The organism is Halomonas ramblicola (genome assembly GCF_030409215.1).
In the GTDB taxonomy this organism is placed as follows: Bacteria; Pseudomonadota; Gammaproteobacteria; order Pseudomonadales; family Halomonadaceae; genus Halomonas; species Halomonas ramblicola.
The window spans coordinates 114,901-170,469 of record NZ_JAUFPL010000028.1 but is presented as its reverse complement, the minus strand read 5'-3'; the positions used below and the strand labels follow the sequence as shown (position 1 = coordinate 170,469).

The window sequence follows — 55,569 nt, the reverse complement described above, 5'->3', positions numbered from 1 at the left end:
GTGCCGAGTCGAACCCGATGTTCATGGCCCCCGGTCAGCGCCAATCGCTGATGGCCGACGAGGAACAGGCCCGCCTGCTGCAGTCCTACCTCGACCGTCACGCCGAGGGAGCCGCCTACCGCAGCGGTGACGCCTGGATGCCCCTGCTGCGCGCCACCGGCGCCGACAGCCTCGGTCAACGCTGAGCCGGGGGGTGTCGATGCCCGCGTCTCGCCAGCGTGTCGCCGGTGTCCTCTTTCTCGCCCTGGGGCTGGTTTCGGTCGCTACCGTTGCCCAGGCCCAGTCGCTCGACGAGGCGGTCGTCGACGGCCGCTTCGACTGTCGTGCCCTCGAGGATCTTCCCGCTCCCGATACCCCGCTCGCCTGGTTCGAGCGCAGTCTCTGGGCGGGCCACTGCTATCGGTATGATGCCCATGCGGTGCGCATCGGCTACGACGGCGTACGCACCCTGGTGCTGAGCCACGATGTGCACGACGGCGTCGAGCGGGGCCTGGCGCGCTTCCTGGACGGGCCGCCCATCTCCTTCGAGCGGCGCGGGCGGATCGGGCGCCTGGGCTGGTCGGACGGCGGCGAGGCGCCATTGTCGCCGGCCGGCATCGCGGCCCACGTCGGTGACCACTACCGCCTGCGCCTCGGCGACGAGGAGCGCATCGCCAATCGCCGGGTGCGCCGCCTGGACATCGCCCCCCTCGACAACCTGCGCTTCGGCCATCGCCTGTGGCTGGATGTGGCCACCGGCCTGACCCTCAAGCAGACGCTCCTCGACGAGACGGGCCGGGCCCTGGAAACCTTCCAGCTCACCGCCCTGGATCGCCCGCGGCTCCACCCGGGGGAGGTGATCATCGACGAGGCTCGCGAGGCGCCCCGGGAGCCCTGGCAGCTGGGCTGGCTGCCCGGGGGCTTCATCGCCCAGCCCGTGGACACCCAGAGCGCTCGGCATGGCGACGCCGTGGCCCATCGCCTCTACAGCGACGGCCTCTCCACGCTCAGCCTGTTCGTCGCCCCGATCGAGGCGGCCGACCTGTTGGCTCCCGGCCTGCACCGGCTGGGGGTGTCCAATGCCGCCGTGCGGCATCGCGACCTGGGCGGCGAGCCGCGCCAGGTGGTGGTGATGGGGGAGCTGCCGCCGCGCGTCCTGCTTCGCGTCGCCGATAACCTCCGCTGGCGGGGCGATCAGGCCGATGAGTGACTTGTCTCCATCCCGTGGCGACACCATGTGATCGCCTGTCGTACACCGCTTTGACTGGATCCATCGCAGGAGTCTCCCATGAAGCGAATGCTACGTCCCTTCTCCCTATGGATGCTGCTGGCCGCCGCCCTGCTGGCCTGGCAGACGGCCGCGGCCCGCGAATTGCCCGACTTCACCGAACTGGTGGAGGAGGCCGCTCCCGGAGTGGTCAACATCTCCACCAGCCGGGTGGTGGAGAGCCGCGGCAACCCCTTCCAGGGCTTCAGCGAAGAGGATATCCCCGAGATCTTCCGCCACTTCTTCGGCGATCGTTTCCCCATGCCGCCTGGCCGGTCCCCGTCGCCGGGCGGTTCCCAGGAGCGCCAGTCGCTGGGCTCCGGCTTCATCATCAGCGATGACGGCTACATCATGACCAACGCCCACGTGGTGGACGGCGCCGACGAGATCCTGGTGCGACTCAACGACCGCCGCGAGCTCGAGGCCGAGCTGGTGGGCAGCGACCAGCGCACCGACGTGGCGGTGCTCAAGGTCGAGGCGAGCGACCTGCCGACCCTGCGCCTCGGCGACTCCGATCGCCTCCAGGTGGGCGAGTGGGTAGCCGCCATCGGTTCGCCGTTCGGCTTCGACCACTCGGTCACCGCCGGCATCGTCAGCGCCATCGACCGCACCCTGCCGCGCGATGCCTACGTGCCCTTCATCCAGACCGACGTGGCCATCAACCCCGGCAACTCCGGCGGGCCACTGTTCAACCTGGACGGCGAGGTGGTCGGCATCAACTCCCAGATCTTCACCCGCAGCGGCGGCTTCATGGGGCTGTCCTTCGCCATTCCCATCAACGTCGCCATGGACGTGGCCGACCAGCTCCGCGAGGATGGCCAGGTGCACCGTGGCTGGCTGGGGGTGATGATCCAGCCGGTGTCCCGCGACCTGGCGGAGTCCTTCGGCATGGACGAGCCCCGTGGCGCCCTGATCGCCGACCTCGACCCGGAGGGGCCGGCCGCCGAGGGTGGCCTGCAGGCCGGTGACGTCATCCTCGAGGTGGACGGTTCCCGGGTCCACGACTCCAGCACCCTGCCGCGGCTGATCGGGCGCACCGCCCCGGGCACCGAGGTGGAACTCGAGCTGATGCGCGACGGCGAGCGCCGCCAGCTGGCGGTGACCCTGGGCGACTGGCCCGACGCCGAGAACGGTGGTCCGACCGGCCGCCAGCAGGATGACGGCCAGCAGGCGCGCCTGGGTCTCGCCGTGAGCGAGCTCGAACCCGCCGAGCGCGAGCGGCTCGGCATCGACGGCGGCGTGCGGGTCCGCGAGGTCGCCCCCGGCGGCGCCGCCGCGGCCGCCGGCATCCGCCCCGGCGACGTGCTGGTCAGCATCGATCACCAGGAGGTGTCCAGCCCCTCCCAACTGATGTCGCTGGCCGGCGACCTGCCCACCGACCGCGCCGTGCCGGTGCGCCTCTACCGCGACGGGCGCTCGCTGTTCGTGGCCATGCGCCTGGCCAGCGACTGAGCCTTCCCCAGGCCCCGCGACCACGACCCGACGGCCCCCGGTCGTCGGGTCGCTGTATCTGGGTCGCGCATCCCGGTACAATGGCGCCCAATCCCGGCCTCTCCGTCACAGGCGTCCCGCCCTCGGGCCCGGCCAGAACCCACCAGGCAGAAGTCACTCGATGTCCCAAGACACCACCCCTGACAAGCTCAAGCACATCCGCAACTTCTCGATCATCGCGCACATCGACCACGGCAAGTCGACCCTGGCCGACCGACTGATCCAGACCTGCGGGGGCCTGACCGAGCGCGAGCTCAAGGAGCAGGTGCTCGACTCCATGGACCTGGAGCGCGAGCGGGGCATCACCATCAAGGCCCAGTCGGTGACCCTGGATTACCATGCCCAGGACGGCAACACCTACCAGCTCAACTTCATCGACACCCCGGGGCACGTGGACTTCTCCTACGAGGTGTCGCGTTCGCTCTACGCTTGCGAGGGGGCGCTGCTGGTGGTGGACGCCGCCCAGGGCGTCGAGGCCCAATCGGTGGCCAACTGCTACACCGCCATCGAGCAGGGCCTCGAGGTGCTGCCGGTGCTCAACAAGATCGACCTGCCCCAGGCGGACTGCGACAAGGTGGCCCACGAGATCGAGGAGATCATCGGCCTCGACGCCACCGATGCCTGCCAGGTTTCCGCCAAGAACGGCATCGGCATCGAGGCGTTGCTCGAGCGCCTGGTGCGTGACATCCCGTCGCCCAAGGGTGACCCGGCGGGGCAGTTGCAGGCGCTGATCATCGACTCCTGGTTCGACAACTACCTGGGCGTGGTCTCCCTGGTGCGCATCTTCGACGGTACCCTGAAGAAGGGCGACAAGATCCGCATCAAGTCCACCGGGCGCGACTGGCAGGCCAGCGAGGTGGGCATCTTCACGCCGCAGCGCCGCGAGACCGGCGTGCTGCGCGCCGGCGAGGTGGGCTTCATCGTCGCCGGCATCAAGGACATCCAAGGCGCCCCGGTGGGCGATACCATCACCCACGCCAAGACGCCCGATGTCGCACGCCTGCCCGGCTTCCAGAAGGTCAAGCCCCAGGTCTATGCTGGCATGTTCCCGGTCAGCGCCGATGACTACGAGGACTTCCGCGACGCCCTGGAGAAGCTGGCGCTCAACGACGCCTCGCTGGACTATGAGCCGGAGAACTCCGATGCCCTGGGCTTCGGCTTCCGCGTGGGCTTCCTGGGCACCCTGCACATGGAGATCGTCCAGGAGCGCCTCGAGCGCGAGTACGACCTGGACCTGCTGACCACCGCGCCCACCGTGGTCTACGAGCTGCTGATGAAGGACGAGGAGGTCCGCTACGTCTCCAACCCCTCCAAGCTGCCCGACATGGCGGACGTGGAGGAGATGCGCGAGCCCATCGTGCGGGCCAGCATCCTGGTGCCCCAGGAGTTCGTGGGCAACGTCATCACCGAGTGCGAGCAGCGCCGCGGCACCCAGCTCGACATGCTGTTCCTGGGCAGCCAGATCCAGCTCACCTACGAGTTGCCGATGTCCGAGGTGGTGATGGACTTCTTCGACCGCCTGAAGTCCATCTCCAAGGGCTACGCCTCGCTGGAGTACAACTTCGAGCGCTTCGAGGCCGCCAAGCTGGTGCGCCTGGACGTGCTGATCAACGGCGACCGGGTGGATGCCCTGGCCGTGATCATTCACCGCGACCATGCCCACGCCCGCGGTCGCGCGCTGGTCGACAAGATGAAGGAGCTGATCCCTCGCCAGATGTTCGACGTGGCCATCCAGGCGGCCATCGGCGGCCAGGTGGTGGCGCGCTCCACCGTCAAGGCGCTGCGCAAGAACGTCACCGCCAAGTGCTACGGCGGCGACGTGACCCGCAAGAAGAAGCTGCTCGAGAAGCAGAAGGCGGGCAAGAAACGCATGAAGCAGGTCGGCCGGGTGGAGATTCCCCAGGACGCCTTCCTCGCCGTGCTCAAGGTGAATGACTAGGAACGGAACCCCCCATGGACTTCTCTCTGTTGCTGGTGGTGGCGGTCGCCGTCACCGGCGTGATCACCCTGCTGAACCTCGTCTGGCTGCGCCCGGCGCGCCGGCGCGCCCTGCAGGCCGCCGAGGCCGGCACCACCGAGGGGCTCGGCAAGGAGGCCCGGGAAAAGGCGCTCCTCAAGGAGCCCTGGCCGGTGGACTATGCGCGCTCCTTCTTCCCGGTGCTGCTGGTGGTGCTGGTGCTGCGCAGCTTCGTGGTGGAGCCCTTCCAGATTCCCTCCGGCTCGATGCGCCCGACCCTGGAGATCGGCGACTTCATCCTGGTCAACAAGTTTGCCTACGGCCTGCGCCTGCCGGTGATCCATACCGAGATCGTCGACCTGGGCGAGCCCGAGCGCGGCGACGTCATGGTCTTCCGCTTCCCCGACGAGCCCTCCGTCAACTTCATCAAGCGCGTGGTGGGCCTGCCCGGCGATCGCATCCGCTACGCAGGCAAGCAGCTCTACGTCAACGGCGAGCCGGTGCCCAAGGCGCTGATGGAGGAGAGCCCCGCCGGGGCGCCCGGCGAGCTGCTGCTGGCCGAGCAGCTGGGCGAGGTGGAGCACCGCATCTACAATAACCCCCGAGACCCCGGGCCCCAGATGCGCGAGCTGGTGGTGCCGGACGGCCACTACTTCACCATGGGTGACAACCGCGACCACTCCAACGACAGTCGCTACTGGGGCTTCGTGCCGGAGGAGAATGTCGTGGGGCGCGCCTTCGCCGTGTGGATGCACTGGGACGGCGGCCTGCCGAGCTTCACCAGCATTCGCCGCATCCACTGAGCCCGCTTCGCCCCGACACCGGACAACAGGATATTCGTGAGCAATTCCCTCAACGCCTTCAGTCGACGACTCGGTCACGACTTCGGCGACCCCGCCCTGCTCGAGCTGGCCATGACCCATCGCAGCTACGGCGGCCAGAACAACGAGCGCCTGGAGTTCCTCGGCGACTCCATCGTCAACTTCGTCATCGCCGAGGCCCTGTTCCGCCGCTTTCCCGAGGCCCGCGAGGGGCAGCTGTCGCGGCTGCGGGCGCGCCTGGTCAAGGGCCAGACCCTGGCCGAGCTGGCCCGCGAGATGGGCTTCGGTGAACACCTGCGGCTGGGCTCCGGCGAGATGAAGAGCGGCGGCCACCGCCGCGACTCCATCCTCGCCGACGCCGTGGAGGCGGTGATCGGCGCCATCTACCTGGACGCCGGCATGGAGAGCGTGCGCGTGCGGGTGCTCTCCTGGTTCGCCGGCCGCCTGGAGGGCATCAGCCTGCAGGATACCCAGAAGGATCCCAAGACCCGACTGCAGGAGTTCCTGCAGTCGCGCCAGGCGCCACTGCCGCGCTACGAGGTGGTCAGCGTGGAGGGCGAGGCCCATGCCCAGACCTTCACCGTGGAATGCCACGTGGAGATGCTCGAGGCTCACACCACCGGGGTCGGCTCCAGCCGTCGCCATGCCGAGCAGCAGGCCGCCGAGATGGCCCTCATGCACCTCGAACCCACCAAGGGAGCGCGGTCATGACCCAGACCTGCGGCTTCGTGGCCATCGTCGGCCGCCCCAACGTCGGCAAGTCCACGCTGATGAACCGCATCCTCGGCCAGAAGGTCTCGATCACCTCGCGGCGTCCCCAGACCACCCGCCATCAGGTGATGGGCATCAAGACCGAGGGCGACGCCCAGGCCATCTACGTGGATACGCCCGGGATCCATATCCTGGCCAAGGATCGCAACAAGGCGATCAACCGCTTCATGAACCAGGCCGCCGTCCAGGCCCTGCGCGACGTGGACTGCGTGGTGTTCATCATCGATCGCACCCGCTGGAGCGACGAGGACCAGGTCGTCCTGCAGCGCCTCGAGCATGTCGAGGCGCCGGTGATCCTGGCGGTCAACAAGGTCGACCGCCTGCAGGACAAGGTGACGCTGCTGCCCTGGCTGGAGTCGGTCGGGGCACGCCGCGAGTTCGCCGCCATCGTGCCGATCTCCGCCAAGCACGGCACCAACGTGCCGGAGCTGGAGGCCGAGGTGGCCAAGCACCTGCCCGAGAGCGTGCACTACTTCCCCGAGGATCAGGTCACCGACAGGAGTCAGCGCTTCCTGGCCGCCGAGCTGGTCCGCGAGAAGGTGATGCGCCAGCTCGGCGACGAGCTGCCCTACCAGATGACCGTGGAGATCGAGGAGTTCCGCGACGAGGGCCGGGTGGTGCACATCAGCGCCCGGATCCTGGTGGAGCGCCAGGGGCAGAAGAAGATCCTCATCGGCGAGAACGGCGAGCGCATCAAGAGCATCGGCCGCGAGGCGCGCCTCGACATGGAGCGCGCCCTGGACGCCAAGGTGATGCTCAACCTCTGGGTCAAGGTCAAGCGCGGCTGGTCCGACGACGAACGCGCGCTCAAGAGCCTGGGTTACGACCTGGATTGATGACACCCGAACCCGCCTTCCTGCTGCACAAGCGCCCCTATCGCGAGACCAGCGCCCTGGTGGAGCTGCTCACGCTCCAGTACGGGCGGGTACGCGCCGTGGCCCAGGGCGTGCAGCGGCCCGGCTCGCGCTCCCGGGGTCGGCTGCAGCCCTTTGCGCCGCTGCACCTGACCTGGACGGGGGGAGGCGAGCTCAAGCGCCTGCGGTTGATGGAGAGCCGGGGCGCTGCGGCGCTGTTGGCCGGCGAGGGGCTGCTCTGCGGGCTCTACGCCAACGAGCTGCTGACCCGCACCCTGCCGGTGGAGCTGCCGGTGGCGGAGGTCTTCGCCTTCTATACGGCGCTGCTCGAGGCCTTGCCCCGCCCCGAAGACCGGGCGGCGTCCCTGCGCCGGCTGGAGTTCGCCCTGCTCGAGGCGCTGGACGCCATGCCGCGCTTCGTCGAGGCCGAGGGCGGCGAACTGGATCCCCAGGCGCGCTACGTCTTCGACCCCGTGTCGCGGGCCTTCCGCCACGGCGAGCCGGGGCTCGACGGTCGTACCCTGCGGCTGCTGGCCGCCGGCGACTGGGATGCCCCCGGCCTGGCCGGTCCCGCCAAGGCGATCGCGCGCGCCGCCCTGGCGCCGCTGCTGGGCAGCCGCCCGCTGCGCTCGCGGCAGCTGATGCGCGAGCTGGCCGAGCGGCGCCGGACCCGCTCGGACGCCGTCCGGGAGCTGTAACCCGTGAGCCGTAAGCCGTAAGATGCCACCTTATCTTACGGCTTACAGCTTATAGCTTACGGCTTACGGCTTACCCAAGGAGAGCCCCATGCATCCCCCGCGTATCCTGCTCGGCGTCAACATCGACCATATCGCCACCCTGCGCCAGGCCCGTGGCACCCGCTATCCGGATCCGGTCCAGGCCGCCCTGCTGGCCGAGGAGGCCGGGGCCGACGGCATCACCGTGCACCTGCGCGAGGATCGTCGGCATATCCAGGAGCGCGACGTGCGCCTGCTGGCCGAGGTGCTCAACACCCGCATGAACCTGGAGATGGCGGTCACCGAGGCGATGATCCGCCTGGCCGAGGAGCTCCGCCCGGCCCACGTCTGCCTGGTACCCGAGAAGCGCGAGGAGCTGACCACCGAGGGGGGGCTGGACGTAGTGGGCGGCTTCGACGCCGTGGCCGAGGCCTGTACCCGGCTGGCCGCCGCCGGCTGCGAGGTGTCGCTGTTCATCGACCCCGACCCCGAGCAGGTCCAGGCCGCCCACCAGGCCGGGGCGCCGGTGATCGAGCTGCATACCGGCGCCTATGCGGAGGCCTCGGGCGAGGCGGCGACCCGCGAGCATGCCAGGCTCTCCGCCGCCGCCGAGATGGCCCTGGAGCTCGGCCTGACGGTCAACGCCGGTCATGGACTGCACTATCATAACGTCGAGGCCATCGCCGCCATCCCCGGGATCCAGGAGCTCAACATCGGCCATGCGATCATCGCCCGGGCGCTGTTCGTGGGACTCAAGGAGGCCGTGGCCGAGATGAAGCGGCTGGCCATCGCCGGTCAGGAGGCCGGTTTCGTGGCGGCCCTGGAGGAGCACGATCACGACCATGAGCATTGATTCATGATCCTGGGCATCGGCACCGACATCGCCCGGGTGGCACGCTTCGAGCTCGCCCTGGCACGCCACGGCGAGCGGTTTCCCCGGCGCCTGCTGGGCGAGACCGAGCGGGAGGGGTTCCCCGCACGGGTGGCGCCGGCGGCCTACCTGGCCAGGCGCTTCGCCGCCAAGGAGGCCTTCGTCAAGGCGTTGGGCACCGGCCTGCGTCACGGCATGCGCTGGACCGAGATCCAGGTGGCCAATGATGCCCTGGGGCGCCCCTCACTGGTGCTGGGCGGCCAGGCCCATGAGCTGGCCATGGCCGCCGGGGTCAGGGCGACTCACCTGTCGATTTCCGACGAGGCCGAGTTCGCGATCGCCTTCGTGGTCCTCGAGGGCTGAGCGCCGGCCCAGCGGCGCAGATCGGCCATGGCGGCGTAGAGCTCGTCGAGCAGCGGCGTCACCGCCTCGCGTCCCCGCGAGCGCAGCCGGGTCTCCAGGGTCTCGGCGACCAGCCCCAGGCGTGGGGCGCCGCAGTAGCGGCAGGCGCCGTTGAGGGCGTGAATGGCGTCCAGCAACGCCTCGTCGTCCCGCGTCTCGTAGCCCTGCCGGATCGCCGCCTCGCTGTCCGGCAGCGAGGCGGCCAGCCGTTCCAGCAGTTCCCGGGCCATGGCCTCGTGCCCCCCCGCCAGCCGGGTGCCCAGCGCCAGGTCAACGCTAGGCAGCTCGCCTTCCTCCTCGAAGGCGGCGTCCCAACGGGCTCCGGGCGCCGGCAGCCCGGGCGTTTCCGTGAGGTGGGCCGGGGCCATGCCGAGATGACGGCCGAGGACCTCGGCGAGAGCGCGTGGCTCCACCGGCTTGGCCAGGACGTCGTCGAGTCCGTTGGCCAGCAGCCGCCGCCGCTCCTCCTCCAGCGCATGGGCGGTTACCGCCACCACCGGGGTGGCGGGCCAGGTCCCCCCCAGGTGGCGCAGCGCCCGCGTGGTCTCGATGCCGTCCATGCCGGGCATGCGGATGTCCATCAGCACCAGGTCGAAGCGGCGCTCCCGGGCCAGGGCCAGGGCGGCTTCGCCGCTCGCCGCCAGGCTCACCTCGAGGCCGCCGTCCGCGGCCAGCTCGCCCAGCAGGCGCCGATTGGACTCGTTGTCGTCCACCACCAGCAGGCACGCCGAGTCAGCGGGGGGCGACGGGGCTGCCGGCGGTGCATGAGGGGCCTGCAGCCGCCGCCCCACGGCCTCGGCCAGGCTGGCGCGGGCCAGCGGCTTGGCGAGGATCTCGCCCCCATGGGGCAGGGGCAGCGACGGCAGCTCCAGCGGGCTGGCGTTGACCAGCAGCAGGACCGGGCAGGCCAGGCGCTCCAGGCGGCGTTGCCAGGCCGCCGTCTCGTCGCTCGAGAGGTCGGGCGGCGGGCTGGCCACCCACAGGGTGGGGGCGTCGCCGGCGGGCAGGGCGTCGCCATCCTCGATCGGGCGGGCGCCCCAGCGCGAGAAGAGGTGGCGAAGGGCGCGGCGCGTCGCCGGGTGAGGCTCCTCGATGAGCACCGTCTCACCGGCGAGGTGCAATTCCGGCGGGCGCTCCTGATGGGCATCGCCCTCCAGCGGCAGGGTGAAGGAGAAGGTGGTACCCTGGCCGGGCTCGCTGTCGACGTCGATCTCGCCGCCCATCTGCTCCACCAGCCGACGGGAGATCGAGAGTCCCAGGCCGGTGCCGCCGAACTCGCGGGAGTGGCTGGCGGCGCCCTGCTGGAAGGCCTGGAAGAGGCGCCGACGGTGCTCCGCCGAGAGACCGATGCCGGTATCCGTCACCCCGATGCGCAGGGTGATCCGGCCGGGAGCGGAGTCCTCCACCATCACCCGCACCACCACCTCGCCCCGGTCGGTGAACTTCACCGCGTTGTTGACCAGATTGGTCAGCACCTGGCGGATGCGCAGCGGGTCTCCGGTCAGCGCGGACGGCACGTCGTCGTACACCAGTCCCAGCAGCTCCAGCCCCTTGGGGTGGGCCAGCGGGGCCTGCAGGGCCAGCACCTCGTCCACCAGGGCGACCATGTCCACCGGCAGCCGCTCCAGCTCCAGCTGGCCGGCCTCCAGCTTGGAGAAGTCCAGCACGTCGTTGACCAGCATCAGCAGGTTGTTGCAGGCCCGGTTGACGTGGTCGAGCCACTCCCGCTGGCGGGGTTCCAGCGGCGAGCGGCCCAGCAGGCGGCAGAAGCCGATGATGCCGTTGAGCGGCGTGCGGATCTCGTGGCTCATGTTGGCCAGGAACTCGGACTTCACCCGGTTGGCCTCCACCGCCCGGCGGTGGGCGATGTCCAGCTTCATGTTCTGGATCTCGATGGTCTCCATGGACTCCTGCAGCTCGGCGGTGGCCTGTTCCACCTGCTGCTGCATCTCGACCCGGGCCTCGGCGAGGCGCGCGGCGAGGGCGTTGACCCGCTCGCCGAGCCCGGCGAGCTCGGGCGGGGAGGGCGGCAGCGGGTCCGGCACCTCGTCGTGCACCAGTCGGCCGAGAGCCGCGTCGGCCGCCTCGAGGGGCTGCTGCAGGCGGCGATGGGTAGCGCCGGCCACCAGCGCCAGGATCACCCCCGCGATCACCATCAGCAGGCCGGCGGCGCCGAGTTGCCGATAGTGGTCGAGGAGCAGGCCGCTGGCGTCCACGTCCAGCACCAGCCGGTCGGAAGCGGCGCCGTCCAGGGGCAGCTGCATCAGCCAGTACTCGCCGTGGCGTTGCACGAGGGGCGCGGCATCGTCCGCGGAGGGTGGCGCCCCGCGCAGCCGGCCCAGCTCCAGGCGTCGTTCGCCCTCCGGGGTCACCAGTGCCAGGGCGCGCACCTCCTCGATGTCGAGGAGTCGCGCGGCCAGCGCCTCCAGTCGGGCCTCGTCGCCCGCCGCGGCAGCCGCCTCCAGGCTCGGGGCCAACAGGCCGAGGGCCTCGTCGAGGCGCTCCTGCAGCAGGGCTTCATGGTGTGACTGGTGCAGCGGCAGGCTGGTGGCGGCCATGGCGCCCAGCAGCAGCATGGGCAGCCCCAGGATGGTGAGCAGCAGGCGTAGCTTGAGGGTCATCGGCGGGCTCGTGCGGCGTATCTGGCCCCAGTATGACACAGCCATCGGGGATGCCTGTCCACCCTGCGGTGGCATGGATATAATGGCGAAAACACCTTGGCACTAGGATGCTTGCATGCATTTTCCCACCATCGAGGAGGTGGTCGGCCACACGCCGCTGGTCCGCCTCAAACGCGTCACCGCCGGCCGCAACAACGTCCTGCTGGCCAAGCTGGAGGGCAACAATCCGGCTGGCTCGGTGAAGGATCGCCCGGCGCTCTCCATGCTCGAGCAGGCCGAGGCGCGCGGCGATCTCGTGCCCGGCGACACCCTGGTGGAGGCCACCTCGGGCAACACCGGCATCGCGCTGGCCATGGCCGCCGCCATCAAGGGCTATCGCATGGTACTGATCATGCCGGAGAGCGCCTCGGAGGAGCGCAAGCAGGCCATGGCCGCCTACGGCGCCCGGCTGGTCACGGTCAGCAAGGCGGGCGGCATGGAAGAGGCCCGTGACGTCGCCGAGACGATGATCGCCCGCGGCGAGGGCAAGCGGCTCGACCAGTTCGCCAACCCCGACAACCCCTTGTCCCACTATCGCGGCACGGGCCCGGAGCTCTGGGAGCAGACCGGCGGTACCATCACCCACTTCGTCAGCTCCATGGGCACCACCGGCACCATCATGGGGGTGTCCCGCGCGCTCAAGGAGCGCAATCCCGAGGTGCAGATCGTCGGCCTGCAGCCCGAGGACGGGGCGAGCATCGCCGGCATCCGCCGCTGGCCGCGGGAATACCTGCCGCGCATCTACGATGCCTCGCGGGTCGATCGCGTGCTGGACATCGGCCAGCACGAGGCCGAGGAGCACATGCGCCGCCTGGCGCGGGAGGAGGGCATCCTGGCCGGGGTCAGTTCCGGCGGGGCCCTGGCCGGCGCCCTGCGCGTCGCCGCGGAGGTCGAGAACGCGGTGATCGTGTTCATCGTCTGCGATCGCGGCGACCGCTACCTCTCCACCGGCCTGTTCGACGGGGAGGCCTGAGGTGGCGATGCTCGGCAAGCGCCGCCCGCGCCGCGAGCGGTCGGGCGTCTCCGGCCTGCAGGGTCGCCAGTCGCCACAGGGCGGCGCCCCCCGTCCGCGGCCCCACGAGGAGGAGGGGCCGGTGGTCATCGAGCGCCTGGCCCACGACGGCCGCGGCCTGGTCCGGGAGGCGACCGGCAAGACGCTGTTCGTCGAGGGGGCGCTGCCCGGCGAGCGCGTCGCGGTGGCGGTGCATCGCACCCGCCAGCGCTTCGACGAGGGGCATGTGCGCGAGCTCCTCGCACCGGTCGCCGAACGCGTCGAGCCACCCTGTCCCCACTTCGCGCGTTGCGGCGGCTGTGACCTCCAGCACCTGGCCGTGCCCGCCCAGCGGCGCCACAAGCAGACGGTGCTCCTCGAGCTGCTGGCCCGCCAGGGGCTCGAGGTCCCGGGGGAGCCGGAGCTGCTGGCCGGGGCCGCGGAGGGCTACCGGCGCCGCGCCCGGCTGGGCGTCAAGGTGGACGCCGAGGGCGCCCTCCATCTCGGTTTCCGAGCCCGCCACAGCCACCGCTTGGTGGATCTCGACCGCTGCCCCATCCTGGTGCCGGCCCTGGAGGCGCTGCTGGCGCCGCTGCGCCGTCACCTGGCTTGCCTGGAGGCGCCACGCCATGTCGGTCACCTGGAACTGCTCGACAGCGACCAGGGGGTGGTACTGGTGGTGCGCCAGCTGCGCGAACACGCCGGCGATGCCCAACGCTGGTGCGACTTCGCCGCCGAGCAGGGCCTGTACCTGGCATGCCTCGCCGGGCGCGAGTCGCCGAACCTCGAGTGGCTCACCGAGGCGCCGACGCTGAGCTGTCGCGTGCCGGGGGCCGCCGGCGATATCGCCCTGGGCTTCGTCCCCGGCGACTTCCTGCAGGCCAACGGCGAGGTCAACCGGCGCATGGTGGCCACCGCCCTGGCCTGGCTCGAGGGCCTCGCCGGCGAACGGGTGCTGGATCTCTTCGCCGGAATCGGCAACTTCAGCCTGCCGTTGGCGTCTACCACTGCGCGGGTCGTGGCGGTGGAGGGCAGCCCGGCCATGGTCGAGCGGCTCGCCGACAATGCCCGGCGCAATGGCCTCGCGGTGGCGGCCCGCCAGGCCGACCTGGGGCAGGCGGCAGCGGTGGCCGAGTTGCTCGCCGAGCAGCGGCCCGACACCCTGCTGCTGGACCCGCCCCGCGACGGCGCCGAGGCGGCGGTCCAGGCCCTGGTCGAAGCGCCGGTGCCGAGGGTGCTCTACGTCTCCTGCGATCCGGCCACCCTGGCCCGGGATGCGGCACGCCTCGTGCATGGCGGCTACCGCCTGGCGCGCTGCGCCATGGCCGACATGTTCGTGCATACCTCTCACCTGGAATCGATGCTGCTGTTCGAACATCCGCGGACGCGACGGCAGCGGCAAGGAGCATCATCCGATGGTTAAGGTCCGTGAAGAGCAGCCCCTCACCGAGACGGGGCGCGTCGATATCGACCTGTGGCTCTCCCGGCTGCAGGAGGACGTCAAGCTGCGCGATGCGGACGAGCTGCGCGAGGCCTGCCGGCTCGCCGAAGGGCTCGAACGGGAATCCGGACGCCCCCATCGTCGCTGGCTCGAGAACGGCTCGAGCTTCCGCATGGGGCTGGAGATGGCCGACATCCTCGGCGAGCTCAAGCTCGACCAGGCGGCGCTGGAGGCCGCCGTCCTCTACCGCGCCGTCCGCGAGGGGCTCATCGGCCTCGAGGCGATCGCCAAGCAGTTCGGCGACGAGGTCGCCCGGCTGATCGACGGCGTGCTGCAGATGGCGGCGATCAGCGCCACCCAACTGCCCAGCCATGACATGGGCCAGCACGACCAGCAGGACAACCTGCGCAAGATGCTGGTCAACATGATCGACGACGTGCGCGTCGCCCTGATCAAGATCAGTGAGCGCACCTGCGCTCTGCGCCAGGTCAAGGACGTGCCGCGCGAGAAGCAGATGCGGGTGGCCCGCGAGGTGTTCGACATCTATGCGCCCCTGGCCCATCGGCTGGGCATCGGCCACCTCAAGTGGGAGCTCGAGGATCTCTCCTTCCGCTACCTCCACGAGGACGACTACAAGGCCATCGCCCGCCAACTGGCCGAGAAGCGCGTCGACCGCGACCGCTACATCACCGACGTGGTCACCACCCTCGAGGGGCTGCTCGAGGCCCAGGGCATCACCCGCTACGAGGTGGACGGCCGGGCCAAGCACATCTACTCGATCTGGCGGAAGATGAAGCGCAAGCGCATCGACTTCTCACAGGTCCACGACATCCGCGCGGTGCGCATCCTGGTGCCCGAGGTGGCCGACTGCTACACCGTGCTGGGGCTGGTCCACTCGCGCTGGCATCACGTGCCCCACGAGTTCGACGACTACATCGCCAATCCCAAGAAGAACGGCTACCAGTCGCTGCACACCGCGGTGATCGGCCCCGAGAACAAGGTGTTGGAGATCCAGATCCGCACCTTCGCCATGCACGAGGAGGCCGAGCTCGGGGTCTGCGCCCACTGGCGCTACAAGGGCCACGACACCAAGGCCAAGAGCACCAGCTACGAGGAGAAGATCGCCTGGCTGCGCCAGGTGCTCGAGTGGCAGGAGGAGGTCGGCGACTTCGGCGACCTGCGCGAGGGCCTGTCCAGCGACGTGGCGCCGGACCGCATCTACGTCTTCACGCCCGACGGGCACGTCATCGACCTGCCGCGGGTGGCCACGCCCATCGACTTCGCCTACCGGGTGCACACCGAGGTGGGCCACCGCTGCCGCGGCGCCAAGGTCAACGGGCGCATCGTGCCGCTTACCTACAAGCTCCGGACCGGCCAGCAGGTGGAGATCCTCACCGCCAGCAAGGGCGGTCCCAGCCGCGACTGGCTCAACCCCAGCCTGGGCTATGTGCGCACCTCCCGGGCCCGCTCCAAGATCCAGGCGTGGTTCAAGCACCAGGCCCGCGACCAGAATCTCGAGGAGGGCCGTGCGCTCTTCGAGCGCGAGATGCGGCGCCTCGATCTCGAGGATATGGACCTCGAGACCCTGGCGCACAAGGTCAACTACGTCACGCCCGACGACATGTACGCGGCGCTCGGCGCCGGCGACCTGCGCATCGGCCAGGTGCTACACCAGGCCCAGCAGCTGTTCGGCGAGTCCGACGACCAGGAGCAGCTCGACCGCCTGCTGGCCAAGCCGCGCAAGGGCCCCGGCAAGGCCGGCCAGAGCGACATCACCGTGCTCGGCGTGGGCAACCTCAAGACCAGCATGGCCAACTGCTGCCACCCGGTGCCCGGCGAGCCCATCGTCGGCTTCATCACCCAGGGGCGCGGCGTCACCGTGCACCGCCAGGACTGCCCCAACATCCTCCAGCTACGCCTGGAGGAGCCCCAGCGCATCATCGAGGTGGAGTGGGGCGAGCGCGCCCGCACCCAGTACCCGGTGGACATCGAGATCCAGGCCTGGGACCGCTCCGGCCTGCTGCGCGACGTCACCGGGGTGCTGGGCAACGAGAAGGTCAACGTCCTGGCGGTCAACACCCACACCGACAGCGACGACGGCATCGCGCGCCTGACCATCACCCTGGAGGTGGACGGCCTGGAGACCCTGGGCCGGCTGTTCTCGCGGATCCAGCAGCTGCCCAACGTCATCGAGGTGCACCGCCTGCGCAGCGGAGGCAAGCCCGGCAAGCGCAAGGGGAGGCCCGCATGAGCGAACGCCACGATCTCGACGACCTGCTGACCCTGATGGCGGTGCTGCGCGATCCCGACCAGGGCTGTCCCTGGGACCTCGAGCAGGACTGGGACTCCATCGTGCCCCATACCCTGGAGGAGGCCTACGAGGTGGCCGATGCCATCGAGCGGCGTGACTTCGACGAGCTGCCCGGCGAGCTCGGCGACCTGCTGTTCCAGGTGGTCTACTACGGCCAGTTCGCCGCCGAGGAGGGGCGCTTCGACTTCCACGACGTGGTCCACACCCTGACCGCCAAGATGCTGCGCCGCCATCCCCACGTCTTCCCCGACGGTACCCTGGCCTCGCGGCGGCCGGCCGGGGTCAGCGCCGAGGAGGTCGAGGCGCGCCTGGTCAACTCCCGCTGGGAGGCGATCAAGGCCGAGGAGCGCGAGGCGCGGGCCGGGGAGGGCGAGGCGGCCTCGGTGCTCGACGTCGCCGCGGCGTCGGTTCTGGATGATGTGCCGCGCACCCTGCCGGCGCTGTCGAGGGCGGCCAAGCTCTCCAAGCGCGCCGCCCGGGTCGGCTTCGACTGGCCCGACTCGCGCGGCGTGATCGCCAAGATCCGCGAGGAGCTCGACGAGGTGGAGGACGCCCTGGCGGGCGGTGATCGCGACCACGCCGCCAGCGAGGTCGGCGACCTGCTGTTCGCGGTGAGCAACCTGGCGCGGACCCTCAAGGCCGACCCCGAACAGTGCCTGCGTGCCACCAACGCCAAGTTCGAGCGACGTTTCCGCCACGTGGAGGCGGCCCTGGCCGACGAGGGCGTGGCGCCCGCCGAGGCCGGCCTCGACGCCATGGAACGCCACTGGCAGGCCGCCAAGCGCCACGAGACGACCGACTGTCCCACCACATCCGGAGAGACGCGGCCATGAGCCACGACCTGCACGAGTCCCTGCGTGACAACGTCCGCATCCTGGGCGACAGCCTGGGGCGCACCATCGCCGACGACCTGGGGGTTGGCTTCGTCGACAAGATCGAGGCCATCCGCGGCTTCGCCAAGCGCGGCCGCCAGGGCGACGACCAGGGGCAGCGCGAGCTGATCGACTACCTGCGCCGCCTGCCCGACCGCGACCTGCTGCCGGTGACCCGCGCCTTCAACCAGTTCCTCAACCTGGCCAACATCGCCGAGCAGCACTACCGGGCGCGCTTCCGCCGGGTGGAGGACTACCGGCCGGGTAGCCAGCCGGTGCTCGCCGAGCTGCTGGAGCGGGCCCGCCGGGCCGGCAACAGCCCGCGCAAGCTGGTGGAGACGCTCGACGCCATGCGCGTCGAACTGGTGCTCACCGCCCACCCCACCGAGGTCATCCGCCGCACCCTGATCCAGAAGTACGACGGCATCGACGACTGCCTCACCGCCATCGAGTCCTCCGCCGACTATCCGGAGCGCGGCGCCCGCGCCCAGGGGCGCCTGGAGGAGTTGATCAGCCAGGCCTGGCACACCGACGAGATCCGCCACGAGCGGCCCACCCCGGTGGACGAGGCCAAGTGGGGCTTCGCGGTGATCGAGAACTCCCTGTGGCAGGCGGTGCCGGACTTCCATCGCGACCTGGACAACCTGCTGCTGGAGACCGCCGGCGAGCGGCTGCCGCTGGATGCCGCCCCGATTCGTTACGCCTCCTGGATGGGCGGCGATCGCGACGGCAATCCCAATGTCACCGCCAAGGTGACCCGCGAGGTGCTGCTGCTGGGTCGTTGGATGGCCGCCGACCTCTACCTGCGTGACCTCGAGCAGCTCAAGGCCGAGCTCTCGATGTGGAAGGCCAACAGCGCGCTCAAGGCCGAGGTGGGCGACGTGGCCGAACCCTACCGGGAGCTGCTCAAGCGGCTGGTGGCGCGGGTCGAGGCGACCCGCGACTGGGCCAAGGCGTGCCTGGACGGCAAGCCCTTCGACGCCGGCCCGATCATCGAGAGCCGCGAGCAGCTCTATGCGCCGCTGCTGACCTGCTACCGCTCGTTGTGTGACGTGGGGCTCGACACCATCGCCAACGGCGCGCTGCTCGACACCCTGCGCCGGGTGGCGGTGTTCGGCGTGACCCTGACCAAGCTCGATATCCGCCAGGAAGCGGGCCGTCACGCCCAGGTGATGGAGGAGCTCACCGACGGCCTGGGACTCGGTCACTACCGCGACTGGAGCGAGGAGCAGCGCCAGGCCTTCCTGCTCGAGGAGTTGGCCTCACGACGCCCGCTGATCCCGCGGCGCTGGGAGTGCTCGCCGGAAACCCGGGAGGTGATCGACACCTTCCGGGTGATCGCCAGCGACGAGGCCGAGGCGCTGGGGACCTACATCATCTCCATGGCCGGCCAGCCCTCCGACGTGCTCAGCGTGGCGCTGTTGATGAAGGAGGTGGGCGGCGAGGTGACCCTGCCCATCGCACCGTTGTTCGAGACCCTGGACGACCTCAACCACGCCGGCGAGGTGATCGACCGCCTGCTGGCGCTGCCCGGCTACCGGGCCCTGGTCGGCGATCGCCAGGAAGTGATGATCGGCTACTCCGACTCGGCCAAGGACGCCGGCCAGCTGGCCGCCGCCTGGGCCCAGTACCGGGCCCAGGAGACCCTGGTCGAGGTGTGCGAGCGCCACGGCGTCGACCTGACCCTCTTCCACGGCCGCGGCGGCACCGTGGGGCGTGGCGGCGGTCCGGCCCATGCGGCCATCCTCTCCCAGCCGCCGGGTTCGGTGAACGGCAGCCTGCGGGTGACCGAGCAGGGCGAGATGATCCGCTTCAAGTTCGGCCAGCCGGAGATCGCCCTGCGCTCCATGGAGATCTATGCCTGTGCGGTGCTGGAGGCGACCCTGCTGCCGCCACCGTCGCCCGAGCCCCACTGGCGCGAGGAGATGGATCGCCTGGCCGAAGTGGCGCATCGCGCCTACGTGGGGGTGGTGCGCGAGGATCCCGACTTCGTGCCCTACTTCCGCTCGGTGACCCCGGAAGGCTCGCTGGGCCGGCTGCCGCTGGGCTCGCGGCCCACCAAGCGTCGCCAGGACGGCGGCGTCGAGACCCTGCGCGCCATTCCCTGGATCTTCGCCTGGACCCAGATCCGCCTGATGCTGCCGGCCTGGCTGGGCAGCGGCGAGGCCTTCGCCCGGCGCCTGGAGGAGCCGGGCGGCCTCGAGCTGCTGCAGGAGATGCGCGACCGCTGGCCCTTCTTCGGCACCTACCTGGACATGCTGGAGATGCTGCTGGCCAAGGCCGACGTGGGCATCGCCGCCTACTACGAGCATCGCCTGGTGGACGAGCCGGCGCTCAAGGCGCTGGGCCATCGCCTGCGCGAGCGTTTCGGGCGCCTGAACCAGGTGCTGCTGCAGATCCTCCAGCAGGAGGAGCTGCTGGAGAAGACCCCGTTGATCTACCAGGCCATCGCGGTGCGCAACCCCTACATCGATCCGCTGCACGGCCTGCAGGCCGAGCTGCTGCAGCGTAACCGCGACGCCGACGGGGCGATCAGCGCCGACCTGTCGCGGGCGCTGATGGTGACCATGGCGGGCATCGCCGCGGGGCTGCGCAACACCGGCTGAGCAAAGAGGGAGGATTATCGTAGGAGGGCAACTATGTTGCGCGACTGGCGCCGTCAGGCGCCCGGCGGTGTCACGGGGCGTCGATTAACACCGCCGGGAGGCCTGCGCCTCCATCGCCCAATAAATTGGCCTCCTGCAATCTGCTTGCAGCGTCCAGCTAGAAGGGAATATGCACCGAGGCGGTGATCAGGTTGAGGTGCGCCATGTCGGGGGCGTCGTACTCCTCGAACACCAGGCGGCTGACGAAATGGTTGAACTGGAGTCGGGCGCCCAGGCCCTGGACCCGGGTGGTACCCGCCGAATCGAGGGCGTCGCGGGGAATCACCGCGTCGCCTTCCCAGCCCACCAGGCCGGACTTGGCGTAGAGCCCCAGCCGACCGAGGCGGACGCCGGCCACCAGGCTGCCGCCCAGGCTCACGGTATCGAGCAGCAGGCTCTGCTCGCCGAGATGGGTCGGTACCTCGTCGCTCTCGCGGTAGCTGAACTCGGCGCCCAGGTCGAGCCTCGGCAGCCGTACCGGCGTGAAGCCGGCGATGAGGCGGAAGCCGGAGGTGTAGCCGTCCGGCGTCTCGATATCGCGTCCTTCGATCACCACGCCATTGTCGAGGTGCATGAGGTCGGCCCGCTGGCCGGCGAAGGACGGCGTCGCGTCCTCGGCCGACGCCAGGGGGCAGGCGGCGATGGCCAGACAGACCGCCAGGGTGGCGGTGGCGGAACCCCTCGGCATGATGATCCCTGTCCTTGCGCTGCGGCCAGGGGGAAAGCCGGTGGGGAGGGGCCGCAGGGCGAGTCGTTATGGATCTATACAAGTTAGCAAGGCGCAGCGTGATCCGCCAGCCAGGCGTGCAGTTCGGCAAGTCGCGGTGCCGCCAGGCCATGGCGGTTCGCCGCCGCCAGCAGCGGGCCGAGGATCGCCGCGTGTTCGGTGGGTCGGCCGGCCAGCACGTCCTGGAGCATGGAGGCGCGGTTGCCGGCGGTAGCCTCCACCACGCGCCATACCAGGGCCCGCCAGCCGTCGAGGCCTTCGCCTGTGGGGGGCGCGATGCCCTCGGCGGCGAGGATCGTCGCCAGCTCCGCGATGATCGCCTCCACCGCGGGGTGGAAGGCGTCGTCGCGGAGCTCGCCGTTGCGGATGCGGTGGCGCGCCACCAGCGGGTTGATGGCGGCGTTGACGGCGAGCTTGTGCCACAGCCGGGTGCGGATATCGTCCACCGCCCGGCATGGCAGGCCGCTGCGCCTCAGTACCCCGGCCAGTGTCCGGGCCAGCGCGGCGTGGCCGCCGTCCAGGGCGCCCACCAGGGTCTCGCCGTGGCCGGCATGGACGACCCGGTCGTCGCCCTCCACGTAGGCGCCCTCGGTGGTGGTGGCGCACAGCACCGGCCCGGGGTGGCGCTCGGTGAGCCGCGGCTGGACGTCGAAGCCGTTCTGCCACAGCATCAGCGGCGTGTTCGGGGGCAGGGCGGTGGATACGGCGTCATAAGCCGCCTCGGCGGCATAGGCCTTGGTGGTCAGGTGCACGATATCCGGCGCGAAGGGCGGTGGTGTGTCGAGGGTGGTACAGGCCACCGTCCGCTGGAGCGGTGCGCCCTCCGGGGGAAACAGCCACTGTTGTGCGGGCAGTGTGCGGCGACCGACCAGCGCTACCCGGTTTCCGCCACCAGCCAGGCGCAGGGCGATGAGCCGGCCGATGGCGCCGGGGCCGACGACCCAGTGCGTCTCGATGGCGGTCATGGGCTCTCCTTGCCACGGCGAGGCGAGCGGCGCACGCTGCCCTTGCCACTGCGGTGCGATGCCGCGCCGCGCCGACGCCGGGGTGACTCGGCCGCCCTGGGAGCGGCCTCCTCGCCCTGGGCGCTGGCGAGCGCCTGGCGCAGCCGGCCGGCGTCGGCGGCCCCGAGCAGGCCGCGCAGGTCCTCCACCAGGGCGGCGAGGAAGGGCGCGGGGTCGGCCTCCCGCTCGGCGATGGCCGAGAGACGCTGCTCCCAGAGGGCGGTGCGCTCGGGGCGGCTCGCCGCCTCGGGCAGCGAGGCGATCAGCGCGTTGCCCAGGCGGGTGGCGCGCAGGGCCTTCTGGCGGCGCACCAGGTAGCCGCGCTCCACCAGGGTCTCGAGGATGCCGGCACGGGTCGCCTCGGTGCCCAGGCCGTCGTGCTCGCGCAGGGTGCGCTTCACCGCGGCGTCGTCGACGTAGCGGGCGATGTTCATCATCGCCTTGATCAGGCTGGCGTCGGTGAAGGGTTCCGGCGGGCGAGTCTCGCGGTCCTCCACGCCGGCTTCCCTGACCCGGCACGCCTCGCCCTCGCTGAGCGGCGGCAGTGGCGGGGCCTCGTCGCGGGTGGTGAACAGCGGCTTCCAGCCGGGGTCGAGGATCTCCTGGCCGCGGGCACGGAAGATCTCTTCCAGGATGACGAACTCCGCCTTCACCTCGCGGGTGGCAAGCGCGGGATAGAACTGCGCCAGGACGTTGCGGGCGATCAACCGGAAGACCTTGGCCTCGGTAGCCGAGAGCCGGGCGGTGTCCGCCGGTCGGCCGGTGGGAGCCAGCGCATGGTGGGCGCCCACCCGCTTGTCGTTCCAGGCCTTGGAGCGGCGCGAGAAGTCGGCGCCGGCGAGCCACTCGCGCAGGGTGGCGTCGTCCCGGCAGGCGCCCTCCAGGGTACCGCGCGCGCCGGCGAAGTGCTCCTCGGGCAGGTAGCGGCAGTCCGAGCGCGGGTAGGTGATCAGCCGATGGCGCTCGTAGAGGGCCTGGCAGGTGTCCAGCACCGCCTTGGCGGAGAGCCCGTAACGGCGCGCGGCATCCACCTGCAGCGCCGACAGCGAGTAGGGCAGGGGAGCGGCCTGGCGCTTGTCCTGGCGGGTCAGCCTCGTCAGCCGTCCCTCGGCACCGGGCAGCCGCTCGGCCAGTTCGGCGGCGGGCTCCCGGGCCAGCAGCCGGCCCTGGTCGTCCAGCGGCCGGCCCTCGCCCGGCACCCACCAGGCGCGCAGCTCGCCGCGGGTCACCGCCAGGTCGACCCACAGCACGTAGAAGGGCTTGGGCACGAAGTCGCGGATCTCGGCGTCACGGCGCACCACCAGGCCCAGCACCGGGGTCTGCACCCGGCCCACCGAGAGCACCCCGTCGTGGCCGGCCTGGCGGCCGGTGAGGGTCCAGGCGCGGGACAGGTTGATGCCGTAGAGCCAGTCGGCGCGGGCCCGCGACTCGGCGGCGCGATACAGTGGCTGGTAGCGGGCGTTGTCCTCCAGGCGGCCCAGGGCGCGCTGCACCGCCGGGCGGTTGAGGTCGCTGACCAGCAGCCTGGACACCGGCCCCTTCCAGCCCAGGTAGTCGATCACCTCCTGCACCAGCAGCTGGCCCTCGCGGTCCGGGTCGCCGGCGTGCACCACCTCCCGGGCTCCCTTGAGCAGGCGGCGGATCACCGCCAACTGGCCGCGGGCCTTGGGGCGCGGCGTGAGCCGCCAGCGGTCGGGGAGGATGGGTAGGGTATCCAGGCGCCACTGCTTGAGGGCCGGGTCGTAGGCGTCGGGGGGCGCCTGCTCGAGCAGGTGGCCCAGGCACCAGGTGACGGTGGTATCGCCCGCCGCCAGCGCGCCGTCCTCGCGGCGGGGCGAGCCGGGCAGGGCATCGGCGATGGCGCGGGCCAGGCTGGGTTTCTCGGCGATGATCAGGCGCATGGCGGTCTCGTTCCTGAAGACATGGACATTCTTCCAGTATCCAGGCGTCCTGGCCAGGGGGCACTGGCGTCGGATGATGTACAATCCTTGTATCACTTGACCTCGAGCGGGGGAGCGAGCCGATGCGCGAGCGAGGCAGGACGCGGCGGCTGTTGGGCCTCGGGGCGCGGACCGGTGGCGCCGTGATCCGCACTCGGCTGGGCGGCCAGGCCGACTGGCGGGCGCTCGGCGAGGCGCTGTTCGAGGGGCTCGCCGAGCTCAAGGGGCCGGCCATGAAGCTGGCGCAGATCATGGCCCAGTGGGACGACCTGCTGCCGCCGGACCTGGCCGACGAGCTCTCGCGCCTGCAGCGCCAGGCCGAGCCCATGCCCTGGGCAGCGATCCGCAACACCCTGGAGGCCCAGTACGGCGACCTGGCCCGCCACTTCCGCGAGGTGGAGGAGCGTCCCTTCGCCAGCGCCTCCATGGGCCAGGTGCATCGCGCCCTGACCCGTGACGGCGAGAGCCTGGTGCTCAAGGTGCAGTATCCGGGGCTCGTCGAGGTGCTGGAGGGCGACCTGGCCCAGGTGCGGCGCCTGATGCGCCTGGGCCGCTGGCTCAAGGTGCCCCAGGCGCGTCTCGACGCGCTCTTCGAGGAGCTGGCGGCGAGCCTGCGCGGCGAGCTCGACTACCGTGCCGAGGCCGCGGCGCTGGCTCGCTACCGGGCGCGCTATGCCCACCTCCCGGGCCTGGTGATCCCCGAGCCGCTGCCCGACCTCTGCGGCGAGCGGGTGCTGGCCATGCGCCACGTGCCGGGCACGCCGCTGCGCGAGCTGGAGGGGACCGACGACGCCAGTCGCCAGCGCATCGCCGTGACGCTCGCCGACTGGCTCACCGAGGAGCTCTTCACCCACGGCGAGCTGCATGCCGACCCCCATGCCGGCAACTTCGCCGCCGACGACCGGGGGCGGCTGGTGATCTACGACCTGGGGGCGGTGATCCCGGTGCCCGAGGCGCGCCTGAAGGCCATGGTACGCCTGCTGGATGCCACCCTGGCCGGCGACCCCATGGCCATGGACGCGGCGCTGCTCGCCCTCGGCGGCCGCCAGGGCCAGGGGGCACCGCTGGCGCTCTATCGGGAGTCCGCCGAGGCGGTCTCGGCGCTGTTCGCCCCCGGCGAGCAGGACTTCGCCGACGTGCGGGTGCATCGCCGGCTGCGTGAGCTGTCGCCGCGGGTCTGGGCGGCCATGGACCGCCTGCAGCCGCCCGCCGACACCCTGCTGCTGTCGCGCACCCTGAACGGCCACTACTGGAATCTGGTGCGCCTCGGCGCGCGGCTCGACATGCACGCCCGCACCCGGCCGCTGTTGGAGTGGGCACGCCACTGACCGGCTGCCAAGCGCCTCGGCGGGCTGTTAGACTGTGCCGTTTTCCGGACGGTGGAGTGTGCGATGCTGGCAGTATGGGTGGAACAGCTGCTGGGGTTTGCCTCGGGGGCGCTCACGGCGATTCGCCGTGACGAGCGCTATCCGACCTTGATGGCCTGGGCCCGCGAGGAGGGACCCGAGCTGGTGGGCGGGAGCCTGCCGCTGGCCCAGGCGCTGGCGCCGGAGCTGTGGTGCCAGACCCCGCTCGAGCGCCTCGACTTCGGCTGCGAGCCACTGGCCCGCCCCGGGCGCAACGAGCCGTGCTGGTGCGACTCCGGGCGCAAGACCAAGCACTGTTGCGGCGCCGTGAGCCTGCCCGGTTCGGTCCCGGGCCACCTGATGTGGATGCTGTCGCTGCGCGACTGGAAGGGCGAGACCCTCAAGGCCGCCCTGGAGAGCGGCCGGGCACCGGCCCAGGCGCTGCTCGAGGCGGGACTGATCGCCGCCGAGACCGGCCAGCGCGGTCGCGCCCAGCAGATCCTCGAATCGCTGTTCGGACGCGGCGACTGGTCGCGCCTGCCGGAACAGGCCGAGCCGGCCTTCGAGATCCTCATCGACCTCTACCAGGAGCGCGGCTTCCATCGCAAGCGCGAGGCGCTGCTCGACGCGGTGCTCGAACACGGCCCGCTGTTCCTGCGTGGCGTGGCCCTCGAGCGCCTGTGCCTGATGCACCTCGACAACGACGACCTGGACAGCGCCCGGGCCGCCTTCGTGCGCGCCCAGCAGGCGCTGCCCGACTCGCCGACCCTGGCCTACATCGAGGCGATGCTGCTGCTCCACGAAGGTCACGAGCAGGAAGCCGCCGAGCGCGCCCGCTTCTGGTTCCGTCGCCTGGCGCGCCAGGGCGACCTGGATCAGGACCAGCTGCAGTTCCTGGCCGACCTGGCCGCCAATCCCGGGGCCACCCTGGCCGAACAGCTGCTCAATGCCGAGGAGGACCTGGCCGGGCCGCTGGCCTCGCTGCAGGCGCTGCTCGAGGCGCTGCCCACCGCGCCGCGCCTAGAGGTGTCGCGTACCGAGCAGGGCCGCCTGGAGTATCACACCACCGCCCGGGAGGACACCCTGCACGCCGTCTGGCGCGAACACTTTCCGGCGGCCGCGGTCACCGACTCGCCGCTGGGGCTGGACGACGACCCCTGGCAGGAGGCGGCGGAGTGGCTGGGCGAGCTGTGCAGCCATCCCGAATGGCTGGATGCCCCGGTGGTGGTGCAGGAGCTGGCCCTGGCGCTGACCAGCCGCTTCGGCAGCCTGCCGTGGATGGCGCCGAGCTTCTTCGTGCCGCTGGCCGCGCGACTGGAGCGCTGGCTGGAGCAGGTGGCCGCCGAGGGGCCGGGCACCCTGGCCTGGGACGATGCCGACAACGCCGTGTTGCTGCGCACCGGCCTGGCCCTGGTGGTGGGCATGGAGCGCGGCGCCCGCCAGCGCTCGCGCGGGCTCGCCGAGCGCCTGCTGGCGCTGGACGACCACGACAGCCTGGGGCTGCGCGAACTGGTGCTCGATCAACTGCTGCGCGACGGCCGCGACCGGGAGGCGCTGACGGTCAGCGAGCAGGCCCCGGAGGGCGGCACCGAGGGCCCGGCCCTGGGGCTGCTGCTGGGGCGCGTGCTGGCCCTCTATCGCCTGGAGCGGGGAGACGAGGCGGAGGCGGCCCTGGCGACGGTGCGCCGCCACAATCCCCATGCCCTGAAGATGCTGTGTGCCGAACACCCGCGCCCGGTGCCCGGCGCCGACGACGGTGCGGCCGAGCCCGGCAGCCGTGCCGAGGCCTGGCAGTACCGCACCCTGATGCGCGACCAGTGGCGCACCACGCCCGGTGCCCTGGACTGGTTGCGCCGGCAACTGGACCACCTGTAAGGCGGGGAACCTCTTCCCGACAGAACCTCGGTAGGGTGGATCGAGAGGAGGCATGCCATGAAACGTCACGCTGGGTTGCTGGCCGTCGCCCTGGCGTTCGGCCTGAGCGCTGCCCCGGTGGCCGCCGACGAAGGGCGCATCTTCACCCGCGATGGCCTGGCCATCGGCGGGACCGACCCGGTGGCCTATTTCACCCGGGGCCAGCCGGTGCCGGGGCTGCCCGAGCATCGACTGGAATGGCGCGATGCCACCTGGCAGTTCGCCTCGGCCGAGCATCGCGAGCTCTTCCAGCAGGACCCCGAGGCCTATGCGCCCCAGTACGGCGGCTGGTGCGCCTGGGCGGCGGCGCGCGGTGAGGCCGCTTCCACCATTCCCGAGGCGTGGAAGATCGTCGATGACAAGCTGTACCTGAACTACAGCCGGTGGATCCAGTGGCGCTGGGAACGGGACCTGCCGGCCATCATCCAGGCCGCCGACGAGCACTGGCCGGACATCTTCGCGGAGTGATCCAGCAATGCGCCGGCGTCAGGTGGTGCGCGGCGAGGGCGGCGGCACCAGCTCCCGGTCGCGGCTGATCCAGATCGCCAGCAGCACCGCGGGCAGGCCCAGCGCCGTCGAGACCAGGAAGAAGGTGGCATAGCCCTCGCCGCTGACCACCAGGCCGCCGAAGCCGCTGAGGAACTTGCCCGGCAGGGTCATCAGCGAGGAGAACAGCGCGTACTGGGTTGCCGTATACGCCCTCGAGGTGAGACTCGACAGGAACGCGATGAACACCGCGCTGGCCAGGCCGTTGGCCAGGTTGTCGCCGATGATGGCCATCACCAGCATCGGCAGGCTCTGCCCGGCCAGGGCCAGGGCGGTGAACAGCAGGTTGGTCAGCGCCGCGGCCGTGGCGCCCAGCACCAGGATGGGGCCGATGCCGTAGCGTGCCACCAGCAGCCCGCCGAGGATCCCGCCGCCGATGCTCATGGCGATGCCGAAGACATTGGTGACGTTGGCGATGGTGGCCAGCGTGAATCCCAGATCGATGTAGAGGGGGTTGGCCATGGAGGCCATGGCCAGGTCGCTGATCCGGAACACCGCCACGAACAGCAGCAGCCACAGCGCCTTGCGCCGGTGGCGGGTGAAGAAGTCGGTGAAGGGGCAGACGATGGCGCCGATGACCCAGGCCCCCAGGCGGCGCAGCGCCTTGGGCCGGCCGCGGCTGGTGCGCAGGAAGGCCCGCACCCGGGGCTCGTGGATCAGTTGGGTGGTCAGCGACAGCCGCGCGGGCTCGGGGCGCACCAGCACGGTGACCACCCCCACCCCCACCAGGGCGGCCATGGTCAGGTAGGCGGCCTCCCAGGAGAGCCAGGAGGCCACGTAGAGGGCCCCGGCGCCGGCCGCCAGCAGGCCGCCGCGATAGCCGATGATGTAGGTGGAGGCCATGGCCGCCTGGACGTCATCGGGGGCCGACTCGATGCGGAAAGCGTCGATGGCGATGTCCTGGGTGGCCGAGCCGAAGGCCACCAGCAGGGCGAAGGCGGCCACCAGCGGCAGGTGGCCGGCGGGGTCGAGGCTCGCCAGGCCGATCAGCCCCGCGACGATCATGCCCTGGGCCAGCAGCATCCAGCTGCGCCGCTGTCCCAGCGTACGGGTCAGCAACGGCAGCGCCAGGCGATCCACCACCGGGGCCCAGAAGAACTTGATCGAGTAGAGCATGCCGATCCAGGCGAAGAAGCCGATGGCGGCCACCTCCACGCCGTCGCTGCGCAGCCAGGCCGAGAGGGTGGAGAACACCAGCAGGAAGGGCAGGCCGGCGGAGAAGCCCAGGAACAGCATGGTGATCACCGGGGCGCGCAGGTAGATCGCCAGGGCATCACGCCAGCTGCGGTGGGCGGTGGGAATCGACATGGGGCTCTCCTTGCATCGATGGTAGAATCCAGCCGCCGGGTGCCCGGCCCGGGCGTCGGGCCGATTGTTGCAGAGCCCCGGCAGCGATACCAGCATCCGGCCCCCGACAGGAGTCCCATGAACGAGAGTGACGAGACACAGGAGCATGATGAAGCGGCCGTGCCCCGCTGGTACGTGATCCAGTGCAAGGGCGGCGAGTCCTTCCGCGCGGCCGAGCACCTGGCCAACCAGGGCTATGAGGTGTTCCACCCGGTGCTCGAGGTCCAGAAGAAGCGCCGCGGCAAGCTGACCTGGATCACCGAGCCGCTGTTCCCCTACTACCTGTTCATCCGCCTCGACCGCCTGGTGAGCAACTGGCGTCCCATCCGCTCCACCCGGGGCGTGCTCAAGCTGGTCGGCTTCGGCGACATGCCGGTGGCGGTGAACGACGGCCTGGTGGCCACCCTGCGCGAGCACGGCAGTCGGCGCGACCAGGATACCAACCTCTACTTCCGCGCCGGCGACCGGGTGGAGATCACCGAGGGGCCCTTCAAGGACCTGCAGGCGGTGTTCGCCAGCCACAAGGGCGAGGAGCGTGCCATCGTGCTGCTCGACCTGCTGCATCGCCAGCAGCGCCTGGAGATGCCCGTCTCCCGGCTACGCCGCGGCTGAGCCGAGCCGCTGCGACCGCGAATCCCCCCGCTTTTCGAGGAGAGTTCCATGACCATCGCCCCCCAGCGCGTGGTGACCCTGCACTACGTCCTGAGCGACGTCGACGGCCAGCTGCTCGACGACTCCCGCGCCCGCCAGCAGCCGCTCGAGTACCTGCACGGCCATCACAACATCGTCGAGGGCCTCGAGCGCGCCCTGGATGGCCAGGCGGAAGGCGCCGAGCTGACGGTGACGCTGATGCCCGCCGAGGCCTACGGCCTGCGCAACGAGTCGCTGGTGCGCGAGGTGGCCCGCGACGCCTTCCCGGTCGACGACCTGGCGCCGGGCATGCGCTTCCAGACCCCGGGCGACGACGGACCGGAGGTCGTCACCGTGCTCGAGGTGCGCGATGACGGCGTGTTGATCGACACCAACCACCCGCTGGCCGGTCGCACCCTGTGCTACCGCCTGCAGGTGCTCGCCGTGCGTGACGCCACCCGCGCCGAACTCGCCAAGGGGCATCCCCTGCCGCCGGGGACCGATCACGCCGAGGTGGAGGACAAGAAGGTGCCCTGAAACCTGACCTGGATCAATTCCCGCCCCGGGCCGGGGCGTACCCCAAGCGAAACTTGATGCAGGTCAGCTTTCCCCTCGCGCTCCCGGGCTAGAGTGCACTCAACACATCGAGACGCGAGGGCAACGCCATGTACTGGGATGACGCGGTAATCTTCGGACTCGTCACCGTCGCGATGATGATTGCCTTCATGGGGGGATGGATCGGCTTCGTCATTCGCGACCACCGCAGGAAGAAGCACTGAGCCATTCGCCACAGCGAGTCGTCAGGGGAGGGGGGAGTCATCCCCCCGTGGCCGACCCACATGGGTCGGCCTTTTTTCGTCGCCATCGTGCAACAGCCGAGGAACAAATCGACAACCAGCGCCATTGGCGCCTCCCGGCCTGGAGAGCGGCAGGTCGGAGGGCTAGTCTGAACGTTGTTCGATAACTCGGAGGAAGCATCATGACGGCCCAACGAGACGACTCCCGGCCCGACGAGGCCAGGCGCCAGCGCCGGCGTCGCCTGCTCGCCACCCTGGGCATGGGCCTGGCCGGTGCCTATGTGGCCCCGACCCTGTTCAGCGTCGGCCAGGCCCATGCCTGGCACGGCCATGACGGCCGCCGGTCGCGGCCGAGTCGCAGCCGACCCAGCTATTCACGGCCCAGTCGTAGTCGCCCCAGCCGCTACGATGGTCACCATGCCCATCGCCACGATCACTACCATCGCCGCGACGACGACCACTACCATCGCCGCGACGACGACCACTACCATCGCCGCGACGACGACCACTACCATCGCCGCGACGACCGCTACCATCGTCGCGATGAGCGTTACGACTATCGAAACGATCCGATCCGGCTGGCCGAGGATATCCTGTTCGGCCGGCCCGACCGCTGGTGATGGACAGCAACGTCGAGGACGCGTCGCTGGCCGGCCTGGGGCGCTGCCTGCGCTTCACCGATGCCCCGAAGGTGGCGCGGGACCTGGCGGCGGCCCTGCCGGGCTGGCCGCTGACGCTGCAGCCGGCGGCGGGACCGGCACCCACCATCCGGCTGCGCGGCCAGGGGGCCGGGTATTGCCAGCACTCCCCCGAGCTGCCCGAGGGGCTCGACCTGCCCACGTCGGCCTCGGCGGCCTGCAGCCTGATCGCCGACCTGGCCGGCGAGTTCTTCGTCCGACACCCCGAACTCATCGGCCTGCACTGCGGCAGCGTCGAGATCGATGGGCGGCTGGCGATCTTTCCCGAGGCCCACCGTGCCGGCAAGAGCACCCTGACCGTGGCCTTCGCCGCCGCGGGCTACCGGGTGTTCGGCGACGACGTCCTGGGCCTGACGCCGGGAGGCGAGGGCGTGGCGCTGGGCATCGCCCCGCGCCTGCGGCTGCCGCTTCCCGACGTCGCCCCCGAGCTGGCGGCCTATGCCGAGCGCCGGGCCGGCCCCGAGGACGCCCGCTACCGCTTCGTGGTGCCGCCGACGGGGCGCCTCGCCGAGCACGGCGAGAGCCGGCCGCTGGGTGCCCTGGTGCTGCTGGAGCGCGACGCGACGGCGCGGGAGCCGGAGGTGCTGAGGCTCGCCCCGGGGGAGGGCCTCGCCCAACTGCTGTGCCAGAACTTCGCCTACGACACGCCCGGCGAGGCCCTGCTGGTGCGCCTGCTGCCCTTGATGGAGCGGCTGACCTGCCTGCTGCTGCGCTACCGCGAACCGCTGGCCGCGGCCTGCCGGCTGGCGCGGGAACTGGAGGGCGTGGCCGATGCCATGGCAGGGGCGGCGTCGCCGGTGGCCGGGCGGATGGCGCCGCGCGCGGGCGAGAGCCTCGACCCGGACGCGCGCTGGCGGCCGGCGGCGGGGGTACGCCGCTATCCGCTGCGTGACGAACTCTTCCTGATCCATGCCCCGAGCGGGGAGATCCACCGCCTGAACGCCACCGGCCGCGCCGTCTGGACCCTGCTGGAGTCGGAGGCGCTCTCCGGCGAGGAGCTGGGGGAGTTGCTGGCCGAGCACTTCCGCAAGCCGCGGGAGGCGGTCACCGACGATGTCTGCCTGTTGCTGGCGGGACTGACGGATGCAGGACTGATCACCAGCGCCGGGTGAAGTGGCAGTGCCAGGCTCAGCGCTGGACGGTGACGCGCTCGAGGCCGGCGTCGGGGCGCCAGTGGCGACCCCAGGCGCGCATCACCCGCTCGGGGTACCAGCTCTTGCCCAGGCTGCCGTTGTAGCGGGCCAGGGCGCGGGTCAGGTCGCCGTGTTCCACCGCCAGGTAGTGGGCGAGTATCGTGCAGCCGTAGCGCAGGTTGCGCCAGGGGTCCTTGAGGTCGTCGGCGGGCAGGCCCAGCTCACGGATCCAGAACGGCATGATCTGCATCAGCCCCACCGCCCCGGCCGAGGAGACCGCCTGGGGCTCGAAGGCGCTCTCCACCTGGATCACCGCCAGTACCAACTCCGGCGGCAGCCGCGCCAGGCGGGCCTCATGGTAGATGCGTTGCAGCAGTTGCCCGCGCCGCTCGGCATCCTTCACGAAGCGCGAGAGGCTCGGCTCCATGGCGTTGTACCACTGTCGGGCGGCCCAGATCTCGGCCGCGTCGCGTGGCGCGCTGAGCGCCTCGTCGAGGGTGGTGCGCAGGGTATGGGGCGCGGCGGGCAGCGGCTGGACCAGCAGCGGGCGCTGCCGGGCCTCCAGCGAGTCGAGGAAGTCGTGATCGTCGGCCGCCGCCGGCGGAGCGGCGGCGAGCCAGATAACGGCCAGCAGGGCCGTAGCCCCACCGGCCGGGGCGTGCCTAGCGGCGGATCTTCTCGCGCAGGAAGTCGAGGATCTCTTCCGCCGGCACCATGGTGGCATCACTGTCACGGCGTCCCTTGTACTCCAGTTCACCCTTGTCGAGCCCCCGGTCCCCGACCACCAGGCGATGGGGCAGGCCCATCAGCTCGTGGTCGGCGAACTTCACGCCGGGTCGCAGGTCGCGGTCGTCCAGCAGCACCTCGTAGCCGGCCTCGCCGAGGGCGCGGTAGAGCTTCTCCGACTCCTCGCGCACCCGCTGCGACTTGTGGGCGTTCATCGGCACCAGCGCGACCTGGAAGGGCGCGATGGCGTCGGGCCAGATGATGCCGGCGTCGTCATGGTTCTGCTCGATGGCGGCCGCCACCACCCGGGTCACCCCAATACCATAGCAGCCCATCCACGGATGCAGTGCACGACCTTCGTCGCCGAGCACGGTGGCATTCATCGCTTCGCTGTACTTCTTGCCGAGCTGGAAGACGTGGCCCACCTCGATGCCGCGCTTGATGGAGAGGGTGCCCTTGCCATCCGGGGAGGGGTCGCCCTCCACCACGTTGCGCAGGTCGGCCACCCGCGGCAGGGCCACGTCGCGCTCCCAGTTGATGCCGAAGTAGTGCTTGCCGTCGACGTTGGCGCCGGCGCCGAAGTCGCTCATCAGCGCCACGCTGCGATCGATGACGATCGGCATCTCGAGGCCCACCGGGCCCAGCGAGCCGGGGCCGGCACCCACCACGGCGCGGATCTCCTCCTCCGTGGCCATGGTCAGGGGCGTGGCCACCTCGGGCAGGTGCTCGGCCTTGATCTCGTTCAGCTCGTGGTCGCCACGCACCAGCAGGGCGATCAGGCCGCCCTCGGCGCCGTGCACCATCAGGGTCTTGAGGGTCTTCTCGATGGGCAGGCCGTGTTGCTCGACCAGGGCGGCGATGGTGCGGGCATGGGGGGTGTCGACCAGGCGCAGCTCCTCGCCGGGGGCGGGGCGCTCGGGCGTGGTGCCCAGCGGGGCCGGCAGGGCCTCGGCCTTCTCGATGTTGGCGGCGTAGTCGGACTCGCTGGAGAAGACGATGGCGTCCTCCCCGGAGTCGGCCAGCACGTGGAACTCGTGGGAGTTGTCGCCGCCGATGGCGCCGGTGTCGGCCAGCACCGGGCGGAAATCCAGGCCCAGGCGGGTGAAGATGCGCGAGTAGGCATCGTACATGGCCCGGTAGGTCTCGCCCAGCGAGGCCTCGTCCACATGGAAGGAGTAGGCATCCTTCATGACGAACTCACGGGCGCGCATCACGCCGAAGCGCGGGCGGATCTCGTCGCGGAACTTGGTCTGGATCTGGTAGAAGTTGGCCGGCAGCTGCTTGTAGCTGGCGATCTCCTTGCGCACCAGGTCGGTGATCACCTCCTCGTGGGTGGGACCGACGCAGTAGTCACGCTCGTGGCGGTCCTTGAGGCGCAGCAGCTCGGGGCCGTACTGCTCCCAGCGGCCGGACTCCTGCCACAGTTCGGCGGGCTGCACCGCCGGCATCAGCACCTCCTGGGCGCCGGCGCGGTCCATCTCCTCGCGGACGATGCGCTCCACCTTGCGCAGGGTGCGCAGGCCCACCGGCAGCCAGGTGTAGAGGCCCGAGGTGAGGCGGCGGATCATCCCCGCGCGCAGCATTAGCTGGTGGCTGACGATCTCGGCGTCGGCGGGCGTTTCCTTGAGGGTGGCGATCAGCAATTGGGTGGCGCGCATGGGTCCGGCGTATCCTCGGTCTCGTCAAACGGGAAGGGCCGCGAGTCGGCCGCAATGACCCCGCATTGTACGGCCAAGCGGCAGGGGCGGCAAAAGGCTTCCCCGCGGCGTCGGATCCTTGCCGATGGCGGCAGCCTCGCCGCCCGGATCAGTAGCCTCTCGAGTCGGCCGCCAGATCTAGGTGTTGGAGCCCCTGGGCCAGGCGACTGTGCTGATGGGGCCAGTCATGGAAGTTGTTGACCTGGCCCCGCTCGCGCAGGGCGCGGATCAGCGGCAGGTCGAGGGTGGCCAGCTGCCAGCCGGGGGCGTCGTCGCCCCGGATCAGGATGCCGTCCGGTGGAAAGCCGTGATCGCAGGGGGTATAGACGGCGGCGTGACCGGTGTTGATATCGACCGCCGGCGACCAGGGCGCCTCCCCCACGGTGGGGGAGTGGACGACGGCCACCTGCTGCTCGATGGCGCGGGCCTGGGCGGAGAGGCGTACCCGGTGGTAGCCGGCGAGGGTGTCGGTGCAACTGGGCACCAGCAGCAGGTCGGCGCCGGCCTCCACCAGGGTCCGGGCCAGGTCGGGGAACTCGCAGTCATAGCAGATCAATACCCCGAGGCGCCCCGCCGGCGTATCGAAGAGGCGCAGGCCGTCGCCGGGACCGACGCCCCAGTCGTCGTTCTCGAAGCGGGTCATGATCTGCTTGTCCTGGTGGGCCGCGCGTCCGTCCGGAGTGATCAGCCAGGCGCGGTTCACATAGCGATCGTCGTCCACGCGCCACGGCAGGGAGGGCGTCAGCAGGGTGACCGCGTGGCGCCGGGCCAGGCCCGTCCAGGTGGCCAGGTAGTCATCGCGCAGCGGCTGCAATGCCTCGAGCTGGGCGCTGAGGTCGCCGAGCACCGCCTCCGGCAGCAGAGAGGTCAGCTCCATGCCGCCGTACTCGGGAAACACCAGCAGCTCGGCGCCGCGCCCGGCGGCGTCCGCTACCCAGCGGTTGGCCTTGTCGACGAAGTCGTCGAAGCGCCGCAGGCGGTCGATGGGATACTGGGCGGTGGCGACGGTGACCCTGTGGCATGCCGACGTCATGGGCGCAGCGCCTTGAGCCAGAAGACCATGGGCTTGTCGGTCTCCTCGGCATCGTCCAGGTCCTTCCAGCGGAAGCTGGTGGCGAGCTCGGGGTGGCGCTCGTAGCCCCGCGAGCGCCAGAAACCGTGCAGCGGCACATAGCCGGCGGGGCGGCGGGGATGGTCGTCGGAACGCTCCACGGCGCAGAAGGCCGTGATCTCGAAGCCTCCGGCGCGCGCATGGGCCTCCCGCTCTGCCATGAAGGCCTTGCCGATGCCCTGACCGCGGTACTCCGGCAGCAGCACCGACTCGCCGTAGTAGAAGACCGTCCGCGGGTCGATGCCAGCGCCCTCGAAGGGAGTGCGGAAGTCGTCGACTTCGTCGACCAGCGGCTGGCCCGTGGCTGCGCCCACAAGGTCGTCGCCGTCGAAGGCCAGCACGAAGAGGCTCGCCGGGTTTTCGGCGTAGCGGCCCAGGTAGGCGGCCTCGTAGGCCGGGTCGCCGTCATAGAGGTAGGGGTAGTCGCGAAACACCCGGATGCGCAGTTCGGCCAGCGCCTCCAGGTGGGGGGCAATGGCCTCTCCGCGGCGGATGGTCAAGGTCGGTTCGTTCATGGCCTCTCTCCAGCCGGTGAAAGGCTGGCACCCTAGCAGGCGCGCGTCGTGCCGCCAATGCTCGCCACGACATGGGATTGCTCAGCGGCGCCAGGCATCCAGTCCCAGCATGGCCAGGCCGGCCGCCAGCCCCCAGAAGGCCGAGCCGATGCCCAGCAGGGTCACCCCCGAGGCGGTGAACAGCAGGGTGACCAGGGCGGCGTCGCGCTGGCGCGCGTCGGCCATGGCGCCGGCCAGGCCGTTGCCGATGGTACCGAGCAGCGCCAGGCCGGCCAGCGACGCGATCAGCGCGGGGGGGAAGGCGGCGAACAGCGTCGTGACGGTGCCGCCGAAGATCCCCAGCACCAGGTAGGCGACGCCGGCGGTGACCCCGGCGGCATAGCGGCGCGCCGGATCCACATGGGCCTCGCGTCCCTGGCAGACCGCGGCGCTGATCGCCGCCAGATTCAGCGCGAAGCCCCCGAAGGGGGCAAGGAGAAGGCTGGCGCCACCCGTCCAGCCGATCAGCGGCGAGACCGGCGGGCGATAGCCCGCGGCCTGCAGCGCCGCGCTGCCGGGCAGGTTCTGCGACGCCATGGTCACCACGAACAGCGGCAGTCCCACGCCGATCAGCGTCGCCGGCGCGAAGGCCGGGGCGGTGAACACCGGCAGCGTCGGCGCGAGGCCCAGCCCGGTGAGGGACAGCTGCCCCCGCACCGCGACGATCGCCACGCCGGTCACCAGCACCAGCAGCACGGCGTAGCGGGGCGCCAGGCGACGCCCCAGGCCGTAGGCCAGCAGCATGGCCAGCGGCAGGCCCCAGCGGGACTCCAGGGTGACGAACAGCTCGAGGCCGAAGCGCAGCAACACCCCGGCGAGCAGTGCCGCGGCCAGCGCCGGTGGGATGCGGCGGACCAGGACATCGAACAGGCCGGTGACCCCGCACAGGGTGATCAGCAGCGCCGAGAACAGGAAGGCGCCGATGGCCTCGGCCATCGGTACCCCGGGCAGGCTGGTGGCCAGCAGGGCCGCCCCGGGCGTCGACCAGGCGGTGAGGATGGGCATCCGGTAGCGCAGCGAGAACCCCAGGGTGGTGAGCCCCGAGCCGATGCCCAGCGCCCACATCCAGGAGCCGATCTGGGCCTGGCTGGCGCCCGCCGCCTCGGCGGCCTGGAAGATGATCACCGCCGAGCTGCCGTAGCCGATGGTCACCGCCACCAGGCCGGCCACCAGGGTGGAGAGGCTCAGGTCTCGCCACGCCGAACGCCGGGGCGGCGGCGCTTCCATCGCCCGCGTCTCGTCCACCATCGTCTCCTCCCCCTGGGTCGTCCCAACGTGCGCTATAACGTACAATGCCGGCAGGCTAGCACCGTGCGCTATAACGCACAAGTGAGCCCCACCGAACCCGCCGGTGCCATCGGCGTCGGGGCCCTTGAAGGAGCACAGCATGCAGGAGATCGCCGGACACATCGCGCAGCGCTTGAGGGCGCTGCGCCGGGCAAAGGGCTGGAGCCTGGATCGCGCCGCCCGGGCCACCGGGGTCAGCAAGGCGATGCTCGGCCAGATCGAGCGCGGCGAGTCGAGCCCCACGGTGTCGACGCTGTGGAAGATCGCCAGTGGCTTCGCGGTCTCCTTCTCGTCGCTGTTCGCCCCGCCCGGCGGCGAGGGCGAAGTGGCCACGGCGGGGGAGACGCGCTGGGGGCGCGACGCCGCGGGCATGCAGGCACGGGTGCTGTTCGCCTTCGACCCGCTACTCGGCTTCGAGATGTTCGAGATCGAGCTGGCGCCCGGCGCCGAGAGCGCCTCGACGCCCCACGCCCAGGGCGTGGTGGAGCATATCGTGGTGCTGGAGGGCGTGCTCGGCCTCACCCTGGAAGGCGGCGAGGAGCGCAGGCTCGCGCCCGGCGAGGGGCTGCGCTTCCACGCCGACCGTCATCACCTGATGCGCAACCTCGGCGAGGGGCCGCTGCGCTTCCACGATGTCATCCACTACCTGCCCGGGGCGGCCGCGGGCGACTGAACGCTTGTCCGGCCGTGCGGGGCATCAGGCCTCGTCGATGGCGCGGATGACGGCCTGGTCGCCGGTGACGGCGCTTTGGCCGATCAGGGAAGTGCCGTGTGGCGTCATGCGGTCCTCCAGAAGGTCCAGGGCTATCGCAGATAGCTTCCATCGCTCGGGGCTGATCCGGCGACAAGCCTGCGAGGAGGCGCTGTGAACCCCTCCTTGGGCGCTACCGACGCCCTGCTTCGCTCTCGCATCCTGCTCCGCTTGCAGGGCCGGGGTTGGCCATCCATGGCCAACCCGTTCGGAGGGATCCTCCTCACCCCTGGCGTAGGACCTCCTCTTCGGCTTGTCCCCGGCGCCCCTCGCTGTCGGCAACTGCGATAGCCCTACCAGAAGGTCAGAGTGACTTGACGTCGGTGGCGAGAGGGCGCGACGCGACGCGCAACGGATTGCGCAGCGGCCGGCCGAATGCCGCCAGGGCGATCTCGAAGCGGTCGCCGTCGCGGGGCTGGATGCCGTCGGCGAAGCTCAGGGTCGCGGTGCCGAAGAAGTGTACGTGGACGTCGCCGGGACGCCGGAAGCCGGGGTACTTGAAGTGGTGGTGCTCGAGGTTGGCCAGGCTGTGGGCCATGTTGGCCTCGCCGGTGAGGAACGGCTTCTCCCACAGGGTCTCGCCGTCGCGCACGATACGGCTGGTGCCTTCCAGGTGCGCGGGTGGCTCGCCCACCAGCAGCTCCGGGCCGAAGCTGCAGGCGCGCAACTTGGAGTGGGCCAGCCACAGGTAGTTGAAGCGCTCGGTGACATGGTCGGAGAACTCGTTGCCGATGGCGTAACCGACCCGCCAGGGGGTGCCGTCGTCGCCGATCACATAGAGCCCGGCGAGCTCCGGCTCCTCGCCGGCGTCCTCGGCAAAGGCCGGCGAGGGCAGCGCCGCCTCGGGGGCCACCACACAGTCGCCGTCGCCCTTGTAGAACCACTCCGGCTGGGCGCCCACCTGGCCGGGGGCCGGCTTGCCGCCCTCCACGCCCAGCTGGAACATGCGCATGGAATCGGTCAACTCGGCCTCGCTGACCTGGGTCTTGGCATGCATCGCCGAGCGGGTGTCGGCGCTGCCCAGGTGGGTCAGGCCGGTGCCGGTGACCAGGCAGTGGGCCGGGTCGGGATGGGTCAGCGGCGGCAGCAGGCGCTTCTCGTCGACGAGTTGCTGATAGTCGATCAGCTCCTCATCGAGCCGCACCTCGATCACCGCCGACAGGGACTGCTCGCTGGCGATGGCCAGGCGCGCCAGGGCGTAGGTGCCGCCATCGAGACGAATCGGTCGCACGGCGTCGTGGTTCTCTACCAGGGCAGCACGCGGCTGCCCTTCCTCGAGATACTGGATCAGTCGCATGGCCGGCCTCACTCGATGATATGGAACTGGTCGAAGTAGTCCTCGTTGAGCGACAGGCCGAGACCCGGTTCGTCGTCGTCGAGGTCGATGAAGCCTTTCTCCGGCTCGGGGTCCCCCTTGAACAGGTAGTAGAAGAGCTCGTTGCCGATCTCCACGTCGTGGACCGGGAAGAATTCCGACATCGGCGAGGCCAGGGTCGACATGGTCAGGTGGTAGTTGTGCATCTGCCCGGCGTGGGGGATCACCGGCACGCTGAACGACTCGGCGATGGCGTTGATCTTGCGCGCGGCGGTGATGCCGCCGACCCGGTTGGTGTCGTACTGGATGACCGAGATGGCACGCTTCTCGAGCAACTGGCGGAAGCCGTAGTGGGTGAACTCATGCTCGCCGCCGGAGATCGGGATGCTGGTCAGCCGGTTCAGTTCCGCGTAGCCGTCGATGTCGTCGGCGAGCACCGGCTCCTCCAGCCAGCGTGGCTGGAAGCGCTCGAGCCGGGGCAGCATGCGCTTGGCGTACTCCAGGTTCCAGCCCATGTAGCACTCGAGCATCAGGTCGATGTCCTCGCCGATCACCTCGCGCACCGCGGCGACACTGTTGAGGTTCTCGCGCATGCCGGCGGGGCCGTCCTTGGGGCCATAGCCGAAGCGCATCTTCATCGCCGTGAAGCCCTGGTCGAGGTAGGTCTGGGCCTCCTCCTGCATGGATTTCAGGTCGGTGCGGTAGAGCTTGGAGGCGTAGCAGGGGATCTTCTCCTTGGTGCGCCCGCCGAGCAGCTTGAACACCGGCTGGTTCACCGCCTTGCCCATGACGTCCCAGATGGCGATATCGACCCCGGAGATCGCCGCCATGCCGATGCCCTTGCGCCCCCAGGCGTGGGTGGCGCGGTACATGCGTTGCCACAGGTACTCGTAGTCGAAGGGGTCCTGGCCGATCACCAGCGGGGCCAGGTACTGGTCGATGATCGCCTTGGCGATGCGCGGGGCGAGGGCCACGTTGCCGAGGCCGACCAGGCCGGTATCGGTTTCGATCTCGACCGTGGTCCAACCGTGGAAGCGGAAGGTGCCCATGGAGTCGCTCTTGTCCCAGAGCTCATCCATGGCGTTGGAGCAGAAGTGGGGCTGCGCCGGTACGGTGTGGCCCTTCCATTCGAAGACGCGGGCTCTGACCTGTGTGATCTTCATGTGTCGTGGTTCCTTGTAAAAGTGGTGTCGTCAGGCACTGGTGGCGGTCGCGAGACGCTGGCGTCTCAGGTTCTCGCCCATGCGGCAGGCGATGGTGAAGGCGTTGCGGGTCGGGCCCACGTCGGCCTTGCCCTGGCCGGCAATGTCGAAGGCGGTGCCGTGGGCCGGAGTGGAAATGGGAATCGGCAGGCCGCCCTGCACCGTGACGCCCTGCTTGAAGCCCATCAGCTTGATCGCGATCTGTCCCTGGTCGTGGTACATGGTCACGATGGCGTCGTAGTCGCCGTCGCGGGCCTTGAGGAAGATGGTGTCGGCGGGGAAGGGGCCCTCGACGGGGTAGCCCTCGGCCCGGCACGCCTTGACGGCGGGCTCGATGACCTCGATCTCCTCACGTCCGCAGGTGCCGCCTTCCCCGCCATGGGGGTTGAAGGCCGCCACGGCGACACGCGGTGCCTCGATGCCGGCCAGCTTCAGCGAGTCGTGGATCAGCCGGCTGGCGGCGACGATGCGCTCCTCGGTCACGTAGCTCGCGGCGTCCTTGAGCGGGATGTGCGACGAGATGCGCGAGGTCCAGAGGTTCCCCAGGGTATTGAACTCGCAGAAGTACCCCCTCACCCCGAGCTTCTCGGCGAAGAAGTGCAGCTCGTCCTCATGCTGAAGGCCGCCCTTCTTCATCGAGAACTTGTTGAGCGGGGCGAAGCAGATGGCGTCGACCTCGCCGGCCTGGGCGGCATCCAGGCAGCGCGCCAGGACCGAGAGCACGGAGGCGCCGCCGGCCGCGGTCTCCTCGGCGTAGTCGACGGCACCCTCGGTGACGCTATCGACCGGCAGGAAGACCGGGCCGTCATGCCGGCGGGCGTCGGCGAAGTCGGCGACCTCGGGCAGCTCATGGGGCTGGCCGGCCACCCGCTGGCCTTCCTGCCATACCCAGCGGTCCCCGACCAGTACCGTGTGCACGTTCTCGAACAGGGGCGTTTCGGCGAAGAGCCGGGCGATCAGCTCCGGGCCGATGCCGGCGGGGTCACCCAGGGTGACGGCGATAAGGGGGCGTGAATCGGTCATTGAGGGCTCCGTATCAATAGAAGAGGTTGACCAGCGTCATGGGGATGGCCGGGACATAGGTGACCAGCATCAGCACCACGAACAGCACCAGGATCATCGGCAGGTTGGTCTTGGTGGTTTCCCACATGTCGGTCTTGGCAATGGAGCAGGACGTGGCCAGCACCGAGGCGACCGGCGGCGTCTGCTGGCCGATGGCCAGGTTGAGGGTGAGGATCAGGCCGAAGTGGATCGGGTCGATACCGATCTGGTGCACCAGGGGCATCACGATGGGCACGACCAGGATGATGGCGGCAGCGCCGTGCAGGAACATGCCGAGCAGCAGCAGCAGGATGTTCAGCAGCGCCAGCACCAGGATCGGATTCTCGGTGATCGCGGTGATTTCGCTGGCCAGCTGCTGGGGGAGCTGCATCTCGGTCAGGAAGAGACCGAGTACGGCAGAAGTGGCGACCAGCAGCATCACCACGGCGGTCTGGATGACCCCCTCGATCACCGCGCGATAGAGGATCTTCAAGTTCAGCTCGCGGTAGACGAGGCCCCCGATCAGCAGGGCGGCCAGCACGGCGATGCCGGCACCCTCGGTGGCGGTGACGAAGCCACCGAAGATCCCGCCCAGGATGATCACCGGCAGGGTCAAGGCCCAGAAGGCTTCCCTGAAGGCCTTGCGCAGGGTGGCCAGCGAGAAGGAATCCTCGCGGGGCAGGTCATACTTCACCGCATAGTAGTAGCAGGCGCCGGCCAGACCAGCAGCGCCGATCAGCCCGGGCACGATGCCGGCGACGAAGAGCTTGACGATGGAAGTGTCGGCGATGGCGCCGTAGAGGATCATCGACAGCGACGGCGGGATGATGATCGCCAGCGAGGCCGAGGAGGAGGTGATGGCGGCAGTGAAATTCGGGTTGTACTTGCGCCGCTTCATCTCCGGGATCAGCACCGAGCCGGTAGCTGCGACGTCCGCGACGGCCGAACCCGAGATCTCGGCGAAGAACAGCGACACCCCGACATTGACCATCGCCAACCCGCCGCGCACGAAGCCGACGATGGCGGTGACCAGGTTGATCAGGCGGATGGAAATGCCCGAGGTGTTCATCAGCGCCCCGGCGAAAATAAAGAGAGGAATAGCGATCAGGGGGAACTTGGTGGCACCGTTGAATAGCGTCAGCGGCACGTTTATCAGGGCATCGGCCCCCATGTTGAGGTAGACGCCGACTACGCCCACCACGCCGATGGCCACGGCGATCGGCACGTTGATCAATACCAGGGCGAAGAGGGCGGCGATGATGATCAGGAGAGTCATGCGCGGTGCTCCTTGAGGTCTTCCTCGGCTTGCCGGATGGCGGCCTCGATCTCTTCTTTTTCGCTGTGGACGCCGCTACGCATCTTGCGCCAGGCCATGGGCAGGCTGAGCAGTTCACAGAGGATGAACAGCACGGCGCTGATCGGGATCACTGATTGGGTGACGTCCAGCCCTATCCACGGCAGCGTTACCAGGCTGTCCCAGGCGAGGATGTCGAGGACGCGGTAGCCGTAGTAGGCAATGACCAGGAAGAAGCCGATCACGATGACTTCCGAGAGGATGAACAGGGTGGCGCGAAGGGCGGCAGGCGCGTGGCTGACCAGGCCGGGAAAGCCCATATGGGTCCGCTTGAGGGCGGCCAGGTTCGCCCCGTAGAAGCTCAGCCATGCCAGGCCGATGGAGGCGACCTCGTCGTACCAGGAGAAGGAGTTGCCCACCATGCGAAAGCCCACCGCGGCGATGACGATGGTGGTCAATGCCAGCAGGAGGAAGACGGTCAGCACCTCCAATAGTCGTTCCAGCAGTAGATTGACACGAGCCAGCAAGCTCATGGTGTGGACCTCCTGCGATCTCGTGGGGAAGGGCGCCTCGACGGCGCCCGGGGTGGATGACATCTTGCGTTACTCCTCGGCCAGTGCCATGGCGCGGTCGACGAGTTCCTGGCCTCCCTCTACCTGTTCGGCGAATTCGGCGTAGACAGGGTTGCTGGCCTCGACGAAGGCATCCCGGTCCACGCGATTGACCTCCATGCCCTCCCCGCGCATGGCCTCGAGGAGCGAGTCGTCGAGTTCCGCGCCCTTGGCCAGTGCCCAGTCCTGGGTCTCCGCGGCGACCTCGGTGATGGCGGTGCGCACGTCCTCGGGGAGCTTCCCCCAGCCGCCCTTGCCGGCGGTCAGCCAGATCGGCGAGTAGACATGGTTGGAGAGCGAGAGGTAGTCCTGCACCTCCTGGAACTTGGCGCCGTTGATGTTGCTGAGCGGGTTCTCCTGGCCGTCGACCACCCCCGTCTGCAGGGCGACGAAGACCTCTGAGAAGGCCATGGGGGTCGGGTTGGCGCCCCAGGTCTCGAACATCAGGGTGCGCCACTCGCTCTGAGGGGTGCGGAGCTTCAGCCCTTCCAAGTCTTCCGGCGTCTCGATTGCGTGTTCGTTGTTGGTGATGTGGCGAAAGCCGTTCTCCCAGGTGGAGATGAGGTTCAACCCTTTCTCGTCGGCTTTCTGGGCCAGGTCCTGCATGATGATTTCCTGGTCGAGGCGCTTGAGGTGGTCGCGATCCTTGACCAGGAACGGCATATCGAACAGGGCGAATTCGGGGGATACGGAGGACATGATCGAGGAGATGGCGGCGAGGTCCACGGTGCCCGCCCTCAGCTTCTGGATGAGCTGGCGTTCGTCACCCAGCTGGCCACTGTGGTAGTACTCCACCTGGTGGGCGTCGCCGAGGCGCTCCTGGAGGCGGTCGCTGAACTCCTGGGCGGTCTGCCCCTGCAGGCTGTTGGGGGTGCCGCCGATGGCGAAGACGATCTTGTCCGCCTGGGCGTGGGAGGCCGCGATGGCCAGGGAGAGGGTCGAGAATCCGATCAGTTTCTTGAGCATGGTGCGATCCTGGTTGTTAGGTGGGAAGGTCGATGAACTGGTCTAGTGGTTGGTTTACCAGACCAGTTGTGGGACAATCTAGATATCCCGCATGGCATTCGTCAAGCCCCATCTGGTCGATTTAGACTTTGGGATAAAGGGTGGAGAGGCCGTATAGCCCCAGCGGTTCAAATGGTCTAGCGTTTAGACCAGCTGATGACGAGAGTGGACCCTATGGACAATCCTGCATTCGCCTTCGAGAAGGCGCTGAGGAACAAGACGAAGAAGGACATCCTGACCGAGAAGCTGGTCGAGATGATTCAGACCGGCCTCCTGCGGGACGGTGACGTCCTGCCCAGCGAGCGTGAGCTGGCGCAACTCTTCGAGGTCAGCCGAGAGACGGTGCGTGGGGCCCTGTCGCAGCTCGCGGCCTATGGCCTGATCTCCGTCTCCCATGGCAGCAAGACCCGGATCCGTGCTGGCGACGAGGTGCTGGCGGGATTCAGTCGCTCGCATCCGGACGGTGGCGACAAGGTGAATCGCTTCGACATCGGCAGTGTCTTCGAGAGCCGTATCGTGGTCGAGGCGGCGATCGCGCGTCGTGCCGCCATCAACATCGATGTCGAGGGCATCCAGAAGCTCGAGAAACTGATCGAGGCCCAGAGCCGGCTATTCGACTCGCCGGTGCACTTCCAGCTCTCCGACCAGAACTTCCACAAGCTCATCTCCGAGTATGCCAACAACGAGATCCTGCTCGGCTATGCCGAGGAGCTCTATGCCTACGGCCTCAACGTGCGCCGCCAGGTCCTGCTGGAGAAGGGCGCCATCGAGCGCAGCTTCCATGAGCACGTGCACATCGTCGAGGCGCTCAAGCGCGGCGATCCGGATGCCGCCGAGAGGGCCATGCTGACGCATCTGGACAGCGTCTACCGCACCACCCAGGAAAAGCTGGCTTCCTCCTCACATGGCGAGGCCGGGTAAGCGATCCTCGTGACCTCGAGGCATGATTCCGACGCTTGGCGGGCCGGGGCAGTGGGCGTCCGGCTCACCCCGCCAGCAGCAGCCGGATCACCATCCCCAGCGCCAGCGTCGAGGCGACGCTGAGCAGGGTGCCCAGTAGTACGTATTCGGTGAGCTTGCGGTCCTGGGAGTCGCGCAGGTCGCCGTAGCGCAGCACCGACTTGGCCGCCAGCAGGAAGCCCACCGCGGTGAGCTGGTCGAGCAGCACCAGGGTGAGCACCACCACCCGTTCCAGCATGCCGATGCGGGCGCCGGCCCGGGCCAGGGTGTCCTTGTCCTCGAGCTGGTGGCTCCAGCGCTGCATGACCAGGGCGATGGCCAGCGACAGGGGGCGCGTCACCACCAGGTAGGCGACGGCCACGCCGAGCACCCGCGGCGCGACCAGCCACTCGCCCAGGGCGACCAGCGGCGCTGCGCTGCCGATCCACAGCAGCCATAGGGCGACCAGCACCAGCAGGTGCAGCGCCTGGTCGAGCAGGAACCAGCGCAGCCGGTCGGCGGCTAGGTGCGCCTTGCCCAGGTCGATCAGCCAGTGGCTGGCGGCCACCGCCAGGCCGCCGGCCAGGGCGGCCGGCAGCCCCGGCGAGGCCGCCAGGGTCAGGCTGGCGACGGCCAGCACCGCACAGGCGAGCGCGCCGTGCACCAGCGCATGCTGGGCGAGGTGGCGCGAACGGTGGCGATGGCGCAGGCGGTCCGCGACCCAGTGTCCGGGCTGCAGCAGGAAGTCGCCGACCAGGTGGGCCAGCACCAGGGCCATGGGCAGGGAGAGCGCCAGGGAAGGATCGGTGGACATCATCGGCGTTGGCTCCGGTCGGACAGGCGGGTCTCCAGGTAGGCGAGGGTGTCGGCGAGCAGCGGCCAGCGCGCGGACCGCAGCCGCTTGTGCACGCTGGGTTGGCGGATGCCGAGTCGCTCGGCCATGGCCTGCTGTGAGAGATCGTCTGCCAGGCCCAGGCCGACCACCTCCGCGGAATAGCGGGACCAGCCCGCCACCAGGTCGTCCAGGTAGCGGACGAGCAGTGCCAGGCCACCGTCGTCGGGCTCGTCGAGCAGCGTCAGCGACAGGTGCGCCGGGCCCTCGGTCAGGGCGTCCAGATGCTGCCCGGACTGCACGAAGGGCTCCGCATCGGCCTCCGCCACTCGGAGATCGTCGCGCCAGGGGGCCGGTCCCACCGCCACGGCGATGCGTGCATCCCAGCGCTGTTCGGCCTCGGAGTGCTCGATGAGCGCGGCACGCAGGGCGATGGCCGCCGTCATGGCGTGCCGGGCGTGGGGCAGGGCGAGTTGGAAGCCGTCGCCGCGGAAGCGCCCGGCACGCCCGTCATGGCGTTCGGCCTGCGCGGCCAGGGCGGCGTCCAGCCGCCGATAGAGACGCGGGCGGTCCTGCACCTTGCGCGAGTCGATCACGTCGCCGGTCAGCACGGCGATTCGCTGGGGCATGGCGTGGGCTCCTGACACGAATGCCTTCAGTATAGCCATAAAAGGCTATTTATCCAGTTAATCACCCTTTAAGGCTATAATACTGAAATATTCCAGTTAAGGGCTATCAGGGCCCCTGGCGCGCCAGCTCGCGCATGGCGCTCTCCAACCCCTCCAACGTCATGGGATACATGCGCTCGCCGATCAACTCGCGGATCAGCCGGGTGGAGTGGGTGAACTCCCAGGCTCGTGGCGGCATGGGGTTGAGCCAGGCCAGGCGGGGGAACTTGTCCGCCAGGCGCTTCAGCCACACCGCGCCGGCCTCGTCGTTGAAGTGCTCGACGCTGCCGCCGGGGTGGGTGATCTCGTACGGCGACATGGCGGCGTCGCCGACGATCACCACCTGGTAGTCGCTGCCATAGGTGTGCAACACGTCCAGGGTCGGGATGCGCTCCTCGAAACGGCGGGCATTGTGGCGCCACAGCCCCTCGTAGACGCAGTTGTGGAAGTAGTAGGGCACCAGGTGCTTGAACTCGGCGCGCGCCGCCGAGAACAGCTCCTCGCAGACCCGGACGTGGTCGTCCATGGAACCGCCCACGTCGAGCAGCAGCAGGATCTTCACGGCGTTGTGGCGCTCGGGACGCATCCGCACGTTGAGTAGGCCGGCGTCGCGGGCGGTGTCGCGGATGGTGGCGTCGACGTCGAACTCCTCCGCCGCGCCCTCGCGGGCGAACCGGCGCAGCCGCCTCAGCGCCATCTTGATATTGCGCGTTCCTAATTCGAGGCTGTCGTCGTAGTCGCGGAAGCGCCGCTCGTCCCATACCTTCACCGCCCGGCGGTTCCGCGAGCCGTCCTGGCCGATGCGGATGCCCTCGGGGTGGTAGCCGTAGGCGCCGAAGGGGCTGGTGCCGCCGGTGCCGATCCACTTGTTGCCGCCGGCGTGGCGCTCCTGCTGCTCCTCGAGGCGCCGCTTGAAGGTCTCGATCAGCGTCTCGAGCCCGCCCAGGGACTCGACCTGCGCCTTCTCCTCCTCGGAGAGCCGCTTCTCGAATTCCCGGCGCAGCCAGTCGTCGGGGATCAGCGCCTCGATGGCGGCGTCCATGTCCTCGAGCCCCTCGAACCAGGCGGCGAAGGCGCGATCGAAGCGGTCGAAGTGGCGCTCATCCTTGACCATCACGGTGCGCGCCACCCGGTAGAAGGCCTCCGGGTCGGCGAACGCCACGCCGCGCTCCACCACCGCATGGAGGTCGAGGAGTTCGCGCAGCGACACCGGCACGCCGGCACGCTTCAGGGTCTCGAACAGACCGATAAACATGGCTCAGCGTCTCGTATTGGCCTGGCGGCGCATCATGAACGCCAGCCGTTCCAGCAACTGGGTATCCTGTTCGTTCTTGACGAGTGCCCCGGCCAGTGGCGGGATCGCCTTCGCCGGGTCGCGGTGGTAGAGCGCTTCGCGGGCCAGGTCGTCGGCCATCAGCAGCTTCAGCCAGTCCACCAGCTCCGAGGTGGAGGGCTTCTTCTTCAGCCCCGGCGCCTGGCGCAGCTCGAAGAACACCTCCAGCGCCTCGCTGACCAGCTTCGGCGCGATGTCCGGGAAGTGCACGTCGACGATGGCCTGCATCGTCTCGCGGTCGGGGAACTCGATGTAGTGGAAGAAGCAGCGGCGCAGGAAGGCGTCGGGCAGCTCCTTCTCGTTGTTGGAGGTGATGACGATGATCGGGCGGTGGCGGGCGCGAATGGTCTCGCCGGTCTCGTAGACGTGGAACTCCATGCGATCCAGCTCCTGGAGCAGGTCGTTGGGGAACTCGATGTCCGCCTTGTCGATCTCGTCGATCAGCAGCACCACCCGCTCATCGCTGGTGAAGGCCTCCCACAGCTTGCCGGGCTTGATGTAGTTGGCCACGTTCTCCACGCCCTCGATGCCCAACTGGGAGTCGCGCAGCCGGCTCACCGCATCGTACTCGTAGAGCCCCTGGGCCGCCTTGGTGGAGGACTTGATGTGCCAGGTAAGCAGCCGGGTGCCCAGCGAGCCGGCCAGCTCCTCGGCGAGCAGCGTCTTGCCGGTGCCCGGCTCGCCCTTGATCAGCAGCGGCCGTTCCAGGGTCACGGCGGCGTTCACCGCCTGCTTGAGGGCCTCGGTGGCCACGTAGGTGGAAGTGGAGTCAAACGCCATGGTCGCGCCTCGGCTGGTTCGTCGAAGGGTCGGGAGTCAAACGAGTGTACGGAAGGGCGGGGAAGGGGACAAATCCTGCCCTTCTACATCTGGAATGGAGGCGCTGGCTCCGATACCTGACCGTCATACAACTGCTGGATCACTCGGCCGATCAGCTCCGCCACGGTGTTGATGAGATAGTCGGAGAACTTGGCCTTGTAAAGTGTGCGCTCCAGGACTTCCTGAGGCAGGAAGCGCGCCATTTCCTGTTGGAACGGCCGGCCTTGTACGATGTAGGCAAGCTGCCCTTGCCGCTGCTTCGCCTTGGCGAGGTAGCCTTCGACTCGATAGTCCTCGAGCTTGTGGTGCAGCAAGCCGATCTCGACTTCGGCACCCTGTTGAGCCAGCCAGGCGAGGTCCCAGATATCTCGGTGGCGGACATAACGCTGGTTGTTGACCAGCGATACCAGCTTATCCGCCATGATCTCGTCGAGGCTCTCCATCATGACCAGGGTGTCGCGGTAACCATCCGGCAGGAAGTCATAGTTGAGCCGCAGTGGGCGAGGCTCCCGTGTGTAGGCCGGCACGTTGGCGATGTCCAGCTTGATGCGCTGCTTGGGTATGTCCCGGCGAGCCGGTGCCGTGACGATGGCGAGCTGCCACTTGTCGACGCGTACGTCGGCATAGTCGGGGTCCTGTCGCAATTCTGCCGGCTCCTTCACCAGCACATCCAACTGGTAACGTCTGGAGATGTAGTGCTCCAGGCAGTGCTTGATCTCCGCGACCTGGGATGAGGCGAAATGGTGACCTCCGACGAAATCGAGGTCCTCACTGAAACGCGAGGCACCGTGGCACAAGCGTAGCGAGGTCCCACCCTGGAAGGTGAGACCGTCCAGCAAGCCGTCCTGCTCGAGAGCAAAGAGCATGTCGTAGTGCAAGAGCTCCTTCTCGATCACCGGGCGCATGTTCTGATGGCCGGGCACCTGCATGGCCTGTGCTACCAGGGCTTCGAAGTCTTCCGGCTCAAGCCGCATCCAGTGCCTCCGTATCGACGAGATGGACGTTGCGTCCCACCCGCTTGAGATCGGCCCAGGCGGCATCGGGGGTGGCGAAGCGTAGAGGGCGGTCGATGTCGGTCATGCGAGCCAGCAGGTCGCGGACCGGACGTTTGGTATGCGTGAATTCGATAGTGCCAAAGGGGGTGCGGCAGGTGCCCCGACGCCCCGTGGTCATCACGGTCAGGCGATCCATCGGGACCTGCGAGATGGCACCATACTCCGACAGGGCGGATTCCAGACTGACGTAGTTGTATTCTCCACGCCGGAGCGCCGCGGCCACGCGCTCGAGCGTGTAGGCATCCAGGCTGCGGGCGTGGGGATTGACGTAGACGCCCCGGGAGGCGCGCACCAGCACGCCTTGCTTCACCAGGCGGTTGATGCCCTCCTGCAGTGTCTTGGGGCTATCGTCTGGAAATAGCTTGGCAAGATCGCGGTGCAGGAAGACGTATCGGCCCTGGCGGTCCCATGTTCGAAAGACCTGCTGCGCCGTGAGAGAATCCATAAGTCGACACCTGGACTATTTATGCATAGTCTAGGTGTCGACTTGAAAAACGGCAAGCAGAGTATCGAGGAGTCAGGAGACCGTAATGAAGAACCTCTTCGCGTCGATTCCCCTCTCCCTGGAGGCGGAGCAGTTCGAGGAGCTGGCGGGCGGCAAGGACGTTCGGATCGAGCGCATCGTCTCGCGCGGCCACGCCTCGCCGGAACGGGGCTGGTACGACCAGCCGCAGCACGAGTGGGTGGTGGTGCTGCAGGGGCGGGCGGTGCTCGCCTTCGAGCAGGGCGACGACGTGGCGCTGGCCCCCGGCGATCACCTGACGATCCCGGCGCATTGCCGGCACCGGGTCGAGTGGACGGACCCGCAGCAGGCCACCGTGTGGCTGGCGGTGCACTACTCCTGAGAGGGGCGGTAGGCCTCCACCAGGGTCGCGGGGTCGTGCTCGGCGTGGCCGCGGCCGGCATGGGCGCGCAGCAACTGGGCGGCCAGGCCGGTCATGGGCGTGGCGCTGGCGCTGCGTCGGCTCTGGGTCACCGCCATGTCCAGGTCCTTGAGCAGGGTGCGCAGGTGCCAGGGCGGGTCGGCGTAGTCGGCGGCCGCCATGCGCGGGGTCAGCATCCGGAAGGGCGTGGAGTCGGCGAAGCCGCCGGCCAGCGCCTCGGTGAGCCGCGTGGCGTCGACGCCGCTGGATTCCGCCAGCGCCACCATCTCAGCGATCACCGCCGCCTGGCAGCCCACCACCATCTGGTTGCAGACCTTGGTGACCTGGCCGGCTCCTACCGGTCCCATATGCGTCACGCGGGAGGCGAGCGGTGCCAGCAACGGTTCGAGGGCCGCGATGTCCACCGCCTCGCCGCCGGCCATCATCACCAGCGTGCCGGCCCGGGCACCGGCCACCCCACCGGAGACGGGGCAGTCGACCCAGCCCATGCCGCAGTCGCGCCGGAGCCGCTCGGCGAAGTCGCGGGTCGCCTCGGGGTCGCTGCTGGAGAAGTCGATCAGGGTCTGGCCGTCGCGCCCGTGGGCGGCCACGCCGTCCTCGCCGAACACCACGGCCTCGACCACCGCGGTGTTGGCCAGGCACAGCATCACCCGGTCCACGCTCGCCACCAGCTCGCCGATGGAGCCGGCCACCCGGGCACCGGCCGCGCGCAGCCCCTCGGCCTTCTCGGGGGTGCGGTTCCAGACGCTCACCTCGAAGCCGGCCTCGAGCAGGCGGCGGGTCATGGGGCCGCCCATCAGGCCGAGGCCGATGAAGCCGAGTCGCGGTTGGGTCATGCGGGTCTCCTCGAAAGCGGAAGGCTGTCTCGGGGGCAGCCTTCAGCATGCAGGTGGAAGGGTTTTCCATCAAGTCGGGGCGTGCTCACCCGAATACCCGGAAGCTCCCGGCGTTGAGCCACAGGTGGGTGGCGATGCTGGCCGCATAGCCCAGGGCGATGACCGGCGTCCAGCGCAGGTGGCCGGCGAAGGTATAGTAGCCGCGGGCCTGACCCATCAACGCCACCCCGGCGGCGGAACCGATGGACAGCAGGCTGCCGCCTACCCCGGCGGTGAGGGTGATCAGCAGCCAGTGGCCGTGGGACATCTCCGGCTGCATGGTCAGCACCGCGAACATCACCGGGATGTTGTCGATCACCGCCGACACCAGGCCCAGGACGATATTGGCCCAGGTGGCATCCAGGCCCCCATAGAGCGCCTCGGAGAGCAGGCCCAGGTAGCCCATGAAGCCCAGCCCGCCCACGCACATCACCACGCCGTAGAAGAACAGCAGGGTGTCCCACTCGGCCCGCGCCACGCGGTTGAAGACGTCGAAGGGCACCACGCTGCCCAACTGGGCCAGCTTCTTGTCGTCGCCGAGCCGGGTATAGCGGGCGCGCTTGCGCGCCAGCGAGCGCGGCAGGCTGCGGCGCAGGTAGTAGCCGAAGAACTGCAGATAGCCCAGGCCGGTCATCATGCCCAGCACCGGTGGCAGGTGCAGCAGGCTGTGGCAGGCCACGGCGGTGGCCACGGTGAGCAGGAAGAGCGCGATGATGCGTCGCGCGCCGCGCTTGAGCTCGACCGCCTCCTCGATGCCTTCCGGCGTGCGGTTGCCGACGAACAGGCTCATCATCACCGCCGGGATCAGGAAGTTGACCAGCGAGGGCACCAGCAGGGCGAAGAACTCGTAGAAGGCCACCATGCCGGCCTGCCAGACCATCAGGGTGGTGATGTCGCCGAAGGGGCTGAAGGCGCCGCCGGCATTGGCGGCGACCACGATGTTGATGCAGGCCAGGTTGATGAAGTGCCTGTCGCCCTCGGCCACCTTGATGACCACGGCGCACATCAGCATGGCGGTGGTCAGGTTGTCGGCCACCGGGGAGATCACGAAGGCCAGGCCGCCGGTGAGCCAGAACAGCTGGCGGTAGCTGAATCCCTTGTGCACCATCCAGGCGCGCAGGGCGTCGAAGACGCGGCGCTCCTCCAGGGCGTTGATGTAGGTCATCGCCACCAGCAGGAAGAGCATCAGCTCGGTGAACTCGAGCAGGGTCTCGCGGAAGGCGTGCTCGGACTCCTCGGGCATGCCCGCCTGGACATAGACCCAGCCGATCAGCGCCCAGATCAGGCCGGCGGCGACCAGCACCGGCTTGGACTTGCGCATCTGCAGCTTCTCCTCGCCCATGACCAGTGCATAGGCGAGGACGAACAGGGTGACCGCCGCCACCCCGGCCAGCGAACCGGTCAGGTCGAGGCTGCCGGTGGCGGCATGGGCCATCGGGCTGGCGAGCAGCAACGCGAGACAGGCGGACGACAGAACGCCCGGCCGGCGGGGGATCCGTGGCCAGGCAGGGGCAGGGCAGCCGGTGGGCATGGTGGTGGTTCCTGGAGGGGCCAAGGAAGGGAGGACAAGCTTCTTATAGCACGCGATGCTGCGCTGCGGTATCGACGCTCCCATGCCGTTACGGCATGGGGCCCGGCCGCCCGTGACCGCTGGCCCATGGCCTTGGCGTCGGCTTGCGGCCTATGCTGGGGGCATGTCCAGCGTCCATCGAAGGAGAACGCCATGAGCAACCTGGTGAAGGAGACGAGCCTCTCCTCGTCGTTGGATTGCCCGGTCGTCGACGGCCGGCGCCAGGTACAGCACATCGCTGCGCGCAGCGCCGAGGTGGGCGGGATTCCCATCAACCGCGTGCTGCCCACCCGCCAGCGGCGCCTGGTGGGCGCCTGGTGCTTCCTGGATCACGCCGGCCCCTCGGTCTTCAAGGGCGACGGCGCCGGCATGCAGGTCGGCCCCCATCCGCACATCGGCCTGCAGACCTTCACCTGGATGATCGAGGGCGAGGTGCTGCACCGCGACAGCCTGGGCCACGAGCAGGTGATCCGGCCCGGCCAGGTCAACCTGATGACGGCGGGACACGGCATCAGCCACACCGAGCAGTCGATGCCCGGTTCCGACCAGCTGCACGCCGCCCAGCTGTGGATCGCCCTGCCGGAGGCCCACCGCGATACCACTTCACGCTTCGACCACTACGCCACCCTGCCGTGCTGGGAGCAGGCCGGCGTCGCCCTGACCCTGCTGATCGGCGAGTTCGCCGGCCAGCGGGCGCCGACCCTGGCCTTCTCGCCGCTGGTCGGCGTGGACCTGGCCGCCGCCGAGGCGGCGTCGCTGACCCTGGCGCTGCGCCCCGACTTCGAATACGGCGTCCTGCCCCTGGAGGGAGAGCTCGGGATCGAGGGCGACGGCTTCGCCACCAACGAACTGGCCTACCTGGGCCGCGGCCGGGACGGCGTGACCCTGGACCTGCCGGCCGGCGGCCGCGCCATCCTGATCGGCGGCGAACCCCTCGACGAGGAGATCCTGATCTGGTGGAACTTCGTGGGCCACAGCAAGGCCGAGATCGCCGTGGCCCAGCGCGACTGGGAGATCGGCAGCGAGCGCTTCGGCTCGATCCCCCAATGGCCGGGCGAGCGGCTGATGCCGCCGCCGTTGCCCTGGAAGGTGTGAGGGGCCCTGCCGGCGAGTCGAGTAGCGTGAATGTGGGCAGGGACAGGGCGGTGAACTCACGGCAGGGCTTCCTTCTCACCCGGCACTGGCATGATGCCCCCGAGGGCAAGCGGGTGGTGGTGTGGCTGGCCACCGACGAGGGGCCGCTGCGCGCCACCCTGCCGGTGCAGACTCCCGTGGCCTTCCTGCCGGCGGAGCAGCGCCGGCTCGCCGAGGCGGTGCTCGCCGGCGAGGCCGGCGCCGAGCTGCGTGGGCTCGCGCTGCACGACTTCCAGCGCCGCCCGGTGGTGGGCCTCTACTGCCAGCACTACCGGCAGTTGTTGGCCCTGGCGCGGCGTCTCGAGGCGGCGGGCGTGGCGGTGTACGAGGCCGATATCCGGCCGCCCGAGCGTTACCTGATGGAGCGCTTCATCACCGCGCCGGTGTGGGTGAGCGGCGAGAGCGACGGGGCGGGTGGGCTGCTGGAGGCCCATCTCAAGCCGGCGCCGGACTACCGCCCCCGGCTCCGGCTCTGTTCGCTGGACATCGAGACCAGCGCCCGGGGCGAGCTGTTCTCCATCGCGCTGGAGGGGTGTGGCCAGCGCCAGGTCTATATGCTGGGGCCGGCCAATGGCAAAGCGCAGGAGCTTGATTTCGACCTCGCCTACTGCGATAGCCGTCGTGAACTGCTGGAGCGGCTCAACGCCTGGTTCGCCGAGCATGATCCCGACGCCATCATCGGCTGGAACCTGGTGCAGTTCGACCTGCGCCTGCTGCACGAGCATGCCCAGCGCC

Annotated in this window: 52 protein-coding genes (2 of these 52 cut by a window edge); 28 read left to right on the top strand and 24 right to left on the bottom strand. The window is 69.6% G+C overall.

Annotated features, from left to right (window positions below; genetic code table 11):
* From QWY80_RS11835 to acpS, 10 genes are all read left to right on the top strand, one after another.
* Positions 1-185: the final stretch of a sigma-E factor negative regulatory protein gene (locus QWY80_RS11835; RefSeq protein WP_290231707.1), read on the top strand. 529 nt of this gene lie to the left of the window's left edge; only the last 185 of its 714 coding nucleotides appear in the window; its start codon lies beyond the left edge, outside the window; its stop codon occupies positions 183-185.
* 14 nt (positions 186-199) lie between these two features.
* A complete protein-coding gene (locus QWY80_RS11830; protein WP_290231704.1) occupies positions 200-1,189 on the top strand; it encodes a MucB/RseB C-terminal domain-containing protein in 990 nt (329 codons plus the stop codon).
* 78 nt (positions 1,190-1,267) lie between these two features.
* Positions 1,268-2,698, top strand: a complete 1,431-nt coding sequence (locus QWY80_RS11825; protein WP_290231702.1) for a DegQ family serine endoprotease — start codon at positions 1,268-1,270, stop codon at positions 2,696-2,698.
* A 160-nt stretch (positions 2,699-2,858) separates the two neighbouring features.
* Entirely contained in the window at positions 2,859-4,676 is a 1,818-nt protein-coding gene (lepA, locus tag QWY80_RS11820) for a translation elongation factor 4 (protein WP_290231700.1), read from the top strand.
* Positions 4,677-4,690: 14 nt separating this feature from the next.
* A complete protein-coding gene (gene lepB, locus QWY80_RS11815) occupies positions 4,691-5,497 on the top strand; it encodes a signal peptidase I (RefSeq protein ID WP_290231698.1) in 807 nt (268 codons plus the stop codon).
* A 36-nt stretch (positions 5,498-5,533) separates the two neighbouring features.
* Positions 5,534-6,226, top strand: coding sequence for a ribonuclease III (rnc, locus tag QWY80_RS11810; protein ID WP_290231696.1), 693 nt, complete (start codon positions 5,534-5,536; stop codon positions 6,224-6,226).
* Positions 6,223-7,122 (top strand): GTPase Era, encoded by a 900-nt coding sequence (era, locus tag QWY80_RS11805; RefSeq protein WP_290231694.1) that lies wholly within the window; start codon positions 6,223-6,225, stop codon positions 7,120-7,122. The genes rnc and era overlap by 4 nt, the downstream gene beginning before the upstream one ends.
* Positions 7,122-7,838: a DNA repair protein RecO gene (recO, locus tag QWY80_RS11800; protein WP_290231692.1), complete on the top strand. Its 717-nt coding sequence runs from the start codon at positions 7,122-7,124 to the stop codon at positions 7,836-7,838. The genes era and recO overlap by 1 nt, the downstream gene beginning before the upstream one ends.
* An 88-nt stretch (positions 7,839-7,926) precedes the next feature.
* Positions 7,927-8,709 (top strand): pyridoxine 5'-phosphate synthase, encoded by a 783-nt coding sequence (gene pdxJ / locus QWY80_RS11795; protein WP_290231690.1) that lies wholly within the window; start codon positions 7,927-7,929, stop codon positions 8,707-8,709.
* Between the two features lie 3 nt (positions 8,710-8,712).
* Positions 8,713-9,090: a holo-ACP synthase gene (gene acpS, locus QWY80_RS11790; RefSeq protein ID WP_290231688.1), complete on the top strand. Its 378-nt coding sequence runs from the start codon at positions 8,713-8,715 to the stop codon at positions 9,088-9,090.
* Here acpS and QWY80_RS11785 read toward each other — a convergent pair.
* Positions 9,030-11,750, bottom strand: coding sequence for an ATP-binding protein (locus tag QWY80_RS11785; RefSeq protein ID WP_290231685.1), 2,721 nt, complete (start codon positions 11,748-11,750; stop codon positions 9,030-9,032). The two genes, acpS and QWY80_RS11785, sit on opposite strands and share 61 nt — an antisense overlap.
* 115 nt (positions 11,751-11,865) lie before the next feature.
* Here QWY80_RS11785 and cysM point away from each other — a divergent pair, with 115 nt between their 5' ends.
* Genes cysM through ppc form a run of 5 tightly spaced genes read left to right on the top strand, consistent with a single transcriptional unit; the run spans position 11,866 to position 20,010 of the window.
* Positions 11,866-12,762 carry a cysteine synthase CysM gene (gene cysM / locus QWY80_RS11780; protein ID WP_290231683.1) on the top strand — a complete coding sequence of 299 codons (897 nt, stop codon included), beginning with the start codon at positions 11,866-11,868 and terminating at the stop codon, positions 12,760-12,762.
* A 1-nt stretch (position 12,763) separates the two neighbouring features.
* Positions 12,764-14,203 carry a methyltransferase domain-containing protein gene (locus QWY80_RS11775; RefSeq protein ID WP_290231681.1) on the top strand — a complete coding sequence of 480 codons (1,440 nt, stop codon included), beginning with the start codon at positions 12,764-12,766 and terminating at the stop codon, positions 14,201-14,203.
* Positions 14,196-16,472, top strand: a complete 2,277-nt coding sequence (relA, locus tag QWY80_RS11770; RefSeq protein WP_290231678.1) for a GTP diphosphokinase — start codon at positions 14,196-14,198, stop codon at positions 16,470-16,472. The genes QWY80_RS11775 and relA overlap by 8 nt, the downstream gene beginning before the upstream one ends.
* Positions 16,469-17,365, top strand: coding sequence for a nucleoside triphosphate pyrophosphohydrolase (gene mazG / locus QWY80_RS11765; RefSeq protein ID WP_290231676.1), 897 nt, complete (start codon positions 16,469-16,471; stop codon positions 17,363-17,365). The genes relA and mazG overlap by 4 nt, the downstream gene beginning before the upstream one ends.
* Entirely contained in the window at positions 17,362-20,010 is a 2,649-nt protein-coding gene (gene ppc / locus QWY80_RS11760; protein ID WP_290231674.1) for a phosphoenolpyruvate carboxylase, read from the top strand. Before mazG ends, ppc begins: the two co-directional genes overlap by 4 nt.
* 157 nt (positions 20,011-20,167) lie before the next feature.
* Here the strand turns inward: ppc and QWY80_RS11755 are convergent, their stop codons facing one another.
* From QWY80_RS11755 to QWY80_RS11745, 3 genes are all read right to left on the bottom strand, one after another.
* Positions 20,168-20,737 carry a hypothetical protein gene (locus QWY80_RS11755; protein WP_290231672.1) on the bottom strand — a complete coding sequence of 190 codons (570 nt, stop codon included), beginning with the start codon at positions 20,735-20,737 and terminating at the stop codon, positions 20,168-20,170.
* 83 nt (positions 20,738-20,820) lie between these two features.
* The gene (locus QWY80_RS11750) at positions 20,821-21,741 is read right to left on the bottom strand and encodes a ketopantoate reductase family protein (protein WP_290231670.1); all 921 of its coding nucleotides are present in this window, start codon (positions 21,739-21,741) and stop codon (positions 20,821-20,823) included.
* On the bottom strand, positions 21,738-23,681 hold the full coding sequence (locus QWY80_RS11745) for a DNA topoisomerase III (protein ID WP_290231668.1): 1,944 nt from the start codon (positions 23,679-23,681) through the stop codon (positions 21,738-21,740). The genes QWY80_RS11750 and QWY80_RS11745 overlap by 4 nt, the downstream gene beginning before the upstream one ends.
* A 122-nt stretch (positions 23,682-23,803) precedes the next feature.
* Between QWY80_RS11745 and QWY80_RS11740 the strand changes: the two genes are divergently transcribed.
* The 3 genes from QWY80_RS11740 to QWY80_RS11730 all read left to right on the top strand — a co-directional run bounded on the left by QWY80_RS11740 (position 23,804) and on the right by QWY80_RS11730 (position 27,448).
* Entirely contained in the window at positions 23,804-25,048 is a 1,245-nt protein-coding gene (locus QWY80_RS11740) for an ABC1 kinase family protein (protein ID WP_290231667.1), read from the top strand.
* 63 nt (positions 25,049-25,111) lie between these two features.
* Positions 25,112-26,941: an SEC-C domain-containing protein gene (locus QWY80_RS11735; RefSeq protein ID WP_290231664.1), complete on the top strand. Its 1,830-nt coding sequence runs from the start codon at positions 25,112-25,114 to the stop codon at positions 26,939-26,941.
* 57 nt (positions 26,942-26,998) lie between these two features.
* Positions 26,999-27,448, top strand: coding sequence for a YHS domain-containing (seleno)protein (locus QWY80_RS11730; RefSeq protein WP_290231662.1), 450 nt, complete (start codon positions 26,999-27,001; stop codon positions 27,446-27,448).
* Positions 27,449-27,466: 18 nt separating this feature from the next.
* Here the strand turns inward: QWY80_RS11730 and QWY80_RS11725 are convergent, their stop codons facing one another.
* Positions 27,467-28,834 (bottom strand): AmpG family muropeptide MFS transporter, encoded by a 1,368-nt coding sequence (locus QWY80_RS11725; RefSeq protein WP_290231659.1) that lies wholly within the window; start codon positions 28,832-28,834, stop codon positions 27,467-27,469.
* A 117-nt stretch (positions 28,835-28,951) separates the two neighbouring features.
* On the opposite strand from QWY80_RS11725, the gene rfaH reads away from it, so the two are divergent.
* The 5 genes from rfaH to QWY80_RS11700 all read left to right on the top strand — a co-directional run bounded on the left by rfaH (position 28,952) and on the right by QWY80_RS11700 (position 32,110).
* A complete protein-coding gene (gene rfaH / locus QWY80_RS11720) occupies positions 28,952-29,485 on the top strand; it encodes a transcription/translation regulatory transformer protein RfaH (RefSeq protein ID WP_290231657.1) in 534 nt (177 codons plus the stop codon).
* A 48-nt stretch (positions 29,486-29,533) separates the two neighbouring features.
* Positions 29,534-30,040 (top strand): FKBP-type peptidyl-prolyl cis-trans isomerase, encoded by a 507-nt coding sequence (locus QWY80_RS11715; RefSeq protein WP_290231655.1) that lies wholly within the window; start codon positions 29,534-29,536, stop codon positions 30,038-30,040.
* Positions 30,041-30,168: 128 nt separating this feature from the next.
* Positions 30,169-30,282 (top strand): cytochrome c oxidase subunit CcoM, encoded by a 114-nt coding sequence (ccoM, locus tag QWY80_RS11710; RefSeq protein ID WP_290231653.1) that lies wholly within the window; start codon positions 30,169-30,171, stop codon positions 30,280-30,282.
* 200 nt (positions 30,283-30,482) lie between these two features.
* Positions 30,483-30,920, top strand: coding sequence for a hypothetical protein (locus tag QWY80_RS11705; protein WP_290231651.1), 438 nt, complete (start codon positions 30,483-30,485; stop codon positions 30,918-30,920).
* Positions 30,920-32,110 (top strand): PqqD family peptide modification chaperone, encoded by a 1,191-nt coding sequence (locus tag QWY80_RS11700; protein WP_290231649.1) that lies wholly within the window; start codon positions 30,920-30,922, stop codon positions 32,108-32,110. Before QWY80_RS11705 ends, QWY80_RS11700 begins: the two co-directional genes overlap by 1 nt.
* Before the next feature lie 16 nt (positions 32,111-32,126).
* On the opposite strand, the gene QWY80_RS19415 is transcribed toward QWY80_RS11700, so the two are convergent.
* From QWY80_RS19415 to QWY80_RS11675, 5 genes are all read right to left on the bottom strand, one after another.
* Positions 32,127-32,855 (bottom strand): transglycosylase SLT domain-containing protein, encoded by a 729-nt coding sequence (locus QWY80_RS19415; protein WP_353960452.1) that lies wholly within the window; start codon positions 32,853-32,855, stop codon positions 32,127-32,129.
* Positions 32,794-34,515 carry a proline--tRNA ligase gene (locus QWY80_RS11690; RefSeq protein WP_290231647.1) on the bottom strand — a complete coding sequence of 574 codons (1,722 nt, stop codon included), beginning with the start codon at positions 34,513-34,515 and terminating at the stop codon, positions 32,794-32,796. The genes QWY80_RS19415 and QWY80_RS11690 overlap by 62 nt, the downstream gene beginning before the upstream one ends.
* Before the next feature lie 148 nt (positions 34,516-34,663).
* The gene (locus QWY80_RS11685; protein WP_290231645.1) at positions 34,664-35,587 is read right to left on the bottom strand and encodes a carbon-nitrogen hydrolase family protein; all 924 of its coding nucleotides are present in this window, start codon (positions 35,585-35,587) and stop codon (positions 34,664-34,666) included.
* Positions 35,584-36,180 (bottom strand): GNAT family N-acetyltransferase, encoded by a 597-nt coding sequence (locus tag QWY80_RS11680; RefSeq protein ID WP_290231643.1) that lies wholly within the window; start codon positions 36,178-36,180, stop codon positions 35,584-35,586. Before QWY80_RS11680 ends, QWY80_RS11685 begins: the two co-directional genes overlap by 4 nt.
* 81 nt (positions 36,181-36,261) lie before the next feature.
* Positions 36,262-37,467 (bottom strand): benzoate/H(+) symporter BenE family transporter, encoded by a 1,206-nt coding sequence (locus tag QWY80_RS11675; RefSeq protein ID WP_290231641.1) that lies wholly within the window; start codon positions 37,465-37,467, stop codon positions 36,262-36,264.
* 139 nt (positions 37,468-37,606) lie between these two features.
* Between QWY80_RS11675 and QWY80_RS11670 the strand changes: the two genes are divergently transcribed.
* Positions 37,607-38,179: a helix-turn-helix domain-containing protein gene (locus tag QWY80_RS11670; protein WP_290231639.1), complete on the top strand. Its 573-nt coding sequence runs from the start codon at positions 37,607-37,609 to the stop codon at positions 38,177-38,179.
* A gap of 382 nt (positions 38,180-38,561) precedes the next feature.
* Here the strand turns inward: QWY80_RS11670 and araD1 are convergent, their stop codons facing one another.
* The 6 genes from araD1 to QWY80_RS11640 are packed head-to-tail and all read right to left on the bottom strand — an operon-like array spanning position 38,562 to position 44,686.
* Positions 38,562-39,554, bottom strand: a complete 993-nt coding sequence (araD1, locus tag QWY80_RS11665) for an AraD1 family protein (RefSeq protein ID WP_290231636.1) — start codon at positions 39,552-39,554, stop codon at positions 38,562-38,564.
* Positions 39,555-39,562: 8 nt separating this feature from the next.
* Positions 39,563-40,735, bottom strand: coding sequence for an L-rhamnonate dehydratase (locus tag QWY80_RS11660; RefSeq protein WP_290231635.1), 1,173 nt, complete (start codon positions 40,733-40,735; stop codon positions 39,563-39,565).
* Between the two features lie 30 nt (positions 40,736-40,765).
* Complete coding sequence (locus QWY80_RS11655) at positions 40,766-41,797, bottom strand: 4-hydroxythreonine-4-phosphate dehydrogenase PdxA (protein ID WP_290231633.1); 1,032 nt, start codon at positions 41,795-41,797, stop codon at positions 40,766-40,768.
* A 13-nt stretch (positions 41,798-41,810) separates the two neighbouring features.
* Positions 41,811-43,091, bottom strand: a complete 1,281-nt coding sequence (locus QWY80_RS11650; protein ID WP_290231630.1) for a TRAP transporter large permease — start codon at positions 43,089-43,091, stop codon at positions 41,811-41,813.
* On the bottom strand, positions 43,088-43,705 hold the full coding sequence (locus QWY80_RS11645; RefSeq protein ID WP_290231628.1) for a TRAP transporter small permease: 618 nt from the start codon (positions 43,703-43,705) through the stop codon (positions 43,088-43,090). Before QWY80_RS11645 ends, QWY80_RS11650 begins: the two co-directional genes overlap by 4 nt.
* 6 nt (positions 43,706-43,711) lie before the next feature.
* Positions 43,712-44,686 carry a TRAP transporter substrate-binding protein gene (locus tag QWY80_RS11640; RefSeq protein WP_290231626.1) on the bottom strand — a complete coding sequence of 325 codons (975 nt, stop codon included), beginning with the start codon at positions 44,684-44,686 and terminating at the stop codon, positions 43,712-43,714.
* Between the two features lie 213 nt (positions 44,687-44,899).
* Between QWY80_RS11640 and QWY80_RS11635 the strand changes: the two genes are divergently transcribed.
* Positions 44,900-45,646, top strand: coding sequence for a FadR/GntR family transcriptional regulator (locus tag QWY80_RS11635; protein WP_290231624.1), 747 nt, complete (start codon positions 44,900-44,902; stop codon positions 45,644-45,646).
* Positions 45,647-45,710: 64 nt separating this feature from the next.
* Here QWY80_RS11635 and QWY80_RS11630 read toward each other — a convergent pair whose 3' ends face one another.
* From QWY80_RS11630 to abiEi, 6 genes are all read right to left on the bottom strand, one after another.
* Complete coding sequence (locus tag QWY80_RS11630) at positions 45,711-46,481, bottom strand: DUF3307 domain-containing protein (protein WP_290231622.1); 771 nt, start codon at positions 46,479-46,481, stop codon at positions 45,711-45,713.
* On the bottom strand, positions 46,478-47,125 hold the full coding sequence (locus QWY80_RS11625; protein WP_290231619.1) for a hypothetical protein: 648 nt from the start codon (positions 47,123-47,125) through the stop codon (positions 46,478-46,480). The genes QWY80_RS11630 and QWY80_RS11625 overlap by 4 nt, the downstream gene beginning before the upstream one ends.
* A 106-nt stretch (positions 47,126-47,231) precedes the next feature.
* Entirely contained in the window at positions 47,232-48,419 is a 1,188-nt protein-coding gene (locus QWY80_RS11620; RefSeq protein WP_290231617.1) for a vWA domain-containing protein, read from the bottom strand.
* 3 nt (positions 48,420-48,422) lie between these two features.
* Positions 48,423-49,277 carry an AAA family ATPase gene (locus tag QWY80_RS11615; protein WP_290231615.1) on the bottom strand — a complete coding sequence of 285 codons (855 nt, stop codon included), beginning with the start codon at positions 49,275-49,277 and terminating at the stop codon, positions 48,423-48,425.
* An 83-nt stretch (positions 49,278-49,360) separates the two neighbouring features.
* A complete protein-coding gene (locus QWY80_RS11610; protein WP_290231613.1) occupies positions 49,361-50,290 on the bottom strand; it encodes a nucleotidyl transferase AbiEii/AbiGii toxin family protein in 930 nt (309 codons plus the stop codon).
* Positions 50,280-50,816, bottom strand: coding sequence for a type IV toxin-antitoxin system AbiEi family antitoxin (abiEi, locus tag QWY80_RS11605; RefSeq protein WP_290231610.1), 537 nt, complete (start codon positions 50,814-50,816; stop codon positions 50,280-50,282). The genes QWY80_RS11610 and abiEi overlap by 11 nt, the downstream gene beginning before the upstream one ends.
* Positions 50,817-50,901: 85 nt before the next feature.
* On the opposite strand from abiEi, the gene QWY80_RS11600 reads away from it, so the two are divergent.
* Positions 50,902-51,216, top strand: coding sequence for a cupin domain-containing protein (locus tag QWY80_RS11600; RefSeq protein ID WP_290231608.1), 315 nt, complete (start codon positions 50,902-50,904; stop codon positions 51,214-51,216).
* On the opposite strand, the gene QWY80_RS11595 is transcribed toward QWY80_RS11600, so the two are convergent.
* Both QWY80_RS11595 and nhaD read right to left on the bottom strand, forming a co-directional pair.
* Positions 51,207-52,130, bottom strand: coding sequence for an NAD(P)-dependent oxidoreductase (locus tag QWY80_RS11595; RefSeq protein ID WP_290232574.1), 924 nt, complete (start codon positions 52,128-52,130; stop codon positions 51,207-51,209). The genes QWY80_RS11600 and QWY80_RS11595 overlap by 10 nt on opposite strands.
* A gap of 46 nt (positions 52,131-52,176) precedes the next feature.
* Entirely contained in the window at positions 52,177-53,661 is a 1,485-nt protein-coding gene (nhaD, locus tag QWY80_RS11590; RefSeq protein WP_290231606.1) for a sodium:proton antiporter NhaD, read from the bottom strand.
* A 192-nt stretch (positions 53,662-53,853) separates the two neighbouring features.
* Here nhaD and QWY80_RS11585 point away from each other — a divergent pair, with 192 nt between their 5' ends.
* Positions 53,854-54,795 (top strand): pirin family protein, encoded by a 942-nt coding sequence (locus QWY80_RS11585; protein WP_290231603.1) that lies wholly within the window; start codon positions 53,854-53,856, stop codon positions 54,793-54,795.
* 50 nt (positions 54,796-54,845) lie between these two features.
* On the top strand, positions 54,846-55,569 hold the beginning of the coding sequence (locus QWY80_RS11580) for a DNA polymerase II (RefSeq protein ID WP_290231601.1). Its footprint extends 1,640 nt past the window's final position; 724 of the gene's 2,364 nt are visible here — the first part of the coding sequence; its start codon is at positions 54,846-54,848; the stop codon falls past the right edge of the window.

Bases quoted from the DNA above. Each gene is read 5' to 3' on its own strand.
- QWY80_RS11680 (WP_290231643.1), bottom strand. From the start codon at position 36,180: ATGAACGAACCGACCTTGACCATCCGCCGCGGAGAGGCCATTGCCCCC.
- araD1 (WP_290231636.1), bottom strand. From the start codon at position 39,554: ATGCGACTGATCCAGTATCTCGAGGAAGGGCAGCCGCGTGCTGCCCTG.
- recO (WP_290231692.1), top strand. From the start codon at position 7,122: ATGACACCCGAACCCGCCTTCCTGCTGCACAAGCGCCCCTATCGCGAG.
- nhaD (WP_290231606.1), bottom strand. From the start codon at position 53,661: ATGCCCACCGGCTGCCCTGCCCCTGCCTGGCCACGGATCCCCCGCCGG.
- QWY80_RS11630 (WP_290231622.1), bottom strand. From the start codon at position 46,481: ATGATGTCCACCGATCCTTCCCTGGCGCTCTCCCTGCCCATGGCCCTG.
- QWY80_RS11685 (WP_290231645.1), bottom strand. From the start codon at position 35,587: ATGACGTCGGCATGCCACAGGGTCACCGTCGCCACCGCCCAGTATCCC.
- QWY80_RS11730 (WP_290231662.1), top strand. From the start codon at position 26,999: ATGAAACGTCACGCTGGGTTGCTGGCCGTCGCCCTGGCGTTCGGCCTG.
- relA (WP_290231678.1), top strand. From the start codon at position 14,196: ATGGTTAAGGTCCGTGAAGAGCAGCCCCTCACCGAGACGGGGCGCGTC.
- QWY80_RS11755 (WP_290231672.1), bottom strand. From the start codon at position 20,737: ATGCCGAGGGGTTCCGCCACCGCCACCCTGGCGGTCTGTCTGGCCATC.
- cysM (WP_290231683.1), top strand. From the start codon at position 11,866: ATGCATTTTCCCACCATCGAGGAGGTGGTCGGCCACACGCCGCTGGTC.
- QWY80_RS11655 (WP_290231633.1), bottom strand. From the start codon at position 41,797: ATGACCGATTCACGCCCCCTTATCGCCGTCACCCTGGGTGACCCCGCC.
- QWY80_RS11640 (WP_290231626.1), bottom strand. From the start codon at position 44,686: ATGCTCAAGAAACTGATCGGATTCTCGACCCTCTCCCTGGCCATCGCG.
- QWY80_RS11825 (WP_290231702.1), top strand. From the start codon at position 1,268: ATGAAGCGAATGCTACGTCCCTTCTCCCTATGGATGCTGCTGGCCGCC.
- QWY80_RS11620 (WP_290231617.1), bottom strand. From the start codon at position 48,419: ATGTTTATCGGTCTGTTCGAGACCCTGAAGCGTGCCGGCGTGCCGGTG.
- QWY80_RS11750 (WP_290231670.1), bottom strand. From the start codon at position 21,741: ATGACCGCCATCGAGACGCACTGGGTCGTCGGCCCCGGCGCCATCGGC.
- lepA (WP_290231700.1), top strand. From the start codon at position 2,859: ATGTCCCAAGACACCACCCCTGACAAGCTCAAGCACATCCGCAACTTC.
- QWY80_RS11625 (WP_290231619.1), bottom strand. From the start codon at position 47,125: ATGCCCCAGCGAATCGCCGTGCTGACCGGCGACGTGATCGACTCGCGC.
- pdxJ (WP_290231690.1), top strand. From the start codon at position 7,927: ATGCATCCCCCGCGTATCCTGCTCGGCGTCAACATCGACCATATCGCC.
- lepB (WP_290231698.1), top strand. From the start codon at position 4,691: ATGGACTTCTCTCTGTTGCTGGTGGTGGCGGTCGCCGTCACCGGCGTG.
- ppc (WP_290231674.1), top strand. From the start codon at position 17,362: ATGAGCCACGACCTGCACGAGTCCCTGCGTGACAACGTCCGCATCCTG.
- QWY80_RS11615 (WP_290231615.1), bottom strand. From the start codon at position 49,277: ATGGCGTTTGACTCCACTTCCACCTACGTGGCCACCGAGGCCCTCAAG.
- era (WP_290231694.1), top strand. From the start codon at position 6,223: ATGACCCAGACCTGCGGCTTCGTGGCCATCGTCGGCCGCCCCAACGTC.
- QWY80_RS11645 (WP_290231628.1), bottom strand. From the start codon at position 43,705: ATGTCATCCACCCCGGGCGCCGTCGAGGCGCCCTTCCCCACGAGATCG.
- QWY80_RS11725 (WP_290231659.1), bottom strand. From the start codon at position 28,834: ATGTCGATTCCCACCGCCCACCGCAGCTGGCGTGATGCCCTGGCGATC.
- QWY80_RS11715 (WP_290231655.1), top strand. From the start codon at position 29,534: ATGACCATCGCCCCCCAGCGCGTGGTGACCCTGCACTACGTCCTGAGC.
- QWY80_RS11585 (WP_290231603.1), top strand. From the start codon at position 53,854: ATGAGCAACCTGGTGAAGGAGACGAGCCTCTCCTCGTCGTTGGATTGC.
- QWY80_RS11675 (WP_290231641.1), bottom strand. From the start codon at position 37,467: ATGGTGGACGAGACGCGGGCGATGGAAGCGCCGCCGCCCCGGCGTTCG.
- QWY80_RS11660 (WP_290231635.1), bottom strand. From the start codon at position 40,735: ATGAAGATCACACAGGTCAGAGCCCGCGTCTTCGAATGGAAGGGCCAC.
- QWY80_RS11705 (WP_290231651.1), top strand. From the start codon at position 30,483: ATGACGGCCCAACGAGACGACTCCCGGCCCGACGAGGCCAGGCGCCAG.
- acpS (WP_290231688.1), top strand. From the start codon at position 8,713: ATGATCCTGGGCATCGGCACCGACATCGCCCGGGTGGCACGCTTCGAG.
- abiEi (WP_290231610.1), bottom strand. From the start codon at position 50,816: ATGGATTCTCTCACGGCGCAGCAGGTCTTTCGAACATGGGACCGCCAG.
- QWY80_RS11740 (WP_290231667.1), top strand. From the start codon at position 23,804: ATGCGCGAGCGAGGCAGGACGCGGCGGCTGTTGGGCCTCGGGGCGCGG.
- QWY80_RS11650 (WP_290231630.1), bottom strand. From the start codon at position 43,091: ATGACTCTCCTGATCATCATCGCCGCCCTCTTCGCCCTGGTATTGATC.
- mazG (WP_290231676.1), top strand. From the start codon at position 16,469: ATGAGCGAACGCCACGATCTCGACGACCTGCTGACCCTGATGGCGGTG.
- QWY80_RS11745 (WP_290231668.1), bottom strand. From the start codon at position 23,681: ATGCGCCTGATCATCGCCGAGAAACCCAGCCTGGCCCGCGCCATCGCC.
- QWY80_RS11610 (WP_290231613.1), bottom strand. From the start codon at position 50,290: ATGCGGCTTGAGCCGGAAGACTTCGAAGCCCTGGTAGCACAGGCCATG.
- QWY80_RS11690 (WP_290231647.1), bottom strand. From the start codon at position 34,515: ATGCGCGCCACCCAATTGCTGATCGCCACCCTCAAGGAAACGCCCGCC.
- rfaH (WP_290231657.1), top strand. From the start codon at position 28,952: ATGAACGAGAGTGACGAGACACAGGAGCATGATGAAGCGGCCGTGCCC.
- QWY80_RS11700 (WP_290231649.1), top strand. From the start codon at position 30,920: ATGGACAGCAACGTCGAGGACGCGTCGCTGGCCGGCCTGGGGCGCTGC.
- QWY80_RS11670 (WP_290231639.1), top strand. From the start codon at position 37,607: ATGCAGGAGATCGCCGGACACATCGCGCAGCGCTTGAGGGCGCTGCGC.
- QWY80_RS11600 (WP_290231608.1), top strand. From the start codon at position 50,902: ATGAAGAACCTCTTCGCGTCGATTCCCCTCTCCCTGGAGGCGGAGCAG.
- QWY80_RS19415 (WP_353960452.1), bottom strand. From the start codon at position 32,855: ATGCCACCATGGTGCCGGCGGAAGAGATCCTCGACTTCCTGCGCGAGA.
- ccoM (WP_290231653.1), top strand. From the start codon at position 30,169: ATGTACTGGGATGACGCGGTAATCTTCGGACTCGTCACCGTCGCGATG.
- QWY80_RS11785 (WP_290231685.1), bottom strand. From the start codon at position 11,750: ATGACCCTCAAGCTACGCCTGCTGCTCACCATCCTGGGGCTGCCCATG.
- QWY80_RS11830 (WP_290231704.1), top strand. From the start codon at position 200: ATGCCCGCGTCTCGCCAGCGTGTCGCCGGTGTCCTCTTTCTCGCCCTG.
- QWY80_RS11635 (WP_290231624.1), top strand. From the start codon at position 44,900: ATGGACAATCCTGCATTCGCCTTCGAGAAGGCGCTGAGGAACAAGACG.
- QWY80_RS11735 (WP_290231664.1), top strand. From the start codon at position 25,112: ATGCTGGCAGTATGGGTGGAACAGCTGCTGGGGTTTGCCTCGGGGGCG.